Genomic DNA, 52,334 nt, shown 5'->3' on the forward strand with positions numbered 1-52,334 from the left:
CCTGACGCGCGAGTGCCGGGTCCATGCCGGAGTCCACGAGCAGCGCGTCACCTGATCCGACGACGAGACCGAGCGTCAGGTCCAGCTCGGTGTGCCGGCGGACGAAGATCCCGTCCGCGATCTCGATCATCGCAGCACCCCGTCGACCAGCATCGGAGCGGCGTCGCTCACCCCGATCTCGACCGCCAGCCCCACGTCCGCGGCGTGACCGTTCTCGATCAGCTCGCGGCCGGACCCGCACTCCCGCACGGCGGTCTCGACGTCGGTGTTCCGGAACGCCGTGGCCGCGAGCTGAGCCTCGGGTGAGGCCTTGCCCACCAGCGCCGCGAGCACCGCGCCCGCGCCCAGGTAGTCCTCGACGCACGGCCGCAACGGTCCGAACTCGCGCGGACCCGCGTTGAGGATGTCGAGGCCCCACCGCTCGCCGCCGGGGATCACGCCGATGGTCTCCCCCAGCTCCTGAGCGCGCCTGGCCACCGCCGAGGCGTTGCGCAGGCAGGCCGCGAGGACGTGGGCGCCGGTCTCGGCGGCGAGGAAGCAGAGGTTCGACCCGTTCGGCGACGGCAGCTCGACCAATCCCGTAGCGCTGACGAGTGATGCTGGTCGCAGCGTCTTGCCCGACGCTGGCTTCCACCGGGACGGCCGCACCTGCCCGCCGTTGCCCACCACCAGGTCGACGGACGTCGTGAACGACAGCACGTCGACGACAATCAGCACGTCACAGTCCCGCAGAGCGTTGACGCCCTCGGGCCCCCATTCCAGCTTCAGCTGGTACCCCTCCTGGCTGAACACACCCACCAGCGTGTCAGACTCCGTGACGTGCGCGTTTATCTGGCAGCAGACCACGCTGGCTTCGAACTGAAGTCCCACCTGTCCACGGCTCTCACCGAGCAGGGCTACGAGGTCGTCGACGTCGGCGCCCACGAGTACGACGCGTTGGACGACTACGTGTCGTTCTGCGTCGACGCCGCCGAGAAGGTCGTCGCGGACCCCGGCAGCCTCGGCGTCGTGATCGGCGGCTCCGGCAACGGCGAGCAGATCGCCGCGAACAAGGTGAAGGGCGCCCGCGCCGCGTTGGCGTGGAACGTCGACACCGCGCAGCTCGCCCGCCAGCACAACGACGCTCTCCTGGTCGGCATCGGTGCTCGTCAGCACACGGCCGAGGAAGCGACTGAGATCGTGTCGGCGTTCCTCAAGACGCCGTTCTCGGGCGAGCCGCGGCACCAGCGCCGCATCGACCAGGTCAGCGCGTACGAAGACAAGCGTGCCTGAGGGCCACACGCTGCACCGCCTCGCGCGGCTGCACCAGCGCCGGTACGCGGGCAGGCCCGTGACCGTCACCAGTCCACAGGGGCGCTTCGCGGCGTCCCTTGTGGACGGACGGAGGCTCGTCCGCGCCGAGGCGCACGGGAAGCACCTGTTCCACGTCTACGGCCCGGACGCGATCGTGCACGTCCACCTGGGCTTGTACGGAACGTTCACCGAGTCGCCGGTGCCGGTCCTGCTGCCCGTGGGCCAGGTCCGGATGCGGATGGCCGGCGAGACGCACTGGACGGACCTGCGCGGCCCGACGGCGTGCGAAGTGCTGAACAAAGACGAGGTCAAGCTCATCCGCGAGCGCCTCGGGCCTGACCCGTTGCGCCGCGACGCCGACCCCGACCGCGCCTACGAGCGGATCATCCGGTCGAAGCAGTCGCTGGCCGTGCTGCTGATGGACCAGAAGATCCTCGCGGGCGTCGGCAACGTCTACCGCGCCGAGGTGCTGTTCCGGCACAACGTGAACCCGTTGCTGGTCGGCAACAAGGTGAGCCGCGAGCTGTGGGACGCGATCTGGGCCGACCTGGTCGTGCTGATGAAGGACGGCGTGAAGGTCGGCCAGATCAACACCGTCCGGGCCGAGCACATGCCCCGTGCCATGGGCCGCGCGCCACGCGTGGATCGGCACGGCGGTGAGGTGTACGTCTACCGCCGTGCCGGGGAGCCGTGCCTGGTCTGCGGCACCGAGGTCCTGACCACGGAACTGGCTGCGCGCAACCTCTTCTGGTGCCCCGCCTGCCAGCCTTAGTGGGTTGCTAGAAGTCGAAGCCGCCGCCCATGTCGCCGAAGTCGAAGCCACCGGTGTCGCCCGCGTCGGCGACACCGCCCATGTCTCCCATGCCGGCGTCGCCCATGCCCATGTCGCCCATGCCGTAGTCGCCGACTCCGTGCATGCCGGAGAACATGGCGTCCATCAGCAGGAACGTGCCCACGCCCCATGCGCCGGCCACGAGCGCGGGCTTCCACCACGGCTCGGAGTACCAGCCACGCGGCACCGGACGTCCGGCGACCATGCCGCCGGGGTAGTAGTAGGGCGTGCCCGAACCGGAGTGCGGCGACGCGGCGTACTGGTGCCCCTCGACAGCGACTTGGCGGTCCTCGCTGACGGCACCCGCCTGCTTCTGACCCGCGCTCTCGGGCAGCGCGGGGCCGGGGTCCATGCCCATGGCCTCCCGCGCGGCGCGCACGTAGTGCAGGCCTTCCATCGCGGTCTCGGTGACCAGCCGTGCCTGCGGGATCGTGCGGGCCTGCTCCATCTGCGAGCCGGCGGCGGTGAAGCGCTCGGACGCGTCCGCCATCGCCTGCGTCGACGCGGCGTTGCTGCCGGTGAGGCTCATCACCTGCCCGCCCAGCCGCTCGACCCAGCGGCGTGCTTCCGCCTTGGCGTCGTCGAGCTCTCGCGCTTTGCGCGCGTTGCTCTGGCTGACCAGGTAGAACACCCCTGCGACCAGCAGTACCAGCACAACAACCCACACGATGGTGCCCACGGCTTTACCTCCCACACCAGGTGAACCGTCAACGAGCAACCACCGCCGTGAGTTCCGTCAGAACACCTCGGGGCAGTGCGGCTCACGCGTGCCGAGGAACGCGATCGACAGCGCGTCCACGTGACCGGGCGTGTGCTCGACCACGCGGTGTGCGCGCCTGAGCACAGAAAGCCGTACCCCACCGAGGAAAGCACTGCCGAGCGCGGCGATGTCCAGCGAGACGTCCGCCGGGTCCTCGGTGCGCGTGACCGTGGCCTCGCCGCCCTTGACGGTCAGGCGCCAACGGCCGGAGTTCCACGGGCAGAACGAGTCCTCGACCTCCAGCACGCTGTCCACATCGGACGAATAGCTGCGCAGCGGCAGAGCCCGGTCGATGTCGACGATCCGCAGCCACAGCGCGTCGCCGGCCTCGCGAACGACCTTCCGAGGGTTGTCGACCATGTGCAGGATCGGGTCGTCCCAGGCGGTGTAGAAGGAGATCTCCCCCGCGAGGTCCATGTCCAGCAGGAACCGGTAGAGGTCGGCGTAGGCCTGATCGGTCTCGCAGACCAGCTCGCGCACGTGCAGCTCGCTCGAACCACTGTCCGCCTTGACCCGGAACACCACATAGCCCTCGGGATGCAGGCAGTAGCGGTACGAGGAGAGTCCGCCGCGATCGATCTCGCGGTCGGCCAGTTGCACGTTCCAGGTGTGCTCGACCCGGCTCAGCCAGCCGACCCTCGTGCAGCGCACCCGTTCGTGGATCTCGCGCATGACCGGCAGCGCTTCTTCTCGTGACACCTGACGGATCCGTGCGTCGCTGACGTGCACACCAGGGTGGAACGCCATACGTGTCGGCATCTTCAGCATGGCGATGCTGGTCGCGTATTCGCCGTAGCCGTACCGGCGGTAGATGCCGCCCTCCGACGCCCACAGCATCGCGATCGGCTCACCGGTCTCGTGCATGCCGTGCAGCTGCGTCTTCATCATCAACGACGCCACGCCGCGACGCCGGTGGCCGGGCTTCACCGACACCACGGTCACCGCGCCGGCCGGTGCCTGTCGGCCACCCGGAACGGTGATCTCGCGAGTGAGCACCGCAGCGGTGCCGATCAGCTCGTCACCGTCGAGGACAGCGTGCGCCCGGTCCTTCTCCAGGACCTTGAGCCACTTGCTGTCCTCCCCCATCGTGTCGCTCAGAAACGCCCACGCCATCACCCGCTGGAATTCGGGAACGTCGGAGTCGGTGATCGTCCTGATGCTCAGCGCCGAGTCAGCCATGGCAGCAGTGATACGCCGCCATGGCGTCATCCGCAGCCCAATTACCGCTGGACCGACTTGACCTCGCAGAACTCGTCCAGCCCGAACCGGCCGAACTCACGCCCGTTGCCCGACTGGCGGTACCCGCCGAACGGCGCGCTCGTGTTGAACGCGGCGGCGTTGATGTCGACCTGCCCGGTCCGCAACCGCCGCGCGATCCGCAGTGCCCGGTCGGTGTCCGCGGAGAACACACCGCCCGCCAGCCCGTAGATGGTGGAGTTCGCGATCCGCACCGCGTCGTCCTCGTCGGCGTACGGCATGACCGACAGCACCGGCCCGAAGATCTCCTCCTGCGCGATCGTCATCTCCGGCGTCACCCCGCCGAACACCGTCGGCGCGACGTAGAAACCCTGCGGCAGCGGGGCTTCCGGCCCACCGGCGGCAAGCGTCGCGCCTTCCTCGACACCCTTGCGGATGTACCCGACGACACGGTCGCGTTGCGCCTTCGACACCGCCGGCCCGATCCGCGTGGACGGCTCGCTCGGATCCGCAGACGTGTACTTCCTCGCGGCTTGAGCGGCCAGCTCGACGGCCTCGTCGTGACGGTCGGCGGGCACCAGCAACCGAGTCCACGCGCTGCACGCCTGGCCGTTGTTCATGAACGAGTTCGCGACCGCGATCTTCACCGCACGCCCGAGATCGGCGTCGTCGAGCACGATGCACGCCGACTTGCCGCCCAGCTCGAGCGCCACCCGCTTGACCGTCTCGGCGGCGACGGCGGACACCCGGCGCCCGGCCTTCGTGGACCCGGTGAACGACACCATGTCCACGTCCGGATGCGCGGCCAGCGCCTCACCCACAACGGGCCCGGTGCCGTGCACCAGTGAAAAGACGTTGTCGGGAACAGCGGCCGTGATGATCTCGGCGAGCAGGTCGGCGGTCCCCGGCGCGAGCTCACTCGGCTTGAGCACCACGGTGTTGCCCGCGGCCAGCGCCGGAACGACCTTCGCGACCATCTGCTGCAACGGGAAGTTCCACGGCGTGATGGCGGCGACGACCCCGATCGGCTCGCGGAAGACCAGCGAGTTGCCGATCTCCTCGGGCTCGAAGTAGCCGCGCTCCAGCACGTCCGCGACCCCCTCCGCGATAGCAACAGGGTTCGCGACCTGCACCTTCTGACTGAAGGTGAGGGGCGTGCCCATCTCCCGGGTCATGGTCGCCGCGAGCTCGCCGCCCCGCTCACGCAGGCCGTCGATGATCGTCCGGACGACCTTCGCCCGCTCGTCCACCGAGGTCTCCGACCACGCGGGGAAGGCAGCCACCGCGGCGGCCACGGCCACGTCGACGTCGGCCGGTGTGCCCTCGGCGACCGTGCCGATGACTTCCTCGGTGGCGGGGTTGACGACCTCGATCACGAGAGCCCTCCAGGATGTGACACTCACAGCGCTGACAGCGGCCAGCCTGTCACATCCGTCGGCGACGGTCACGTTGACCGGAGGGTGGCGTGGGTGGGCAGGGCTCGCCGGCGCGTGGGCAGGTGGGCGGCGCGTGGGCGGCGGGTGAGCCTGCCGGGGGCAGGTGGGCAGGTAGGCCAGCGGGTGCCGGGTCGCGGCTGGCGGATACCGGGTGAGCCGGAGAGTGGCGGGCAACCCGGAGGTTGGCCTGGCGAACAAGAACGAGAACCGCAGATGCCGTGCCCAGCAACCCGCGCCGGAGACCCAGGCCTGGTGAGCGAGGGCAGCCGTAGTCAGCCCGTAGTCAGCACTGTGGCCAACGACCAGCGTCGACGACCGATGTCTCGCTGACAAAGGCAGGCAACCCCGCGCGAGCCCAGGCATCGCCAGCAGAGTCAGGCAGGCGCCATCGCGCCTCCCAGCCGCCGCTCACGCAGCACGCGCAGGTGCACAGCGGCCCAGGTCCGGTACGGCCGCCAAGCCTCGGACACCTCGGCCAACGGCCGGCCGTACCGCTGCGCGACCTCGTCGGTGAGCCGGGATTCGTTGTGCGGCACGGCATCCGGAGCGTTCGCACCGCGCAGCACGACCAGCTCGGCCGCGAACGGACCCAGCCCCTTGACCTGCCGCACCGCCAGCACGGCGGCCGCGGGCTTGAGAGAACGCAACGTCACCGCGTCCAGCAGCCCGTCCAGCGCGGCCTCGGCGACTGCCCGCAGGTACTCGGGTTTGCGGCCGGGCAGGTCGAGGTCCAGCGCCAGCAACTCCGCCGGAGCCGGGAACACGCCTTCCCGCAGCAGCGAAGCCTTCAACACCGCAGCCTGTGACATGCGGATCCGCTGCGACAGCACCGACCACGCCGCCGCCTCGTACGGCGAGTAGAAGCCGCACAGCCGTAAGCCGGGCAACAAAGCCTGTGCCGAGGCGATCACCGGATCGCGCTGACCGACGTCCGGCCACGCCCGCCCGTCGACGTCCAGCGACAGGAAGCGGCACACCTGCGCCGCCGCCAGGTCGAGGTCGCCCTCGCCGGACAGGTCCAGAACGGCAGTGGCGCCGCGCTGGGTCACGGAGACCGAGGCGCGGCGCCACTCACCTTCGACGAGGAACGTCGCCCGCAGCGCCTCTCCCGGACGCGCGGGCAACGCGGCCGGAGTGAAGCCCTCCCAGAACTCCCTGGACGTCGCCAACGACCAGGGGCCCTGAACTGCGACTTCGACGCTGTGGTGTGCCATGTCGGGGACGTTAGCGAGGACCCCTGACAGAAAATTCAGGCGAGGAGCTCAGCCGGACTCAGCTGAAGTCCAGTTCACCCGTACGGGTCCGCTTGAGCTCGAAGAAGTACGGGAAGCCGGCGAGCATCTTGGCACCGTCGAAGATCGTGCCCGCCTCGTCGCCGCGCGGGATCTTCGTCAGGACCGGGCCGAAGAACGCGACGCCGTCGATGTGGATGGTCGGCGTGCCGACGTCCATGCCCACCGGGTCCATGCCGCGGTGGTGCGAAGCCCGCAGGGCCTCGTCGTACTCGGTCGAGGAGGCGGCCTCGGCGAGCTCGGCCGGCAGGTCGGCGTCGGCGAGAGCCAGCTTGATGATCTCGTCGAAGTCCTGGTTGCCCTCGTTGTGGATGCGCGTGCCCATCGCGGCGTACAGCTTCGGCAGCACCTCGTTGCCGAACTTCTGCTCCGCGGCGATGGCCACGCGAACCGGACCCCAGCCCTTGGTCATGAGCTCCTGGTACTGCTCGGGCAGGTCGCGGCCCTCGTTCAGCACGGCGAGGCTCATCACGTGGAAGCTCAGGTCGATGTCGCGGACCTTCTCCACCTCGAGGATCCATCGCGAGGAGATCCAGGCGAACGGGCAAAGAGGGTCGAAGTAGAAGTCGACCTTCGCCTTGTCGGTCATGCGTGCCCCTTTAGTGACGGTCGGTGGCGTTATCGCCCCATCAGCCCAACCAGATCACCCTGTCATCTCTTCCCGTACGCCGGTTCCGTGATTGGATGCGGGAGTCATAACCATTCCCGACGACGTCAGCGCGTAACCACACGCGCGGCAGACGAGGTGACCAGTGGCCGCGCCCAACCTCACCCGCGACCAGGCTCAGGACCGTGCTGAGCTGCTGGAAGTGGAGTCCTACCGGATCGAGCTGGACCTGACCGACGGCGGCGGAAAGCCGGGTTCGGACACGTTCCGCTCCACCACCACCGTGGTGTTCCGCAGCCGGACTCCGGGTGCTTCCTCGTGGATCGACATCGTGGCGGCGACCGTGCACCGCGCTGTGCTCAACGGCAGTGAGCTCGACGTCTCCGAATACCGCGAGGAGGACGGCGTCAGGCTGCCGGACCTCGCGGAGACCAACGAGCTCACCATCGAGGCCGACTGCCGGTACATGAACACCGGCGAGGGCCTGCACCGGTTCGTCGACCCGGTCGACGGCGGTGTCTACCTGTACTCGCAGTTCGAGACCGCGGACGCCAAGCGCATGTTCGCGTGCTTCGACCAGCCCGACCTCAAGTCCGTCTACTCCATGAAGGTGACGGCGCCGCACGACTGGAAGGTCATCTCGAACGGCGAGATCATCGCCACCGAGGACGGCGAGGGCGGTTCGGACGTGCACACGTTCGCCACCACCAAGCCGATGTCGACCTACATCGTGGCCCTGGTCGCCGGCCCTTATGCCGAGTGGCGCGACGAGTTCGTCGAGGGTGACTTCCGCATTCCGCTCGGCATCTACTGCCGCGCCTCGCTCGCTCCTCACATGGACCACGAGCGCCTGTTCACGGAGACCAAGCAGGGCTTCGGGTTCTTCCACAAGGCGTTCGGCGTGCAGTACCCGTTCGGCAAGTACGACCAGTGCTTCGTGCCGGAGTTCAACGCGGGCGCGATGGAGAACGCCGGCTGCGTCACGTTCCTCGAGGACTACGTCTTCCGCAGCCGCGTCACCCGCTACCTCTACGAGCGCCGCGCCGAGACCGTGCTGCACGAGATGGCGCACATGTGGTTCGGCGACCTGGTCACCATGCGCTGGTGGGACGACCTGTGGCTGAACGAGTCGTTCGCCACCTGGGCGTCCGTGCTCGCGCAGGCGGAGGCCACCGAGTACCGCCAGGCCTGGACGACGTTCGCGAAGATCGAGAAGTCGTGGGCGTACCGGCAAGACCAGCTGCCCTCCACGCACCCGGTCGCCGCCGACATCTCCGACGTGCAGGCGGTCGAGGTCAACTTCGACGGCATCACCTACGCCAAGGGCGCCTCGGTGCTCAAGCAGCTCGTCGCGTACGTCGGGCTGGAGAACTTCCTGGCGGGCCTGCGGGTCTACTTCGGCAAGCACGCCTGGGGCAACGCCACGCTCGCGGACCTGCTGGGCGCGCTGGAGGAGGCGTCCGGCCGCGACCTGTCGTGGTGGAGCGCGCAGTGGCTGGAGACGACGGGCCTGAACCTGTTGCGCCCCAAGTTCACCGTTGACGCACAGGGCAAGTTCACCGAGTTCGCCGTGCTGCAGGGCGGCGCGCGACCGGGCGCCGGGGAACTGCGCACGCACCGCATCGCGATCGGCGTCTACGACGACGACGGCACCGGCAAGCTCGTCCGCACGCACCGTCACGAGCTGGACGTGACGGGCGACCGCACCGAGGTTCCCGAACTGGTCGGCGTGCACCGCGGCAAGATCGTGCTGGTCAACGACGACGACCTCACGTACTGCACGATGCGCCTCGACCCGGACTCCCTGGCCGGGCTGATCGACCACATCTCCGACATCGCCGAGCCGCTGCCGCGCACGCTGTGCTGGTCGGCCGCGTGGGAGATGACCCGCGAGGCCGAGCTGAAGGCCCGCGACTTCGTGAACCTGGTGCTCGGCGGACTGCACTCCGAGTCCGAGGTCGGTGTCGTGCAACGGCTTCTGCTCCAGGCGCAGACCTCGCTGTCGTCCTACGCGGACGACTCGTGGCGCGCGGAGGGCTGGCGCCGGTTCGTGGCCAAGGCGATGGAACTGGCGCAGGCGGCCGAGCCGGGCTCCGACCACCAGCTGGCGTTCGTGAACGCGCTGACCTCGTCGGTGCTCGACGACTCCACTGTGGACGTTCTGCGCGGCTGGTACGACGGAACCGCGGTGCTGGAAGGCCTGGACGTCGACACGGACCTGCGCTGGCGGCTGCTTCAGGCGCTCGTCGCGCACGGCAAGGCGGACCTGCCGGAGATCACCGCCGAGGAGGAGCGCGACCCGACCTCCACCGGTCACCGCCGCGCCCAGTCGACCCGTGCGCTGCGCCCGACGACCGCGGCCAAGGACGAGGCGTGGGACCGCGCCGTGAACGACGACGACCTGCCCAACGCGGTCAGCGAGGCGATCATCGCGGGCATCTCGCACCCCGGCCAGAAGGAGCTGCTCGCGCCGTACGTGCAGCGCTACTTCGGCGACGTGAAGGGCGTGTGGGACCGCCGCACCTCCGAACGCGCGCAGTCGATGGTCGTGGGCATGTTCCCGGCGTGGTCGATCGCGAAGTCCACTGTGGAGGCCGCTGACGCGTGGCTGGCGGACGAGCACCCGCCCGCCCTGCGCCGTCTGGTCTCCGAGGGACGCGCCGGCATCGTGCGCGCCCTTGCGGCACAGGAGTTCGACCGCTCCTGACGCGGCACTCGTGAAGCCCCGCAATGTGTTCGCGCGTTGCGGGGCTTTCGCGTTAGCGTCTCCTGGGGAGGTCCGGTGAGATTTCGCTACGAGGTCGTCTGCCGCTGGTACGACGACAACGAACACTCCGACGAGGTCCTGGCACGCGTCGTGGACGTCGACGGCCTGTTCGCGGACATCGTGCCGCCGGAACGGGAACGGCTCGTGCTGCGGGGGTGCACGGTCGCACCGGACGAGCTCACCGGCGACTTCCACCTCGACATCAACGGCTCTCCCGGATCGCAGTGGTGGCACCTGGGCGATCTGGTCGTCCACGCCGTGCTGCCCGACGGCGACGTCGTCGCCAGCGCCTGCGTGACCCAGCTGATCGACGGCGAGGACTTCGGCGCGCTGCCCGTGCGATACGCCCTGTTCAAGGACCTGCGCGAGTCCGGCACCTGTCGTGTCGTGGAAGGATTTCCCCGCTCGTTCGACAGCGTCTGGCCGCCCGTGACGCTGATCGGTTGCGACAACCCCGGCCTTTTCCGGTCCGAGCCGCGCGAGGACGCCCGCGGGCCCTACGTGGGGTTGCGCGCCCTGGACCCCAGCGGCCGGATCGTGGCGCACGCGGGAGTGGTCCTGGACGTCACGTCGGTGACCACGTCCGCGGTGGGCGGAGGACTCTTCGACGTCGTGCTCGACCAGTCGCGGTACAACGAGTGCTCGATGGTCGGACAGCGCCCCGAACCCGCCGCCCGTGCGGTGTGGCGCAGCTGGCAGGAGGGCATCCCGGCGGAGCGGAACCTGTGGGCGCCACTGGATCCGCACGGCCGCATGTGGTGGAACGAGATCGCCGCCAACGCTCCTCGCACGAAACCGACGGCCGGAGTCCACCACGTCGACGGCACGTACGCCACGGACGAGTACGGCGTGCACCTCGCGCTGAGCGAGGCACTGGTCGGGCCTGGGCGCTTCCTCGGAGGAGTGCACAGCATCACCGGGATGTACGAGGAGTGGTGGTTCGTTCCCGGCATCACGCTCGTGTGGCACGACCCCGACGTGGCACTGGATGCGGTGCCCGAACGCTTCTTCGGGCTGTTGAAGTACCTGCGGCGCAACGGTGTCGAGGTCCACTTCGAACCGTCCGAACCGGACTTCGAGGACCGGCTCGACGACAGCGTCGAACTCGGCGCGCTGGTCGACCGCTGGATCACGGGCTGGGCCAGGGCGGCGGAGCTCGATCCCCCGTACGCCATGCTGGACAACTGGCACCTCTGGGCCGACCTCCCCGGCCGGGCCGAGGAACGGATCCTCGCGGGTGACGCGCTGGTGGCGGAGCACGCCGAGGACGTCGAACTCCAGTCCGTCCCGACCTGGCTGACGGTGCCGACGCACTCCCCCGCCGAGGTCACCCGCCTGGTCCAGGAGGCAGGACTGGTCCCGCGCGAGCCGGAGACGTTCATGCGGCGCGGCCTCTTCGACCACCCGGCGCCGAAACCTCCCGATGGCTACTCGGTACGGGTGACACCGGGCGACGTGATCGAGGTCGTGGTCACCTTCGACGGCGAGGAGGCGGCGAGCGGGCTGATCGCCGTCGTGGGCGAAGACGCTGTGCCGCACCGGATCGCGACGAAGCCGGAGCATCGACGCAGGGGGCTCGGCAGCGTGGTGATGGGTGTGCTGGCGCGGGAGGCGGTCAAGGCCGGCGCCAGCGACGGGCTGCTGTTCGCGACCGCGGACGGCCTGCGCCTGTACCGGAAACTGGGCTGGGAAACGATTTCCGACGTCGTGATCGCGACGAATGGCGAGGAGAAGGCATGATCGGCGAACTGGTGGAGCGCTGGCACCGCGGCTGGATCGCGGCCGACGGGCTGACGTCGGAGTACCGCGACGGCTACCTGGTCGTCCACGTGAACCGGTCGCACCGGGTGTTCGAGTGGATCGCCACGGACGACGCGGAGTCCGGTGCGCTGGCCGGAGTCGTTGCCACCACCGAGGAACCGAGCTGGCTGAGCATCCCCACGCACTCACCGGAGAAGGTGATCGCGGAGGTCGAGGCGGCCGGGCTGGTCGTCGCACGCCCGGACGAGACCTTCATGCGACGCGCGCTCGCCGGCCACCCCGCACCTGAACCGCCCGCCGGCTACCAGGTGGAGATCACCAGGGATCCGGTGATCAAGGTCCAGGTGCTGGCGGACGGCGAGGTGGCGGCCGGCGGGTTGATGGCCGTCGTCGGGAAAGACGCTGTCGCGCACCGCATCGAGACGGCGGAGACGCATCGGCGACGCGGTCTCGGCAGCGTCGTGATGGGCGCGCTGGCGAGAGAGGCGATGACGGACGGGGCGACGACCGGGTTGCTGTTCTCCTCCACCGACGGCGTCCACCTCTACCGCAGCCTCGGCTGGGAGAAGATCTCCGACCTGGTGGTGGCGCGCAACGAGGTCAGCGCGTGAAAAACGCCCCCGGCGCAGGCCGGGGGCGTTCGAAGAGCAAGATCAGGAACGCGGCGCGTTGCCCGCCTGGTCGGTCAGCATGCGCAGGCCCGACACGAGGCCGCCCGCGAGGTCGCCCTCCTTGAAGGACGCCACCATGCTCATCACCGCGAGCTTGGCACCGCGGTCGGCGAGACGGCGGTGGGACTCCTCGCCCGTCACGATCTCGACGACGCGCTCGCCCGGCGACACGGCCACGAGGACGTGGTGCGTCGGACGCTCGGTGGAGCCGTGCAGCTCCTGCGCGCGCTCGTGAGCGTTCGTGCCGAGCTCGCCCAGGTACACGCTGAAGTCGAGGCCCGTGGAGCGGCTGGAGAGCGTCAGCGCCTCGTCCAGCTGCGCGAGCTGGGCAGGCGTGAACGGCAGCTCCGGCGCGTGCGGCTCGTACATCTTCGCCGCGGACACACGACCGCTGTTCGTCACGACGGCACCGACGGGCAGCGTCGACGGGTCGACGGCCTCGATCGCCTTACCAGTTGCCACGTGCGCCTCCCTTGGCGGTCGAGTCCGAGGCACCGGACTCGGCGGCGCTGTGGGGCTCAGCGCTCAACCCAGCCGGGTTCGCGCTCCACCACACCGGGGCGTAGCCCCACTCCTGGCCGGGCCGGTACCGGGGAATCCGGGTGGCCTTTGGCCTCACCGTCAGCAGCGTGATCACGCCGTAGATCGCCAGCGGGATCAACGCGAAGACGAGAACGGTCTCCACGATGGTCACGGCGGGTACGGTAGCCGAACTCAGCCGCGCGCGAGCGGCCGGGCCAGCAAGATCGCGGTGAATCCCACGATCGAGCCCGCCACGACGTAGACGGTGCCCAGTGACGTCGCCTCGGCGAGTGGTCCGGCAAGGCCCGCGCCCAGTGGTGAGAGGCCCCAGGCGAGCACCCGATAAGCGCTGGTCACGCGTCCCATCATCGGCCCCGGTGTGAGCCGTTGCCGCCGGGTCGCGGACAGCACGTTCCAGCCCGCGGACGCCACGCCGAACAGCACGCACGCGAACACCGCCACCACCAGCCACGGCGTGAGACCGAACAACGCGAACGCGGCGCCGAGCAACGCCAGGAACCCGACCATGACCCGTCCGGCACCCCACCGCGCCGCGAGCCGCGGGGACAGCCGGGCGCCTAGCAGAGCGCCGGCCGCCATGCACACGACGAGAACCGGAACCACCGGTTCGGCGAGGCCGAGTACCTGGATGGAGTAGAGCGCCAGCATGGCGTTGATCGCGGCTGCGCAGATTGCTGTGATTGCAACGGCAACTACCAGTGACCGCAGGCCAGGGGTCCGCACGAGGAACCGCGCGCCCTCGGCCAGTTGTCCACGAAGATCACTGCCAGAGCGTTCGGGAGCGACGTCTGGAACGCGGGACACGAGCACCGCGGCGGCGACGAACGAGAGCGCGTCGAGCGCGAAGCAGGCCGCCGGCGCCCACCAGAACAACACCGCGGCGGCCAGCGGGCCGGCCAGGTCCATGCCGATCGTCTCGACCGTCACGAACCGGCCGTTGGCCGCCTCCAGCTCGTCCTGGCCCGCGAGCTCGACCAGCAGCACCTGGGACGCCGAGTCCGCGAACGTCTCCGCGGAGGTCAGCACGAAAGCCGTGGCGCACAAGACGACCACCGTCGCGTGTCCGGTGTGGACTGCCAGAGCGAGCACTCCGGTCACCCCGGCACGCAGCCAATGTGCCACCACGACAACGGTTCTCGGTCTCCAGCGGTCCACAAGCGCACCCGCGGGCAGCGCGACGAGCAACCAGGGCAGAGTGAGCGCGACGGCCACAGCGGACACCGCGAGCGGACTGCGGGTGCTCGAGGCGGTGAACAGGGGCAGCGCGACGAGGCGCACGCCGTCGCCCACGAGCGACACCGCCCAAGCCCCGGTGAGCGCTCGGAAACCCCGTCCACGCACGCCTTTTGCACTATGACGCATGTCACGTTCCATCAGATTGAACGCTACAGAGCGTGTCCATACCCGCCAGTAAGGGCAATGAGTGCTCTCGTGCGGCGCAGCGGTTACACCCGGTCAGGCCTCACCCGGTCGGCGGCGAACGGGTGCCGGTTTGGGGTCTTGTTCCCGGAACACCCACCTCTTAGCTTTTCACCTATACGGGTCTTGCGCACCCGCCCCGAGCGAGCTGGAGGACACAAAATGTTCACGATGACCCGCCCCCAGGCCGTGACCTTCACTCTTCCGAGCTACAAGGACGATTCAGTGCGTATCACGGCCAGTGACTCCGTCCGGATCACGATGACCGACTCCGTTCGGATCACCGCGCGCGATTCGGTGCGCATCACGGCCCGCGACTCCGTGCGCATCACGATGGCAGACTCCGTGCGCATCACGGCGAGCGATTCGGTCAGGATCACGTGCGCCGACTCCGTCCGCATCACGGCGCTCGACGACTCCGTTCGGATCACCGCTCAGCAGGACTCGGTGAGGATCACTGCGCGTGAGGACTCGGTCCGGATCACCATGGACGACTCGGTCCGCATCACGGCGCACGACGACTCCGTCCGCATCACCGCTCAGGACTCGGTCCGCATCACGATGGACGACTCCGTCCGCATCACGGCGCACGACGATTCCGTCCGGATCACGATGGATGACAGCGTCCGGATCACCGCACACGACGACTCCGTCCGCATCACGGCTCAGGACTCGGTCCGCATCACCATGGACGACTCCGTGCGCATCACGGCGCACGACGACTCGGTCCGCATCACCGCTCAGGACTCGGTCCGCATCACCGCTCAGGACTCGGTCCGCATCACCATGGACGACAGCGTGCGCATCACGGCCCACGACGACTCCGTGCGCATCACCGCTCAGCAGGACAGCGTCCGCATCACCGCACGCGAAGACTCCGTGCGCATCACGATGGACGACTCGGTCCGCATCACCGCGCTCGACGACTCGGTGCGCATCACGGCGCGCCAGAACGACTTCTCCCTCGCGGCCTGACCCGAAACGACGACCAGCCTCAGGCAGCCGGTTCGCCCAGGTACGGCAACCACTGCGGATCAGCCTCGGCCACGCCGGCGAGCAGTCGCCAGTGCGGGCCACGTGGCGCCGCGGGAACGACGCGCAGCCGCCAGCCCAGTTCGGACAGCAGTTTGTCCGCCTTGCGGTGGTTGCACTTCGCACAGCAGGCGACGCAGTTGGTCCAGGTGTGAGGTCCGCCACGCGAGCGCGGCACGACGTGGTCGATCGTCTCGGCCCGCCCGCCGCAGTAGGCGCAGCGATAACGGTCGCGGTGCATGAGCCCGGCACGGGTCATCGGCACGCGACCGCGATAAGGCACGCGAACGTAGGAGCTCAGCCGGATCACGGACGGCACGAGCACCTCGGACTTCGACGAGTGCAGCACCAGCCCGGAGGCGTCTCCGTGCACGACTTCGGCTTTCCCGCACACCACCAGGACCACCGCGCGGCGCAGCGATAACGCCGTGAGCGGCTCGAACGTGGCGTTCAGCAGCAGGACCTTGCGTCTTCCCCAGGGGAAAACAGCCGGCGTCGGACCGGTACCTCCCCCATCTCGATCCCCATCCGGCACGGCCCGCAGCTCAGGCGGTTTTCGGCATGGGGGGACCGTCGGCGCCGTCTCGCCTGGTAGCGAGGTGCCGATAGGGGTCGGTTGTCGGTCTGGCACGCGACCACCTCCACCGGTTCAGCCATAGGAGACCACACTTACCAGGAAAAAATCACGTGTGATAAGTGACGCGTCACGGATGTGTGATCAAACCTGGGGTGAACTCGCTCCCTATCGGAAGTCGTTTTCAAGAGCCCGCTACCCTTGACAAGGTGACAGAGGCTCCTTCCACTCCACTGCCTGCGACGATCACCTACCCGATCGCCGAGCGGCTAAACATCGCCGAGCAGATTCACGGGCGCGACGTCGCCGATCCGTACCGGTGGCTCGAGGACACCGCGGACCCCCGCACGGCGGAGTGGTCGCAGGCACAGGACGTGCTCGCACGCTCCTGGTTGGACGCGATGCCCGGCCGCGCACGCCTGGGCGAGCGCCTGAAGGAGCTGATGCGCACGGGTTCGGTGTCCACGCCGACCTGGCGCGCGGGCAGGGCGTTCTTCAGCCGCCGCGGTCCCGAGCAGGACCATCCCGTCGTCGTGGTGCGCGAGGCCGACGGCACCGAACGCGTGCTGCTCGACGTCAGCGCCCTCGACCCGTCCGGCCGGACCACCCTCGACGGCTGGTCCCCCAGCCTCGAAGGCACGCGCCTCGCGTACCAGGTGTCCATCGGTGGCAACGAGCACTCGCTGCTGCACGTGATCGACGTCGAGTCGGGCGAGCTCATCGAGGGCCCCATCGACCGGTGCCGTTACTCCTCGATCGGCTGGCTGCCCGGCGGCGAGGAGTTCTTCTACGTCCGCCAGCTCGACCCGGCGCTGCTGCCCGAGGACGAGAGGCTGTTCCATCGCCGCGTGTGGCGTCACCGCGTCGGCGCAGACCCCGCCACGGACCTCAACGTGCACGGCGACGGCCAGGCGCACACCTTCTACTACTCACTAACCGTGTCGCAGGACGGCCGTTGGCTGGTCGTGAGCGGTGCGCCCAGCACGATGAAGCACGACTCCGTGTGGATCGCGGACCTGCACGGCGACGGCGCGCTCAAGCCGGTGATCCTGACCGAGGCCGGCGTGCAGTGCTCGGCGTTCGTCGCCCGCGACGGCAGGCTCTACCTGCACACCAACCACGGTGCGCCCCGGCAGCGCCTCTGCGTCGCCGACCCCGCGAACCCCACCGAGTGGACCGAGCTGATCAGCGAGGAACCGGACTCGGTGCTGGACGGCGTGCGCTGGCTCAACGGCGACCTCGTCGTCCTGCGCACCCGGCACGCGGTGTCCGAACTGCACCTGCACGACGCCGCGACCGGCGCACACGTGCGGGAGATCCCGCTGCCCGGCACGGGTTCGTTGCACGGCATGTCCGTTGTGGACGCTCAGACGGCCCACGACCAGGACACGCTGTGGTTCGGGTGGACGGACTTCGTGACGCCGCAGTCGGTGTTCCGGTTCTCGAAGGCCACGGGCGAGACCGTGCTGCACGAGGCCGCACCTGGCCGCGTCGAACTGCCGGCCGTGACGACGCAGCAGATCGCCTACACGTCCAAGGACGGCACGACGGTCCACATGTTCGTCGTCAGCGGCGAGCAGAAGCCCGACCTGCCCCGTCCCGCGCTGCTCACCGGCTACGGCGGCTTCGCGATCGGCCGCGGCCCCGGCTACAGCGCGACCACGCTGGCGTGGGTCGAGGCGGGGGGCGTGTGGGTGCACGTGTCGTTGCGCGGCGGCGACGAGGAAGGCGAGGACTGGCATGTCGCCGGCATGCGCGCCAACAAGCAGAACGTGTTCGACGACTTCCACGCCGCCGCAGAACGTCTGGTGCGCGACGGGTGGACCACACCGCAGCAGTTGTCGATCATGGGAGGCTCCAACGGTGGCCTGCTCGTGGGCGCCGCGCTGACCCAGCGCCCGGAGCTCTACGCCGCCGTGGTGTGCTCAGCGCCACTGCTCGACATGGTGCGCTACGAGAAGTTCCTGCTCGGACGGTTGTGGGCCGACGAGTACGGCAGCGCAAGCGTTTCCGAGGAGCTGGGCTGGCTGCTCTCCTACTCTCCTTATCACCGAGTGGTAACGGACGTTGAGTACCCTTCAGTCTTGTTCACGGTGTTCGAGTCGGATTCTCGTGTGGACCCCAACCACGCCAGGAAGATGTGCGCGGCACTGCAGCACGCTTCGTCCAGTGATCCGACCAAGCACCCCGTGCTGATCCGCCGCGAGACCGAGGTCGGTCACGCCGGACGATCGGTCAGCCGGACGGTGTCTCTCGCCGTGGACCAGCTGACGTTTCTCGCGAATGCCACTGGCATGGAGTTGTAGGAGGGCACGAGCACGTGTTGGCCACGAGTCCTGTGGATGACGCCGCGAACAAGACCGCGCAGGCGGTCGAGTTCTTCGAGAAGTACGGCCCCACGATCCTGGCGGGCGCGATCAAGATCGTCCTGATCCTGATCGCCGCCATCATCCTCAGGGCCATGCTGCGCAAGGTCATCGACCGGATCACCACGCCCGGCAAGGAAGGCAAGAAGCCGGGTCTGCTCAAGCCGCTGCGGGAACGCGCTCCACAGGCGCTCGGGAACCTCATCTCCGAACGCCGTGAGCAGCGCGCCCGCACGATCGGCTCGGTGCTGAAGTCCATCGTCACGATCCTGATCTTCGGAATCGCGTTCCTCGAGGTCCTGATCGTGGTGGGCATCAACATCACGCCGATCCTGACCTCGGCGGGCATCCTGGGCGTCGCCATCGGTTTCGGCGCCCAGAACCTGGTGAAGGACTTCCTGGCCGGCATGTTCATGCTGCTGGAGGACCAGTACGGCGTCGGTGACGTCGTGGACCTCGGCCCGGCGACCGGCACCGTCGAGGCGGTCGCGCTGCGCACCACCACGATCCGGGACACGGGCGGCACGGTCTGGTACGTCCGCAACGGCGAGATCCTGCGCGTCGGCAACTCGTCGCAGGGCTTCGCGGTCGCGGTCGTCGACCTGCCGCTGAGCTACGGCGCGAACCTCGCCGAGGCCACCCAGGTGCTGGAGACCCGGGTCGCCGAGGTGGCCGAGAAGGACCCGCTGAAGTCGGACATCACGGCCAAGCCCGAGGTGCTGGGCGTCGAGAAGTTCACGCCGGAGGGCATCACCCTGCGGGTCACCGTGAAGACGCGTCCCGGCCGCCAGTGGGCGGTCCAGCGCAACCTGCGCGCGCAGCTCATGCCCGCGCTGGAAGAGGCGGGCTTCACCGCCAAGTGAGTTAGAACACCCATTCGAGACGGTGATCATCGGGCGTCCTGCCAGTTCACACCCCTATGGCAGAGCCAACAGCCGGGGCGGCCTGCGCGCGGTGGCCGCCGTGAGTCAGGATGGGTGTGTGGGAAACCCCGTGAGCTTCTTCGAACAGGTCGGTGGCGAGGAGACGTTCCACCGCATCGTCGCGCGCTTCTACAAAGAGGTGAAGGCCGACGAGGTCCTCCTCCCGCTGTACCCGGAAGAGGACCTCGGACCTGCGGAGGAGCGGTTGCGGCTGTTCCTCATGCAGTACTGGGGCGGTCCCCACACCTACTCGGACAACCGGGGCCACCCGAGGCTGCGGATGCGCCACGCACCGTTCAAGATCGGACCGATCGAGCGGGACGCGTGGCTGCGCTGCATGAGGATCGCCGTTGACGAGGCCGGTCTGGACGAGGCTCACCGCAAGCAGCTCTGGGACTACATGGAGATGGCCGCGAACAGCTTGATGAACAGCTTTTCGTGACCGCCCGTCACCCGAACGGGTCCTTTAGCAGCGAGACGAATGGCAGGATGACCCCCCGTGCGCCGATCCTCCGACCTCACCCCTGAGATCGCCGAAGAGTCCGCCTGGTGGCGTGACGCCGTCTTCTACCAGGTCTACGTGCGTTCCTTCGCCGACTCCAACGGCGACGGCGTCGGCGACCTCGACGGCATCCGCTCCCGCCTCGGCTACCTGGAACTGCTCGGCGTCGACGCCCTGTGGCTGACGCCGTTCTACCGCTCGCCGATGGCCGACCACGGCTACGACGTCGCCGACCCGCGCGACGTCGACCCGATCTTCGGCGACCTGGCCGCGTTCGACCGGCTGGTGGCGGACGCGCACGAGCACAACATCCGCGTGACGATCGACCTGGTCCCGAACCACACGAGCGACCTGCACGTGTGGTTCCAGGAGGCGCTGCAGGCCGGTCCCGGCAGCATGGAGCGCGCCCGCTACGTCTTCCGCGAGGGCCGCGGCTTCGACGGCTCGCAGCCGCCGAACAACTGGACGTCCGTCTTCGGCGGTCCCGCGTGGACCCGAGTGCCGGACGGCCAGTGGTTCCTGCACCTGTTCGCGCCGGAGCAGCCCGACCTCAACTGGGACCACCCGGAGGTCCGCGCCGACCTGGAGCACACGCTGCGGTTCTGGCTGGACCGCGGTGTCGACGGCTTCCGCATCGACGTGGCGCACGGCATGGCCAAGCCCGAAGGCCTGCCGGACATGGAGATCCGCGCGCAGGCTCCCGGTGTGCTGTCCGACGACGCGCACGACCCGCGCTTCGACAACGACGGCGTGCACGAGATCCACCGCATGATCCGCAAGGTCATGGACGGCTACCCCGGCACCATGGCCGTCGGCGAGATCTGGGTGAAGGACGACGAGCGCTTCGCCGCCTACGTCCGTCCCGACGAGCTGCACCTGGGCTTCAACTTCCGGCTGGTCGAGGCCGGTTTCGACGCCGACGCCGTCCGCACGGCCATCGAGCACTCGCTCGGCGCAGTCGCGCTGACCGGCACGCCCGCCACCTGGACGCTGTCGAACCACGACGTGGTGCGCCACGTGACGCGGTACGGCGGCGGGGCGCTGGGCGAGCAGCGGGCCCGCGCGATGACGCTGGTCGAGCTGGCGCTGCCGGGCGTGATCTACCTCTACAACGGCGAAGAGCTCGGCCTGCCGAACGTGGAGCTGCCGGACTGGGCCCTTCAGGACCCGACCTGGGAGCGTTCCGGGCACACCGAGCGCGGCCGGGACGGCTGCCGCGTGCCGATCCCGTGGGAGGGCACCAGCCCGCCGTTCGGGTTCTCCACGGCGGTGAACACCTGGCTGCCGCAGCCGAACGAGTGGGACCACCTCACGGCCGAGGCACAGCTGGAAGACCCGGGTTCGATGCTGTCGCTGTACCGCGAGGCGCTGGAGCACCGGAAGTCCAACGCGGGCTTCGCCGGTGAGGAACTGGAGTGGTACGGCGCCCCGGCCGGCTGCTTCGCGTTCCGGCGCAAGGGTGGCGGGCTGATCTGCGCCCTGAACACCTCGGGCGCGTCCGTGCCGCTGCCTCCCGGTCAGGTGCTGCTGTCGTCCGGTCCGATGGACGGCGACCAGCTGCCGCCCGACACGGCCGTCTGGCTGGTCTGAGTTTCTCGCTGCGGGCGTGCTTCACGCCCGCAGCTTGTCCTCCACGACCAGCAACGCCCCGAACACCAGCACGAGCGCGGCCACCTGGGCGATCGCGAGCCACAGCCCGATCGGCACGGTGGCGAGCGAGGCGACGACCGCGATCACGCGCCACTTCACGGTGCCGATCCGCAGCAACGCCCGGAACACCACCTGCCCGATCAGGAAGAGCGCCGCTCCACCGCCCAGTGCGAGCGCGCCGCTGAGGTAGAGGTGATCCGTGGCGTGGCCGATGGTCTTCTTCACGCCGACCGCCACCACGACGACGCCGAGCAGCATCGGCGCGTGCGCCCATCCGAACGCCGACAGCGCCGCTCTTGCCCGCTCCGGCGCCGGCATGGCGGCGAGGCTGTGTTCGGCGCGGGTGTCCTGCGCGCGGCCGAAGTAGCACCACCAGAGCTGGTAGACGAGCGTGAGGCCGAGCAGCGCGGCGATGACGAGATCGAGGCCCAGCGGTAGTCCCGCCGCGCCGATGCCGATCGCGATGATCGACTCGCCGAGCGCGACGATGACGACGAGCCCGTGCCGTTCGACGAAGTGCGCGGGCCTGATGCGGAACTCGCCGTGCCTGCGGTTCACGTACGGCGAGGCGACCATCAGCACGACCGCGGCGGTCCAGGCCACCGCGCGCCACGTGCTGGGCATGAAGCCGCCGACGAGCACGAGGGCGGCGGACCCGAGGTTGAACGGCGCCAGCCGCGCCATCGCCGCGGCAGACCCCGGACCACCCGCCGAGATGAACAGCCCGGAGTGCACGAGGTTCACGATCAGGTACCCGATGCCGAACGCCGGCCCGGCCGCCTCGAAGGCGTTCGGGATCGCGAGCGCGATGACCAGGAACCCGCCCATGCCGACCATGAGCAGCAACCGGCGCACCGTGGTGTCCGGAGCGACGGCGTTCGTGAGCCAGACGTACCCGAAGTACATCCACAGGATCACGAACAGCATGATCACGATCTGCCCGAAGCCCAGCGGTGACGTGTCGTCGGCGAGCGTGCCGGTCAGCTGCGTGATGGTGAAGACGAAGACCAGGTCGAAGAAGAGTTCCAGGGTGGAGACCCGGTACTCCGTCTCCTCCTGCGGTTGCGTTTCGGCGGACACGCGCGACATCGTGCCACGCGCATCCGCTTGCGGCGCCGTGAATTCCTCAGCGGCGAACCTGGACCAAGCTCCAGGTCAGACGAGCAGCGGCAGCATCGAGTGGCGTCGCCGCACGACCGCGCCGTAGCGGGCGTCGATCCGCAGCCACGAGTCGGTCGCGGTCACCCGCACCTCGCCGTCGTCGCCGAGGAAACCCATGCCCGACAACGCGAACAGGACCCGCAGCGCGATCTTCACGTCCAGTCCGGAGCCGCTGACCGTCAGCACCGTCTGGTCCAGCAACGAGGCCGGCGGCGTCCCCTGCGGCCCGGTGTTCTCCCTGGCCACCTCGACGCCCTCGTCCGCGAGCTTCGCGATGACCTCGACCGGCAGCCGGTCGACCATCAGCCAGCCCTCGGCGGGCGGCAGGGCCGAGCGCCACATCAGGTCCTTGGCCGGGCCGGGGTCGATCCGTTCGTCGCGCATGACCGCGAGGCCCGTCAGCAGCTCCGAGCCGGACACCGTGACGTCCGCCGGAGTCGCCTGTCCCGCAACGGTTCGCGTGGCGAGCGTGTCGAACGGCGTGGCCACCCACGCGTCGAGCAGCTCCTCGTTCCGGTTGCGCAGCCGCACGACGGTCTGTGCGTCGAGCCGCACCGCCCGCGCGGCGAACGCCCCGAGGTCGTCTCTCTCGGCCGCGTCGGCCAACACCAGCTCAGGCACCGTTTCCCCCTGCCCGCCACCCGGCGAGAAAGTCGCGCTCGGCCTCGGTCAGCCGGCGCGGTCGTGCTGTCGTCACGTTGTAGGGCGCCATGAGCGTCTCCGCCTTGACCACCACCGGGCTGTTCACGTCACGGCTGCCGCGCACCACGTAGTCGAGCGTCAGCGACGCGGACTTCAGCTCCCGCACCGACATCTCCACCATGACGTCCTCGCCGGTGAACACGATCGGCGCGAGGTACTCGACCACGAGCTTCGCCACGACCATGCCCTCGGCCAGTTCCTTGACCCCGTGGCGGGCCGCCTCGGTGAACAGCAGCTCGATGCGGGCCTCTTCGAGCAACGTCACCGTGTTCGCGTGGTTGACGTGGCCGAACGCATCCATGTCCGACCATCGCGGCCGCACACCAGTGACGAAGACACCCATGCAGGGACCCTACCGTCCACGAACCTTCACAGGACCTCCACACCAGCCGATTGAAAATCGATAGGCAGCTCTCGATACTCGATCTATGTCTCGCGTAGTGGTGTTCTTCCTGCAGACCCTGCTCGCCGTCGCGGTTCTCGGCGGCCTGTTCGCGCAGGTCGTGGTGATCCCAGGAACCGCGGAGGGCGAGGTCGAACTCTTCCCGCCCTACGAGTCCGTGCGGCTGCCGTTCGTGGTGTTCGCGATCGTCTTCATCGTGTGCCTTCAAGTCCTCGCGGTGGCGTTGGGCGGAATGCTGCAGCGGGCGGGTGAGGGCACCGTGTTCGAGTCCGGCGCGCTCTTGTGGACGAACGTCGCGATCGGCGCCATTGCCGGCGGTGGCGTCGTGCTCGCGTCGCTGTTCGTCTACGTCACGTTCGCGGACATCCCCTCGCCCGCCGACGGCATGGAGGTCCTCGGGCTGTGGATGGGTTCTGCCGTCGGCACGATCGCGGCGATCGGTGTCGCGTTGCTGGTCGTCATCGGACGGCAGTGGCTCGGCAGGGCGATCGCCCAGCGCGCGGAACTGGAGCAGGTCGTCTGAGAAACGCCTGGGCGCCGCGGAGGGGATTCCGCAGCGCCCAGGTTCTCGTTCGTGCTCTTGCTAGCGGACCATGCTCCGCACCTGGCGGGCGGCGACGGACAGGGTGGCCAGGTCCAGCTGGTGGACCCGGTTGATCTCCTCCAGCGCGCCACGCGAGCGAGACAGGCGGGAAGCGTTGGCCTGCTCCCACTTGGCGATCTTCTCGGTCGCCGTGTCGCCCTCGTCGCTCGCCCTGAGGACGTCGACGGAGATGGCCCGCAGCGACGAGTAGAAGTCGTCGCGGAGAGCCAGCCGGGCCAGGGCGTGCCAGCGGTTGCCGCGCTCCAGGTTCGTCACCGAGTCCAGCATGTGGTCGATGTCGAGGTGGTCGGACAGCGAGAAGTACAGCTCGGCCGTCTCCCGGTGCGTGCGCTCCGGGCCCGCGCCGCCGGTCGGGCCGAACTCGCGTTCGGCGAGCTCGGCGATCTCGGTGACGTCGAGCAGGCCGTACATGTAGAGCAGCGCCGCGACCTTGCGGGCGAGCTCGGCCGGGACGCCCTGTTCGACGTACCGGTCGGCCTTGCCCGCGACGACGTCCAGTTCCTTGCCCTGCAACAGGTCGAAGGCGAACGGGCTGAGCTTCTCGACCACGCCGCGGAAGCGGTTGATCGTCGAGCCCACCGGCAGCGGCTGCGGGCGGTTGGAGAGCAGCCAGCGGGACGCGCGGTCCAGCAGGCGGCGGGTCTCCAGGACCATGCTGTCCTGGACCTCCGTCGGCACCACGTTGTCCAGCGCCTGGATCTCGCGCCAGATCGACGGCAGGTCGAACACCTCGGTGACCACGGCGTAGGAGCGCACCGCGTCGGTCGCCGACGCGCTCATCTCCTCGGCCAGGCGGAAGGCGTAGGACACACCGCCGCCGTCGACCACCTCGTTGACGACGACGGTGGTGATGATCTCCTTCGCCAGCGGGTGGTTCGGGATGGCCGCTCCGAAGCGCTCGCGCAACAAGGTCGGGAAGTAGTCCGGCAGCTTGTTCTTGAACGTGTCGATCGTCGGGATCTCGCTCGCCAGCAGCTCTTCCTTCAGCGTGAGCTTGGTGAAGGCCAGCAGCGTGGAGAGTTCCGGCGAGGTGAGGCCCTGGCCGTTCTTCTCCAGCGCCTTGAACTCCGCCGCACTCGGCAGGGCCTCCAGCTTGCGGTTGAGAGCGCCGCGAGCTTCGAGGTCAGCCGTGAGACGCGCGTGCACCGACAGCATCGGTGCGGCGTGCGCCCGGCTGACGCCGAGGACGTTGTTCTGCGAGTAGTTGTCCGCCAGCACGAGCTCGCCGACCTCGTCGGTCATCTCGCCGAGAACCTCGTTGCGCTGCAACTGTTCCAGCGAACCCTCCCGGACCAGGTGGTCCAGCAGGATCTTGATGTTGACCTCGTGGTCGGAGCAGTCGACGCCGGCGGAGTTGTCGAGCGCGTCGGTGTTGACCTTGCCACCGGTGCGCGCGAACTCGATGCGGCCGCGCTGGGTCAGGCCCAGGTTGCCGCCCTCGCCGACGACCTTGACGCGCAGGTCGGCGCCGTCGACGCGGATCGAGTCGTTCGCCTTGTCACCGACGTCGGCGTGCGACTCGGTCGACGCCTTGACGTACGTGCCGATGCCGCCGTTCCAGAGCAGATCGACCGGCGAGAGCAGGATCGCCTTCTTGAGCTCCGGCGGCGACAGCTTGACCACGCCCTCCTCCAGGCCCAGCGCGACGCGGGCCTGCTCGGAGATCGGGATCGACTTGGCCGTGAGCGGGAAGATGCCGCCGCCCTCGCTGATCAGCGAGCGGTCGTAGTCGTCCCACGACGAGCGCGGGACGTTGAACAACCGCACGCGCTCGGCGAACGACGTGTCCGCGACCGGGTTCGGGTCGATGAAGATGTGCCGGTGGTCGAACGCGGCCACGAGCCGGATGTGCTCGGACAGCATCATGCCGTTGCCGAACACGTCACCGGACATGTCGCCGATGCCGACGACGGTGAACTCCTCGGTCTGCGTGTCCACGCCGAGCTCGCGGAACGAGCGCTTCACGCTCTCCCACGCGCCCTTGGCCGTGATGCCCATGGCCTTGTGGTCGTAGCCGATGGAGCCACCGGAGGCGAACGCGTCGCCGAGCCAGAAGCCGTAGCTCTGGCTCACGCCGTTGGCGATGTCGGAGAACGTCGCGGTGCCCTTGTCCGCGGCCACGACCAGGTACGTGTCGTCGGCGTCGTAGCGCACGACCTGCGGCGCGGGCACGACCTCGTTGTTGATCAGGTTGTCGGTGAGGTCGAGCAGGCCCGAGATGAACATCTTGTAGCAGGCGATGCCCTCGGACATGAAGTTCTCGCGGTCGATGCCGGGATCACCGGTGGGGGCGATCGGCTTCTTGACGACGAAGCCGCCCTTGGCGCCGACCGGCACGATCACCGCGTTCTTCACGGCCTGCGCCTTGACCAGGCCGAGCACCTCCGTGCGGAAGTCCTCGCGGCGGTCGGACCAGCGCAGACCACCACGCGCGACGCTGCCGAAGCGCAGGTGCACGCCCTCGATCCGCGGCGAGTAGACGAAGATCTCGAACTTCGGCCGCGGCGCGGGCAGGTCCGGGATGGCCTGCGGGTCGAGCTTGACGGACAGGTACGGCCGGGCGTTGCCGTCCGCGTCGCGGAAGAAGTAGTTCGTCCGCAGCGTGGCGTTGATCAGCGTGAGCAGGCTGCGCAGGATGCGGTCCGCGTCGAGGCTCGTCACGTCGTCGATCAGCTTGCCGGTCTCGACGACCATCGTCTCGGTGTGCGCGACACGGGTCGTGCCGTCGAGCGCCGGGTTGAACCGGGCCTCGAACAACGCGACCAGCGCGATCGCCACGCTCGTGTGCGTGAGCACGGCGTCCTCGATGTAGTCCTGCGAGTACGGCGTGCCCGCCTGACGCAGGTACTTCGCGTACGCGCGCAGCATCGCGGCCTGCTGCCAGGTGAGCCCGGCCTGCAGCACCAGCGAGTTGAACCTGTCGACCTCGGCCTCACCGCGCCAGACCGCGGCGAACGCGTCCTGGAACCGCACGCGCACGTTCTCGAGGTCGGCCTCGGACAGCTGGGCGAGCGCGGCCTTGTCGATGCGCAGGCCGAAGTCGTAGATCCAGCACTGCACGCCGTCTTCGCGCGCGATCTCGTAGGGCCGTTCGTCGACCACGATGACGCCCATGCGCTGCAGCATCGGCAGCACGTCCGACAGGGTGATGCCCTCACCGGTCAGGAACAGCTTGAAGCGCCGCTCGCCCGGCTCGGCGTCCTCGGGCACGTAGAAGACCATGTCGAGGTCGCCCTCGACGAGCGCCTCGATGCGCCGGTAGTCCTCCAGGCCGATGGCGGCGTTGAAGTCCTCCTTGTAGGCCTCCGGGAAGACCGCGGCGAACCGCTGGCCCTGCTCCGTGGCCGACTCGGCACCGAGCTCGCCGCTGTCCCCCGTGACGGCCTCGACCATGCGGTCGTCCCAGCTGCGGACGGCCTCGGCGAGCTTGCCCTGGATGGCGTGGACGTCCGGCTCCAGCGTGCGCGACGGGTCCGTGTGGACCATGAAGTGCACACGGGCCAGCGCGGACTCGCCGATGCGCGCGCTGTACTCCAGGTTCAGGCCACCGAGCTCGGCGAGCAGCACCTCCTGCATCGCGAGGCGGCTCGTCGTCGTGTACCGGTCGCGCGGCAGGTAGACCAGGCACGAGAAGAAGCGGCCGAACGGGTCGCGGCGCAGGAACAGCCGCAGCCGGCGGCGTTCCGCGAGCGCGATGACGCCCGTGGTCGTCTGGTAGAGCGTCTCCGCGTCGACCGAGAACAGCTCGGTGCGCGGGTAGTTCTGGATCACCTCGAGCATCCGCTGGCCCGAGTACGACTGCAGCGGGAAGCCCGCGCGGTGGATGACCTCGCGCACGCGGCGCTCGATCACCGGGATGTCGAGCACGTCCTCGTGCAGCGCGGTGGTGCTGAAGATGCCCAGGAACCGGTGCTCGCCGGAGACGTTGCCCTCGCCGTCGAACGTCTTCACGCCCACGTAGTAGGGGTAGACGCTGCGGTGCACGCTGCTCTGCGCGCTGGCCTGCGTCAGCACCAGCAGGTCGGGGCTGAACGCCTGCGCGCCGTTGTCCGGCCCCGCGGTGAGGCTGCGTGCCGCGAGGCTGTCCTGGCGCAGCACGCCGAGCCCGCTCGCGAGCACGGCCCGCAGCGCGGGGTCGCCGTCGTCCTGCACCAGCTCGTACTGCCGGTAGCCCATGAACGTGAAGTGCCCGTCCGCGAGCCACTTGAGCAGCTTCGAGCCGTCGGTGGTGGCCTCGGACGAGTCCTTCTCCAGCTCCTCGGCCAGCTGCAGCGCCGTGGTGACCATGCGGTCGGTGTCCTCGACGACCTCGCGGACGTCGGTCAGCACCGCCAGCAGGCGGGTCTCGAGCTCGCGGGCCCGATCGGGGTCGGTGATGAGGTCGACCTCGACGTTCATCCACGACTCGGCCAGCGCGTCCGCGGGCGGATTGGCCGGATCAGCGGTCGGCAGCACCTCGATGCGCTCACCGGTGACCGGGTCGCGCCGCACGACGACGATCGGGTGCACGACGCGCTGCACCTGCACACCACCACGCGTGAGCTCGGACGCGACCGAGTCCACGAGATACGGCATGTCGTCCGTGACGACCTGCACCACGGTGACGGGACACTGCCACCCGTCGGCACCGCGGGTGGGGTTCAGAATGCGCACCGCGGCGCGTCCGGGAACGCGGCTCTCGGCGAGCTGGTAGTTCGACCGCACCGCTCCGACCAGGTCCACCGGGTCGTCGTCGTTGACTTCCTCGGCGGGCACGTGCCGGTAGAAGAGGCGGATCAGATCAGCGAGTTCGGGGGCATTGGCGGCGGCCCGTTCGATCAGCTCGTCACGGACCTGCTCAGGACTGGCCGGTCGACTGTCATCACCCGCGGCGGGGGCCGCGGAGACGTCGTCGGTTCGGGTCGGGGCTCCAGTCGAGGTCATCTTCAGGCGACTCCACGCTATCCGGCACCTCTGTGTGCCGGGTCCGACCCCACCCTAGATGGGGTGGCGGCCGTCACCGGCAACGGGAGGGGCACTGACGGACCACTGAATCGTGGGCTGAATCGAGTCACATCATCAGTGGCGACAAGGCTTTTCGCATCGTGCGACGCGACAGGACACCAGCAGGCTCCGGCAACCTCCACCAGACCCGGCACCTGTCACCCCGCAGCATTCATCCGATCATGGGTGTGACCACCGCCGAACCGCCGGAGATCACCGGCCCGCCCACTCCCGGTCGCCGTCCCGACGCCCCCGCGCCTCGTCCCCTGCCCCTGGCAGACGGGGTTGGGCAAGGCTTGAGGTGTGGTGCTGACCACCATCACGTCCCCGGCAGCGTCCAGCCCGCAGGACCGTCGGGACGAACGCGGCGAATGGGACCGGTGGTCTCGCTGTCCGGCGCGGCACCCACCGGGGCGATGGGCCCGGTCTTCTCCTGCTCGGACTCCGCGGGCGGCTTCGAGAGGAAGTAGGACTCCTGATTGGACTGGGGGGAACCGAACGACGGCGGTGTGGGGGTGAAGGAGAGGCCCGTGCTCGGCCGGCTCTCGGCCTCCACCGGGGACTGCGGGGAGCCGAAGGACTGGCCAGGGCGGAAGGAAACGTCCTCGCCGGCCTGGGGATCCGCCGACCGCGTGCCGAACGACGGGTTCGAGCCGAACAGCCCGTCCCTGGACGGCGTGGCTTCGGCCGGCGAGTCCGCTCGAGCGCCGAACGACTCGGTCGAGCGGAACAGCGCGTCCGAGGAGGGCGCGGCCTCTGCTCCCAGGTCCTGCTGGGAACCGAAGGACTGACCCGGCCGGAACGCGCCGTCCGAGCTGGGCTGGGACTCCGCTGCTTCGTCCCGCTGGGAACCGAACGACCGACCCGGCCGGAACGCGCCGTCCGAGCTGGGCTGGGACTCCGCTGCTTCGTCCCGCTGGGAACCGAACGACAGGCCTGTCCGGAACGACGTCTCCGAACTGGGCGGGGCTTCCGCCGCCGAGTCCTGCTGCGAACCGAACTGGCCAGGCCGGAACAGGCCGTCCGAGCCGGGCGACGTGTCCGCCGCCGGATCTTGCTGCGCGCCGAAGGAGCGACTCGGCTGAAACGACGCCTCCGAGTTGGGCGAGGTTTCCGCCGCCGGATCCTGCTGCGCGCCGAAGGACCGACCTGACCGGAACAAGGCGTCCGGGTCGGACTGGGCTTCCGCCGCTGACTCGTGCCGGCCACCGAACGACTCACCCTGCCGAAACAACGCCTCCGAACCGGACGAGGTCTCCGTCGCGGAATTCTGCTGTGCTCCGAAGGGCTGACCTGGTCGGGACGAGGCGTCCGAGCCGAGCGGGAGATCCGTCGACTGGTCCTGCTGCGCACCGAACGACAGACCCGGCCGAAACAACGCCTCCGAACTCGACGCGTCTGCGGCCGCCGGCAGTGGGGAGCCGAAGGGCCGGTCCTCTGCCGACTGCCCCAACTGCGGGCTGAACGGGCTGCCTTGGCTGAAGGGGGTGTCCGAGCCGGCCTGGGAATCCGGCCCCGTGCCTTCCGCTGAGGGGCGCTGGGCGCCGAACGATTCCCCTATCCCGAAGTGGGCGTCCGCGTTGGTCTGCGGCTCGGCTTCGGCAGGGCGGTCGGGAGCGGCTTCCGGCGCCGGTTCGTCGGCTGACCAGTGCGGGGCGCTCAAGTCTGCGGCTTCGAGTTGTTCCTCGTCGGAGCGGCGGCCCGTCTCGTAGGCGACCAGTGCTTCGGCCAGCAGGTCGGCGAGGCTCAGGTCGCTCGGCCTGCGGCGGCTGCTGGGACGGCCCGCGCGGTCGCCGGTGTCGTTCGTGGGGGTGGTCGGGGTCTGCGGGGCTGCTTCGTCGACGTCGGGCCGACCGGCGAAGTAGTCGTACGACTCGGCCGCGTCGGGCTGGGTGACCGCGCGGAAACCTGTCTCGGTCGGCGCCTCGGAGCCGGCCGAGGTGAACCCGCCCGGTTGGGTCGCGGGGTCTGGCTGTGCGGCCGCGTCGGGTGACGGTGCCTGGTCGGGCGACTCGGGCCGCGTGCTGTAGCCGGAGTCGGTTCCGTAGCTGGAATCGGAGCCGAAGCCTGGCTGGGCGCCGAAGGTCGGCTGGGTGCCGAAGGACTGGGTGCCGAAGGTGGGTTGCGTGCCGAAGCTGGTCTGGGTGCCGAACGCCGGCCGGGCCTGCTCGGTCGGCGATTGCACACGCACCGGGGTCGTGGGGACGTCCGCGGTGTCGTCGTCCATGTCCGCCGAGCTCAGGAACGTGGTCGACATCAGGTCCGGTTCCGAGGGCTGCGGGATCTCGGCCGGGGTCGGCACGGACGGGATCGGGTCCGGGATGGGCGGGAGCGGCTTGTGTTCGCGCTCCGGGTCCTCGTCCGGGTGTTCCGCGGGAGCGGGCGGGGTGGGGATGGAGGCGGCGGGCTTCGCCTTCGGGGTGCTGAAGTCGAGGCCGCTGAAGTCCAGGTCGGGGAGCTTGCGCTCGTCCGGGTCCGTGGCGGCGGTCGGGAAGCCTGCCGCCGGGGTGTGCAGCGGGTAGGACGGCTCGTCGAGGTGCGGGCCGAAGTCCGGGGCCGCCGGTGGACGGGAGAACGCCGCGGACAGGCCTGAGCGGGTCGGGCCGTCCGGGGTGTCCTGGTCCGCGAAGTAGTCCGGGCGGGCCGGGCCGCCGGGGTCCGCGAAGAAGTTCTGCGACTGCGAGGGTTCTGCTGCCGGGCGCAGGCTCGACGGGGGTTCGACGCGCCACGACGGGGTTTCGGACGCGGACTCGGCGTCGCGCGCTCGGCGGCGGCCTCCTGCTCGCAGGCCCTGGGCCTTGAGCATGTCCAGCACGCTTTCCGACTGGGAGCTGGACGCTTCGTCGCGCGCGGCGGCCTCGGCGCGAGCCGCTTCCTCGCGGGCGGCGGCTTCTCTGGCCGCCTCCTCGCGTTCCACGGCCTGGCGGGTGACTTCCTGGTGTGCCGCTTCCTGACGGGCGACGTCCCGGCGAACCGCCTCCTGGCGGGCCGCCTCGCGACGGGCCTCCTCCTGGCGCACGGCTTCCTGGCGCGCCGCCTCCTGCCGGGCCTGTTCCTGGCGCGCCGCCTCTTGGCGGACGGCTTCCTGCCTGGCGGCTTCCTGGCGCGCGGCCTCTTCGCGGGCCGCTTCCTGCCGCGCTGCCTCCTGGCGGGCCGCTTCCTCGCGGGCGGCCTCCTGGCGCGCGGCCTCCTCGGCGGCCTGGGCTTCGCGTTCGGCCTGGGCGCGTTGTTCGGCGCGGGCCTGGCGTTCCGCCTCGATCTGGCGGCGAGCCTCGCGCTGCAACTCCATGAGCTGCTGCTCGACCTTGCGCTTGCGTTCCTGCTCGACGGTGAGCTGCGGCTGCGGCTCGGGAGCCGGAAGTGCTGGTGTGACGGGAATTTCGGCGATCGTGGTAGGCCGGTCGTCGTCGATCTCACCGGCGGCCACGCGCGCGGCGCGGCGACGGCCGCTCACCATGGCCCCCGCGGACGCGATCAGGCCGGAGGCGGGGACGGTGCGGTCGGAGGAGGAAGGGGAGTCGGAAGAAGACGGCAGGGATGCGGGTGGCAGTTCCACGGGTTCCGGGGTCTTGTCATCGGGCTCGCCGAACGGCTGGACCATGCGCCACCGATCGGCGGCGTGTTGTCGTGCCGCGGACAAACCTTCCACGGTCATGTCTTCGGCAGCTCGCCGGACGCGCTTGACCTTAAGCCCATCGCCCTTGCGGACCTGAACCTGGCGCCACTGCCGAAGTTGTTGCTTCAGCGCGGCGGTCAGCACGCCGTCGGTGACCACCTGCATGCCCTCGATCGGGCGGAGCACGCTCGCCAGCTGCTGGTGCAGGTCGGCCGGCTGGCGGTGGACACCGGAGAACTCGGCGGCGAGCCGGGCGCGCACCGCGTAGACAGCGCGGGCTCGGCGGCGTTCGGCGGCGTGGGCTGAGCGCAGGTTCGTCAGCGCGTCGGCCAGTTCACCGGACACCTCGTGCACGTGGGCCAGCGCGAGCAGGCTTTCGGCGAGCAACGTGTCGAGCTGGTGGCGTTCGGCGCTCGCCGCGGCTTCGCGCAGCATCTCGCGGGCCAGCGCGACCCGGCCGGCGGGCAGGTGCACGCGTGTGGCCAGGGCCAGGCGCAACCACCCCGTCGTGGACGCCGACGGCGCGCGCACCGGGAGGTCGAGCATCGGGTTACCGACCTCGCTGGCGTCGAGCAGGCGGTTCGCGTCCATCAGCGAGAGAGCCAGTTCCAGCGTGAGCCGGCCGACGCCCTGACCGCTGTCCGCGGACGGATCGGAGAACCTGCTCAGCAGATCGAGGCCTTCGCGTGCGGCACCGATGGCGGCGGCGAGGTCGCCCCACCGCCGGTGCTGCGCGGCCTGCACCGCGCGGATCAGGCCGCGCAGCAGCAGACGCGTGTCGTCGTCGAGCGTCGTGTCGGCGACGTAGAGCTGGTCCGCCTCGGCGAGAGCCCGCGTGGGCTCGTCACCGCGGCCGACCGTGACCAGGCATTCGCTGGCCTGCACCAGCGCTGAGGCCCGCAGTTCCGCAGGCACGTCCGGTGCCTCGAGCACCGGCGTGACCGCGGCGAACCCCGTCAGGGGTGCTCCCACGGACCGCGCGCACGCCGCGAGCTCGACTCGCAGCAGCCACGCGGTCTCGTGTTCACCGGCGGCCTCGGCCGCCTTCAGTGCGTCGATCGCCCGATCGGCGATGCGGACGCCGCGGCCCACGCGATTGCTCGCGAAGACCACCAGCGACTCCGCCCGCAGGCGGTCGGCTTCGTCGCGGCGGGTGGTGGCGAGCGCGAGTGCGCGCTCGCCGAGCACCAGAGCGAGCTCCGGTGCCCGCCAACGCAGCATCCAGGCGGGCACGACCAGCGTGCTCACCTCGACGTTCGCCTGCGCCTCGCCCCTCGCCGCCACGACGTCGCCGTTGCCCTCTCAGTCCCGTGTCAGCTTGCGGTACGTGACACGGTGCGGCCTCGCGGCGTCCGCACCCAGGCGCTCGAGCTTGTTCTTCTCGTAGCCCTCGAAGTTGCCCTCGAACCAGTACCACTTCGACGGGTCCTCGTCCGTGCCCTCCCACGCGAGGATGTGCGTGGCGACGCGGTCGAGGAACCACCGGTCGTGGGAGATGACCACGGCGCAGCCAGGGAACTGCTCGAGAGCGTTCTCCAGCGAGCCGAGGGTCTCGACGTCCAGGTCGTTGGTCGGCTCGTCCAGCAGGATCAGGTTGCCGCCGAGCTTGAGCGTGAGCGCGAGGTTGAGGCGGTTGCGCTCACCACCGGACAGCACGCCCGCGGGCTTCTGCTGGTCCGGGCCCTTGAAGCCGAACGCGCTGACGTACGCGCGCGACGGCATCTCGACGTTGCCGACGTGGATGTAGTCGAGTCCGCCGGACACGACCTCCCACACGTTCTTCTTCGGGTCGATGCCGCCGCGGTTCTGGTCGACGTAGGACAGCAGCACCGTCTCGCCGACCTTCACGCCACCGTCGTCCGGCTTCTCGAGACCGACGATGGTCTTGAACAGCGTCGTCTTGCCGACGCCGTTCGGGCCGATGACGCCGACGATGCCGTTGCGCGGCAACGTGAACGAGAGACCGTCGATCAGGACCCGGTCGCCGAAGCCCTTCTTCAGCTTGTCGACCTCGACCACGACGTTGCCCAGACGCGGGCCCGGCGGGATCTGGATCTCCTCGAAGTCGAGCTTGCGGGTCTTCTCCGCCTCGGCCGCCATCTCCTCGTAGCGGTCGAGACGCGCCTTCGACTTGGCCTGGCGGGCCTTGGCGCCGGAGCGCACCCACTCCAGCTCGTCCTTGAGGCGCTTCTGCAGCTTCTGGTCCTTCTTGCCCGAGATCGCGAGACGCTCGGCCTTCTTCTCCAGGTACGTGGAGTAGTTGCCCTCGTAGGGGTGGGTCTTGCCCCGGTCGATCTCCAGGATCCACTCGGCCAGGTTGTCCAGGAAGTACCTGTCGTGGGTCACGGCGAGCACGGCGCCGGTGTACTGCGCGAGGTGCTGCTCCAGCCACAGGACGCTCTCCGCGTCCAGGTGGTTGGTGGGCTCGTCGAGCAGCAGCAGGTCGGGCTTGCTCAGCAGCAGCTTGCACAGCGCGACACGGCGGCGCTCACCACCGGAGAGCTTGGTGACGTCGGCGTCCGGCGGCGGACAGCGCAGCGCGTCCATCGCCTGGTCGAGCTGCGAGTCGATGTCCCACGCGTTCGCGTGGTCGAGCTCCTCCTGGAGCTTGCCCATCTCCTCCATCAGCTCGTCGGAGTAGTCGGTCGCCATCAACTCGGCGATCTCGTTGAAGCGGTCCAGCTTCACCTTGATCTCGCCCAGGCCCTCCTGGACGTTGCCGAGGACGGTCTTCTCCTCGTTGAGCGGCGGCTCCTGCTGCAGGATGCCCACCGTGTAGCCGGGGGCGAGGTAGGCCTCGCCGTTGCCGGGCGTGTCCAACCCCGCCATGATCTTGAGCACGCTCGACTTGCCGGCGCCGTTGGGACCGACCACACCGATCTTCGCGCCGGGGTAGAACATGATCGTGACGTCATCGAGGATGACCTTGTCACCGTGCGCCTTGCGCACCTTTTTCATGGTGTAGATGAACTCGGCCATGGCGGCGATCGTAGAGCGGTGCTCAGAGGCTCCTGACCTCGGTCGCCGACAAGCGGCCGCTCACCCCCGGATCGAGCGTCACGCGACTCGGTGACCAGCCCGTTCCATTCGAACGTGAACGACTCTCGGCGATCGGTCCTCAGCGGCCCCGATCTACGAGCTTCCCTCCTTCTTCGTGGATCGCAGTACGTACATCTTCTCCGGCAGTGCCGCCGGATCGGGCGGGTTCCCGAAGTCCGGCACCGGGTTGCCCCGAACGGCTCAGAACGGAACGGGTTCCTCGGCGAGATCTTCGGCGGCCCGCGGTTCAACGAGCGGGGCGGAGCCCAGTGACTGCACCCGGCCCAAGTCCAGCCCGACGTGCAACGCGTCGAGGCTGAACGCCTGCCGCTTCACGTCGTCCTTCTCGTAATGACGAATGCGCAGCTTGCCCTGGACGATCACGGGGTCACCCTTGGACAGCGTCGTCTTCACGCTGTCGGCGAGCTTGCGCCAGCACGAGACACCCAGCCACAACGTCTCGCCGTCCTCCCAGTCGCCGAGTGCCGTGTTGTACCGGCGCTCGGTCGAGTTGATGCGGAAGAACGCGTTCGTCTTGCCGTCTTCGCCGTGCTTGTACGTGATCTCGCTGACGACGGTGCCAACAACGGTGATCACGGTGGAATTCCAGGACATCGGGCTTGCCTCCAGGTCGCGGGGTTCTGGTCCAGGTTGCTCCGGAGGCAGGCGGTGCGGGCGGGGTGGCGGCGGATCTGTGGACAACTCGCGGACTGTGGACAGGTCGAGATCTTGAACGGCCTCGAACCGCGGAATTGTCGGGGGTCCGTGCTAGTGCGGCGCTGGAGCGAGGCGAGTGAGTGAGCGCCCACTCATTGACATGAGTGAGGACTCACTCATACAGTTGCGGACGTGTCAGAGGAACCACGCCGCCGCCGCGCCCCCGCGATGAGCCCGGAAGATCGCCGCGAAGCGATCGTCCAGGCCACGCTGCCGCTCGTCGTGAAGGCCGGCGCGAACGTCACCACCAGCCAGATCGCCGCCGCGGCCGGCATCGCCGAGGGCACGGTGTTCCGCGTCTTCAAGGACAAGGCGGAGTTGCTCGACGCGGTCATCCAGCGCGCGCTGCACTCCGACGACGAGGTCGCCCGCCTCGAAGCGATCCCGGCGGACGTCCCTCTGGAGCAGCGGCTGACCGCGGGGGTCGCCACGTTCAGCGGCTACCTCGACCGCATGTGGGGCGTCATCGGCGCCCTGCGCGAGTCCGGTTACCAACCGCGCGATGAGGACCACAAGAAGCACAAGGGACCACCGATCGGCATGCAGCAGCTGTCCGACGCCGTCGCCGGGCTGTTCGGCGACGCGAAACTGCGCGTCGGACCCGATCTCGCCGCGCGAATGCTGCTCGGCGCCGTCTTCACGAACCGCATGGGCTCGGGCTTCGGTCAGACCGAGGCCGAACCCGCCGCCATCGTGGAGCTGTTCCTGCACGGAGCACTCGAACCAGGGGGAGCAAATGACTGAGCTCATGATCGAAGCCCACGAGGTGAGCAAGAAGTTCGGTGACGTGACCGCCCTCGACGGCGTGAGCGTCACCGCGAAGAAGGGCTCCGTGCTCGGCCTGCTCGGCCACAACGGCGCCGGCAAGACCACGCTGGTCAACCTCCTCACCACGATGCTGCCGCCGTCCAGCGGCAGCGCGAAGGTCGCGGGGTTCGACGTCGTCAGGCAGAGCCACGAGGTCCGCAGCCGCATCGGCCTGACCGGTCAGTTCGCCGCCGTCGACGAGCAGCTCAGCGGCCACGACAACCTCGTGCTGATCGCCCGCCTGCTCGGCGCCGGCCGGGGTCAGGCCCACCAGCGCGCCGACGACCTGCTGGAGCAGTTCGACCTCACCGACGCCGCCAAGCGCAACGCCAAGACCTACTCCGGCGGCATGCGGCGCCGTCTCGACCTGGCCGCGTCGCTGGTGGGCAACCCCGAGGTGCTGTTCCTGGACGAGCCGACCACCGGCCTCGACCCCGCCAGCCGCCTCGCGATGTGGGAGATCGTCGAGAAGCTCGTCGCGGACGGCACAACGGTGCTGCTCACGACCCAGTACCTCGACGAGGCCGACCGGCTCGCGGACTCGATCACCGTGCTGTCCCACGGCAAGGTCGTCGCGTCCGGTACGAGCTCCGAGCTCAAGGCCCAGGTCGGCCAGCGCACGGTGACCGTCACGCTCGACTCGGTGTCCGAAGTGGACATCGCGCTGACGGCCATCAACTCCGTGGGGCTCCACCCCGTCGCCGAAGGCCTCACGCTCACGACCCCCGTCAGCGCGTCACGCGACCTTGCGACGGTCGTGCGCGCGTTGGACGACAACGGCTTGGAGGCGCACGAAATCGGCCTCAAGGAGCCCACGTTGGACGACGTCTACCTCACTCTCGCCGCGAACTAGGGGGACATCATGGCGACCTTGACCTGGCACGGCAGCAGCTACCCGACACAAGTCCTCGTGCTGACTGGCCGTTCACTGCGCGCGTTGCTGCGCACGCCCGCACTCGTCTTCTTCAGCATCCTGCAGCCGTTGATCATGCTGACGCTGTTCAGCCAGATCTTCGGCAGCATCACGTCCACGGCGAACTTCCCGCCGGGCATGAGTTACATCAACTTCCTGCTGCCCGCGATCCTCGTGAACACCGCGATGCAGTCCTCTCTCGCGTCCGGCATCGGGCTCGTGCAGGACATGTCGAACGGTGTGCTCGCACGGTTCCGTTCACTGCCGATCCGTCCGAGCACGGTTCTGTTGGCACGGAACCTGTCCGACGCGGTGAGGACCGCGTTCCAGCTCGTCCTGATGATCCTGTTCGGCGTGCTGGTGTTCGGCTTCCGCCCGGACGGCGGCATGCTCGGCCCCCTCGCCGCGCTGGGTCTCGCGCTGGTCGTCGGGTGGGCCCTGAGCTGGGTGTTCATCGCGATCGCCGCGTGGGTCCGCAAGGCAGAGCTCATGCAGACCGTGGGCTTCCTGGCGATGTTCCCGCTGATGTTCGCGTCCAGCGCGTTCGTGCCGGTCAACGGCCTGCCGGGCTGGCTCCAGGCGATCGCGAAGGTCAACCCGCTGACCTATGCGGTCGACGCCGCCCGCAGCCTGGCGCTGGCCCACCCCGTCACGGGCGTGCTCGGCGCACTGGTCACGAGCGGCACGATCGCGGCGATCGGCGCGTTCTTCGCGGTCCGCGGATTCCGCCGCCCGCTGTCCGTCTAGTCCTTACCCGCCATCTTGCGCAGCATCGCGTTGTAAGCCTCGAGGTCGGCGTCACCATCGGCGTCGGCCTTGCGGTCGTACCTCTTCGCGTCCCGGCCGTCCTGCCGCGCCCACTGCGTGAGCAGGGCGACCATGACCACCAGCAACGGGATCTCCCCCGCTGCCCACGCGATGCCGCCGCCGAGCCGCTGGTCCTCCAGCAGGTTCTGCACCCACGGCAGCGCCAGTCCGCGGTAGAACTGCTCGCCGATGACGGTCGCGGAGCTCATCAGCACGACGCCGAAGAACGCGTGGAACGGGATCGACGCGAACAGCAGCCCCAGCCGTCCGAGCGGCGGCAGCTTGTTCGGGGACGGGTCCACGCCGATCACGGGCCAGTAGAAGACGTAGCCGGCGAGGATGAAGTGCGCGTTCATCGCGAGGTGCGCCCAGTGGAACGGCAGCGCGGCCTCGAAGAGCCCCGAGAAGTACAGCGCGTAGAAGGACCCGACGAACAAACCCAGTGCCACGAAGGGGTTCGTCAACAGACGCGCGAGCGGTGAGTGCACGAAGGCCAGCACCCACTCTCGCGGACCCGGTACGTCCTTGTTGACCGGCAACGCGCGCAACGCCAGCGTGACCGGTCCACCGAGGACGAACAGGATCGGCGTCAGCATGGACAGCACCATGTGCGCTTCCATGTGCACGCTGAACATCGCCGGCGAGTACCGGCCCATGCCCGACGACGTCGCGAACAGCAGCGAGAAACACCCGCACAGCCACGCGACCGTGCGACCCACCGGCCACTTGTCGCCGCGCTTGGTCAGCCTGCGCACGCCCAGCACGTAGAGCACAGCAAGGGCCAGTGCCGCGGTTCCGTAGATCAGGTCGAAGCGCCAGTCGAACAGGATGGCCGCGAGCGTCGGCGGTCCGTCGAGGTCGTAGCCGATCGCGATCTCCGTGCGGCTGGGCAGTTCGGTGCTGCCGCCGGGCGGAGGCGTGCGGGCCAGCGCCACGGCCAGGCCGATCGTGAACATCATCAGCAGGACTTCGAGGCCGGCGAGCTTGAGCAGCGCGTGCGGCTTGCCGTCGACCACGCCCTTCACGCCGCGTTCGCGCTGGAAGTAGCCGAACACGCCGAGCAGCAGCAGGCACGCCAGCTTGCCGAGCGTCAGCCAGCCGTAGGTGGACGTCACGAGGTCGACCGGCGTGATGCGCACGAGCGCGTTCACCACTCCCGAGACGGCCATGACGATCCAGCAGACCAGCGCGATCTTCGAGAACCTCGTCGCGGCGAGGGGAAGGTGCGCGCCGCCACGCCTGCCGTGCGCGAGCAACGCGATCAAACCGCCCACCCACAACACCGCGGCGACGAGGTGGAACAACAGGCTGTTCGTCGCCATGTCGTGCGAGCCACCCGACGACGAGTGTCCGGTGACGGCGACCGGTACCAACGCGAAGATCGCCCCGAACAGCAGGACCGTCGTCCATCCCCACGACAGCACCAGACGGCAGCCGAGTGCGAGCAACGCCACGATGATCGCCGTCAGGAGCCACGCCTTCGACTGCTCCAGCAGCATCGCCGTCGCGATCATCTGGCTGAAGGTGAACGAGCTCACCGGCCGGTCGATCGCGGCCGCTGTGGTGAACGGCACCGACAGCACGGCACCAACGAGCCACACCAGCGCGAACCAGCCGGCGGTGCGCATCGCGGCGTAACCGTCCGCTGCGAGAGTGCCGGACTTCTGCGGTGGCACGAGGAACGCCGCCAACAACAACGAGCCGATGGTCACCACCGCACCCGTCTCAGTCAGCACGCGCACGATCTGCACCCCTACTGGAGGGTTGCTCTCGATCGAGCTGAGCGCGACGGCGGCGAGGGACGCCACCGCGAAGCCGATGACGACGAGGGGCACCAAACCCGTTCTGGTGGAGCGTTCGATTGGCACGACCCGGAGCCTACGACCCTCTAGTGTTGCGCCGTGTGAGACGTTCTCTCCCCCTCCTGCTCGTGCTGTTCTCGCTGACCGGCTGCGCGTACTCCGTCCAGGGCGAACCCGTCGCGGCACCGCTGCCGCCGCTCGCCATCGCGACGCCGCGCAAGACCGCGGGCGTGGACCCGTGCGCCCTGGTGACGGAGAAGGACCTCAAGCCGCTCGGCACCCTCAAGTTCAGGCCGGTGCCTCGCACGGAACTGGCGAACTCGTGCCTCTACACGCTCAACGAGGGCTCGTACGTGCTGGTGGCGGTCCCCTACCGGTCGTTCGACGAGTCGAAGAAGTCGCAGACGGCAGGCCGTGAGATCGAGACCGCCAAGCACGCCACGTGGCTCAGCTGCACCCGGCCGTCCGCGGACAAGGACATGGTGTGCACGGCCACCATCGCGGTGACGCGCGACGAGTCGTTGATGGTCGCCATCGGCATGAGCGGTGACGCCACCGAGAGCACGGCGAGCAAAGCGCTGGAGCCGATCAGGCTGGAAGCGCTCAAACGGATGCCGCCTGCCTAGCGGCCCTCCTGGCCAGCCAGGTCGCCGGGATGATCAGCGCCGTGACGAGAGCCACGAACCCGAGCGACAGCACGAGAGAACTGACGTGCGCGAGCCCGCCCACGATCGGTGGCCCTGCTAGGAAGCCCGTGTAGGCGATCGTTGTCACGAGGCCGAGCTGACGTTCACCGCCGCTGCCGTCCGCGCGTTTTCCGGTCTCGCTCGCGAGGTCCATGACCACCGGGAACGAGAACGCGAGCCCCAACCCGGCCAGGCCGAACCCGAGGTAGCCGGCCGCCGGGAACGGGACCACGACCGCGAGCGCCAGACCCGTTGCGGCAAGGCCACCGCCCGCGGCGAGCAGGCGATGCGGGCCAAGGCGGCGTTGGATCGGTTCGCCGAACCACCGTGCGAGCGCCATCGTGACGGAGAAGACCGCATAGGCGTATGCACCTGCCGCGTCGCCCATTCCTCGCTCACGCACCATGAACAACGCAGACCAGTCCGCCGCCGCCCCTTCCGCGATGGCACTGCACAGCGCGACGCTCGCCAACAGCCAGAGGACCGGGCTCTTGAGCACGTTGGCGCGTTCGGCGACTTCTTCCCTATGACGCTCCCCTACTCCTCCGGGGATGCTCTTCGCGATGACTGCCGTCACGATGAGACCCACGAACGCGGCTACGAGGAAGTGCCTCATGGGCGTCCACTGAGCCTGAGCGGCGGCGGCGCTGCCCAACGACCCGATGAGACCACCGACGCTGAAGCCCGCGTGGAACTGCGGCATCAACGGCCGCCGCAACGCGCGAACGACGACGACCGCGGCGATGTTCATCGACACGTCCATCATGGCGATGCTTGCGCCCAGAGCGACTAGCGTCAGTCCGAACTGCAGCGGTGACTCCGCCAAAGCAAGCACGGGCAGAAGCAGTGGACTGAGGAGACTGCTCGCTATCAGGACTCCACGCGACCCGTGGACCGCGCAGATCCGTGCCGCCAACGGAGCCGTGAACGCCAGGCCGGCACTCGCCCCGAGCAGCGCCAGGCCGAGGCTGCCCACCTCCGCGCCGATCTGCCCGGCGAGCGCGGGCACACGGGACGCCCAGGTGCCGAAGACAGCGCCGTTCAACAGGAAGACGAGGAACGTGGCCAGGCGCGGAGACATGCGATCCAGCATGACTGAAGCGCTTCAGCAGCGCCAGCGAATAGGGTGCGATCTCTCGCATACGATGCGTCCGTGGACTCCGACCGCCGACGCAGGCCGACGCTGGACACCGTCGCCGCGGCCGTAGGGGTCTCCAGGGCAACGGTGTCGAACGCGTACAACCGGCCAGACCAGCTGTCGTCGTCGTTGCGCGAACGCATCCTCGAAACGGCGCGGTCTCTCGGCTACTCGGGACCCGACCCGGTCGCCCGCTCACTCGCGACCCGTTCGTCCGCGGCCGTCGGTTTCATGCTGCCCCAGGGCCTGTCCGGCGCGTTCTCGGATCCGGCGCTGTCGATCGTGCTCGACGGCCTGGCCCAGACGGTCGACGGCCACGACCACAGCCTCGTGCTGATGCCCGGCGACTCCACCGGCGGCCCGCGCCCGTCGATCGTGTCGCGCGCACAGGCGGACGTGATGGTCGCCTACTCACTGCCGGACTCGGCGCCGGCCCTGGACGCCGTCGCCGCCCGCGGACTGCCGCTCGTGGTGATCGACCAGCCGGTGCTGCCGGGCTCGGCGCGAGTAGAGGTGCAGGACTACGCCGGCACGTCGGCGGCCGCGGCACACCTCCTGACCCTGGGACACCGCAGGTTCGGCGTGCTGACCTTCGCGCTGCGCCCGGACGGAGTATCAGGACCGGTCTCGCACGAGCGCCGTTCGGCCGTGCCGTTCCGCGTGAGCCGCGACCGCCTGGGCGGCTACCTCGACACTTTGGCAAAAGCCGGGGTGGAACCGGACAATGTTCCGGTGTGGGAGGCCCGCGGCAGTGATCGCGAACTCGGACGTCTAGGCGCGCGGTGGTTGCTCACCCGCACGCCGCGCCCGAGCGCTTTGCTGTGCGCGTCGGACCAACTGGCGTTCGGCGCCCTCCAAGCGGCCCGCGACCTGACGTTGACCGTCCCGGGAGACATTTCGGTCGTCGGCTTCGACGACGTCCCCGAAGCGGCCTACAGCGACCCGCCACTGACTACTGTGCGTCAACCCCTGGCCGACAAGGGCCGCCGCGCCGGCGAACTGGCACTGAAATTACTGGCCGGCGGGAGACCTCCAAGGCCAACGAGACTCGACGTTTCCCTCGTGGAGAGAGCCTCAACGGCCCCACGGACGTGATCCGCGTCACGTTTAGACAATTTTTATCACCCGTTTGGACGTAGGGCGGAAACAGTCGATCGACTCCGGACGATGTGTCCGGTGGGGGCACCGGTGACCACGCGTCGTGGTCACTTTCGCACCCCTCCAGCCTCTGTAGCTCAGTGGAGAGAGCGAGGGACTTCTAATCCCGAGGTCGCAGGTTCGAATCCTGCCAGGGGCGCTGGATAGCTGGTAGATGGACTGGAGCCGGTCTCTTCGGAGGTCGGCTCCAGTGCTTATCCAGTGGTTTCACTCGGTGGGCTTCAAACCTTCCAGGGCGTCCGCAGCCCTGTGACCGACCGACTTCCGGTTCATGTACACGTCCTGGGTCATGCTGACCTGGGCATGACCGAGGTAGTCAGCGATCTCCCTCGCGCTCAGCCCGGCCGCATCGAGCTGCGTCGCGACGAGATGCCGGAAGGCGTGCGGGTGCAGGCCCTCCCACTCCGAGCCCTCCAGGACGCTGCGCAGAGCCTTCCGGGTGTTGTCCGGATCCCGCAGCGTGCCCGAGGAGGACGGGAACACCCACTCGCTCTCCGAGGTCTCCCGACGTCTGCGAAGAACGTCCATCGCCCAGGCCGGGATCTTCAGCGTCCGCATGCCGGCGACCGACTTCGTATGCGGCTGGACGAACAGCCCGATCCCGGTCAGCCGAATTACGGTGCCCTCTAGCAGGATCACGCCCTCGTCCTCCCGGACGCGCGTCCAGTCGAGCGCCAGGAACTCACCGAGCCGCGGACCGACCGCCGCGTGCATGTCCACGAGGTCGACCAGGTCGAGGTTCCGTGCCCGCTCGTTGCCGAGCAGGTAGGCCCGCAGCCGGAGGTAGTCGTCCCACTCGATCTTCGTGAGCTTCTTCCGCACCGGCTTGACCTTCTTGCTCTCCCCCAGCGTCCCGACCTCCCGGACCGGGTTGGTGCCGATCGCGTCGTACCGGACGTAGAGGCCCATGATCGCGGTGAGCACGACCTTCGCGTGCTTGGCACTCCCCAGGCCTGCCGTGTCGCGGATCGTCCGGAGGACGCGTTCGGCCGTGCCGGTCGTGATCTCCCGCCCAGTGAGCGAGCCGACTGCGTCCTTGAGGTCGCGATCCCAGGACTCCCGATAGGTCCGCTTGGTGCGCGCGGCCTTCTTCGACTCGTCCAGCTCCGCGAGGTACTTGTCTGCGACCTCAGAGACCTTCGTTCGATCGGTGATCTCCTCCCCCACCACCGCACGAGCACGGTCTCTCAGCGCCTCCTTCAGCCGGTTCTTGGCCGCGTTCTCGGTCTTGGCGGTCCGCTCGACCTGCCGCGTCACGCCGTCGTAGTCGCGGTAGTTGGTGATCGCGCGGACCTTGCCGGCCGAAGTGCGTACAAACCAGATCTCGCCGTACGTCCCGAGCGCCATCGGTGGCTTGGACATCAGCCCGCCCCCTGCGGCTGCGACTCGAACCACGCCTTGACGTCCTCCGGGATGTAGCGGACGTACTTGCCGATACGGCGTCCCGGCGGCCCGTAGTTCTTCGTCCTCCACTGGTAGAGGGTCTGCGCGGGCACGCCGAGGAAGTCCGCGACATCCTTGATTCCCCACAACTTGCTCATGACGCGTTCTCCCTCGCGTAGGTACGTTGGCGTTGTTCTCTCCGGCCTTCTGCGATGGCCAGGGCGAGTTCTCGTTCTTCGGGGTTGGCGTAACCGCTGGCTGCGTACTGCCAGTCGTTGACGACCACGACGAGCTCCGGATCGAAGCCGAGGCGGTCGAGCGTCTCGGCAGCGCGGAACTCCCGGCGTTCCTCACGCAGGTGCTTGAACGTGACCGAGTAGCGCTGCGACTTGCTCAGGAAGTGGCCGCGGAACGCGAGCATGTGCGCCCAGCGCCGCAGCTTGAGGTCTTCGTACAGCGGGTTCGCGCCGAGTTCCCAGGCGGTCTGGATCATCCGGCGGTGGTGTTCGGACACCCGCAACAGCTCGATGTCCAGCTCGGACCGGATGGGCTTGTCCGCAGCTTCGCTCTTGCCCGTGCCCTTCGTGGCGTACTTGGCGACGTACGCCGCAAGGCGAGACTCGCTGATCTCGCCGTTCTCCTCGACCTGGTGGGCGTTGCTGGCCCGGATTTGCCGGACGTCGACCTGTTCTCCCCAGGCCACCCGCAGCACCTCACCATCAGGGCGAGGCACCTCCAGCGCGACAGCGCGTGCGGCTTGCCTGATCGAGTGCTCGAGCAACTCAGCCGTCGCCCAGGCCGGAGTCTCGTCAGCGGTACCGTCCGGCCCGTCGATGCGGATAACCGCGTGGAAGTGCACGAGGCCACGGCGTTGGTACTCGGCGACCTTGGCGTACGACACGCGGGCGTGGTCCGCGAACTCCCGAACCGTCAACCCCGCCGAGCGGGCCAGCGTGCGGCGCAGGGCTTGAGCGAAACGCGACCACAGGGCACCGACGTTGGCCTGCCACAGGACGGACCCGGCGTAGTCGTACGTGTCCGGGTCGATCGGCGTGGCGACGTTCGGGTCTGCCGGGTGGTGGTAAGCGCCGCAAGCGCACGGGATGGTCTTGCCGCGGGCGTTGCGGCGAATGCTGTGCACCTTGCCGAAGCTCGGAGCGGTGAGCGTGGCGAACGCACGAGGCTTCTCCGACACCGTCGTCGGGATGCCTTTCGAGCCTCCGGAGAGCCCGGCATGCAGCAGGTGGTACGCGTCTGCGGCGTAGCGGTCCGAGCACGCGGGACACACGGACTCACGCCGGTTGCCGCAGGGCACGAAGACGTGACCGCCGTGGTGCGCCAGCACGCGACCGGTCTGGGCGTGGTGGAGCTGCCAGGCCCCGAACAACGTGATCGGCTGGGCACAGCCGCCGATGCGGACGACCTTCTCACGCCATTCCGGGTAGTCAGTCTCGCGAAGACGGGCGGCGATGCGGTCAGCGAGCGAAAGCACCACGACAGCGGTCCTCCTTTCTTTGTGGCACAGCAAAAAGCGGGGCACGGCTCGGGAAGCGGCCGTGCCCCGCTCATGTGGGCAGGAGAAGGGTTGTCCTGCCGGGGTCAGGTGAAGGCGTGCCCGTTGCGCTGCTGGACCTCTGCGGCGATCTGGGCGGCCATCTCGGGTGCGACCTTGATGACCTCGCGGACGTCGTCAGCGGTCAGTTCACGCCCGGAGGCAGCAACCTCGGCAGCCTTGACGCGCACCGGCTTGAGAAGCGATTCCGGCAGCCGCAGTCGTTTCGAAGGAACGGCCGGCATCGTGGGCGGCGCGCTGGCAATGGTGGTCGCCGCTTGAGTTCGTGCCTCGCGGTAAGCGCGTGCGATGGCCTCGTTGAACTTGTGCTGGATCACCGGCATGACCTCGGCGACCGCAAACACCACCACTGGCACGATCACGTGAATCGCGGTGTTGCCAAGGTCGAACCGGGCACCAGCCGTCCACAGCGGCATGAGGGTGGGCCACACGCTCATGAGCAGCGTGGAGCTGAGCAGGATGCGCTTGAGGCGTCGCACCCAGGGCTCGTCCACCTCGATGCCGCGCGACAGGATCTCCGCCTCGAACATCAGTAGCGTGATCAGCAGTCCTGCCAGCATCGGTTCGGCCAGCCACGCACCCCACCACAGCGGGTCCGTCTTGGCGCGGTCCCCGGCGAGGAACGCCTGAACGCTGGTCGTGGTGAACGCGAGGCCGAGCGCGAGGAAGAACCACATGCCGCGTGTGATGGCACGTCGCTGCCCCTCCAGGCGCACGGCCGCCATGTCCGGGTCGTCCACCAGGCCGCGCAAGTGAGCTGACTCAGCCTTCTTGCGACGCAGGCCGACGACTCGCTTCGTGACCCCGGCCGCCTCGTTGATCTCGTCAGAGTCGTTGGCCTGCACTGTGATCACTCCTCTCTGGTCAACTGTTCGTGCAGCTGTGTGCCAGCCGGGGTGAACACCAGGCGGGCCGCGGTGAAGTCCTCCCCGCAGTCCCGACCCAAAGTGGTCTTCTCCGCTTCGGTCAGATAGCCGCGCTCGATCAAGATCCATGCGGCGGAATCCACGTCATCACCGATCGGCTCCGCGGGCTGACCGTCGTGGAAGTAGACCCACACGAAGTGGCACGTCTCGTTGTTCTCCCGGGCGTACAACTGGCCGGGGGCGACGTAGCGGAACACCTCCTTCACGTCGTCCTTCATCCACACCGGCGGGAAGTCTTGGAACCACGAGGGAGGCCACTTGTCATTGGGCATCAGCACGCCCTTCCTTCTCGATGCTCGTGAGAGAGCCGCCGGTAGTGGTCAGCTTCGGCGGCGTGTTCAAGGTGAATCAGGTGCGCCAGCTCAGCGGCTTCGACCGCCTGTTTCGGCGGGAGAACGCCGTTGTCGTCCGCGTGACGGCGCACCAGGTCGTCGTACTCGACGCGGAGGCGCTCGATCGTGGAAGCGGTGTCCTGGTAGGCGGTGGTCATCGAGACCTCCGACCGTGCAGCGCAGACCACCGACGGTGAAGGCCTCCGCCGCCGGGCGTCAGCGCGATAAGACACACGGGTTTCGCGATCGCGCCGTGCCGCATCGTCTCGACGTAGGTCAACTTCGCGTATCGCTGCGCCAGCAGGCTTTCCACGATCTCCGCAACGTCGTTCAAGGCGTGCCGACAGCGTCCTTCGCCGTCCAGCCAGACGATGCGCTGTGTGCCCTCAATGAGGCCGTAACGCCCCTCCCCCACTTCTCCGAGAACCTCAGCAGCCGCATCAGCCTTGCCACCGAAGCCGCACGTGACGACCGTCGGGAGGTTCGTCGAAGTGGCCGCCGCTTCGGGCCGGTCCCCGAACAGATCAATCTGATGGGGGGCGTCAACGCGCTTCATGTCTGCCGCCCCGGCCTGCGCACCCTCATGTACACGTACCGGTGGAGTCGAGCGCCAGCGTCGGTCTCCTCCAGCAGGTACGCCTGATAGGTCTCATTCCCCACTGTGAACCCGACCGGCGCCGACTCCGTCACGAGGTCGTTGTTCATCAACGTGACCGCAGCCGTACCGAGAAGCCCGTCCAACGTGCGCGCCTTGCTGACCACCGTCTCGATCAACAGGACCCAGCGCTGACTCGGCACCCACGCCAACCTCTCATCCCGAACCGCCTCCGCGAGGTCGAGCAGGAGGTAGTTCGGGATGCCGTGAAGGTGGTCGGGTTCGACGACCGTGCTCATCACAGCCTCCCGGCAACACGGTGGTTGATCTCGCGGCGGACGAAGTCGCGCAGCATGAAGTACACGGCCGCCGCCCCGAGCACCGAGACGACGAGCGCCCAGCCGAAGACCTTGCCGGGCCCGTCGAACTGGTAGATCACCCACAGCACGCCGCCCGCGAGGGCGAGGTAAAGGGTGAACCGCCACACTGCCCACAGCTTGATTCCGAGTTTCCACATACGCCCTCCCCAGGGCTCGAATCGTGTTTTGCCACAACGACTTCAGCCGCAGAGCTAGGCGACGGCGCGCAACGCGGCACGGCCCTGCGTAACGAACTGGACGAGTTCGCGGATGTCCTGATCGGACTGGTAGGAAGCGCGGACACGAAGCGGGTTGCGGGAGCCCTGCTCCACCACGAACCCGATGCCGGCATGTGCCGGATCGAGCGGGATCTCATCGGCCAGCGCGCCGCGGAGCCGCATCCCGTCACCGAGCACCATGTCGACCTGGTTTTGCGAAGTGACTGACAGGCACACGCGAGCCGTGAACAGCTCCCGGACCGGAACGGTGTCCTTCGTGGGTTCCTGCACGTACCCCGCGACCGAGAACCCAGCGGCGCGACCCTGAGTCATGATCTCCGCAAGCAGCTTGAGCACCCCGCGCACTTCGGCTGGCGGACCGTACGCGGTGAGCATCCCGAGTTCATCGATCTGCAGCAGCCGCAAAGGTGTCTCCGCGGACGCGGTGAACTTGCGCTTGCCCTGCGACCGCAGCTCCGCCTGCCGAACCTTCATCTCGTCGCGGAACAGCTCGACCGTCTCGACCGCGTCATCCCACTCGATCGCCCGACGGTGGAACAGATCAGCACCGACCTCGGTCTCCATCCCCTCTTTGAGGTCGATCACGTCCGGCTTCACGACGCCCGCGCGCAACAACGGAGCCATCCCCCGCAACGGCGACCACAGCAACGACCCCTTGCCCGACCCGGTGGCGCCAGCGACGAACAGGTGCTGTCCGAGGAACGACTGTGTCCAGGGCTGCCCGTGCTCGGTGTCGCCCAGCTCGATCGCGGACAGGTCGACGCCGTCGATGTCGTGTACCAGCTCGACCGGCGGAATCGCTTCGTCGGTGAACGGATTCTCCCGCTCCACCACCAACGCCACGACCTGAGGACAAACCTTGACAACGGCAACCCGCTCAGCCAGCAGCGCGTTCGCGAGCGCAGTGGCCCTCTCCTCGAACAGCTCCGGCGTCTGCCCCCGGTTGATCCGCACGTGGATCGTGTCGATCGAGGGCGATGCCGACCGCACCTTCAAGATCCGAGGAACGACCAGCTCACCGGTCCGGCGGTTCTCCGTGGTCAGACCGCAGTCGTCCAAGATGTCTCGCCAGCGCGAGCCCACATAAGTGAGCCAGCGCCGGTGCCAGGCCCGAAGCCGCGGGAGCATCGTCGTGTCGAAGCTGTCCGGATGCCCTCGGTACCAGCCCGCCAAGCCGAGCGCCGCACCAGCCGTGATCCCGCCCGTGGTGGGCACCCCGAGTTGAGCGACTCCGACACCGAGTGCGGAGGCCAGTGATGCAGGACCCGCCACCATGCCGGGGTGCTGCACGCTCCAGCGAATCGCACGGAACTCCCACTTGGGCTTTCGTGACGTGTTCGGCATACCAACCTCCTCATGGCACGCCGAAGGCCCGACCAGCACGCGCATGATCGGGCCTTCGGCAAGCTTCTGTTTCGCTAGCTGATGTAGGGCTTGACGTCCTCCAGCGCGACCAGCAACGTGGCCATCGCACGAGTGACCTTCTTGTGCTGCCCCAAGAACCTCAGCCGCGCGAACGGCATCTGGTCGAGGGCTTCGTTCAGTTGCTTCATGGACGTGTCGATGTCGTCAGCGACGTTCTTCGTCGCGAACCGTGCTCCAGCCGCCATCTCAGACCCTCCACCCGCGTGAGATCAGCTCCACCTCGTACTTCTTGGCGTCCTCGGTCAGCACCTCGATCTCACGAACAACGTTGCCCGCCAACGACTTCAGCTCGTCAGCGGTCGGCACACTCCAGGCGTCAGACGGCATGTCCGCGTCGCTGACCTTGTCGATGACGCCAGGTACCTGGTCGTCCATCACTTGCTGAACCAGGGTGATCGCGGCCCGGAACGTGGCGTAGTTGTCCTTCGCCTTGTTGTTCACCACGGCGTTCGCCACGGCAACACCTTCCTTTCCGTCGAAACGGGAGAGACCAAGGCCTCTGGCAGCACCGCAACCGCAGTACCCAGAGGCCAAAGAAGCTCCCGGTGCACGTGATCGGCACCGGAAAAAGGCATGGTTCGGCCCACTGTGGAATTCTCAAAGAACAGAAGGAGTCCCTTGCCATTTGGCAACACCGCCTACCGACGCGACATCGCGCAGGTGGTCCGGTGGCCGCAAGGGCCAGACGAGCGTGACGCCGCAGCGCCACCGAAGCGCCTGAGTCAGGCGAGCTTGCGCAGCCCCAAGGCGCGGTACGCGATACCCGCGACGTTCTCGCCGCGACCGTTGCGGAACGAGTAGAACGACGCGCGCGGGTCGATCAGCTCGATCGAGTCGCCGTCCTCGAACCCGTCGCCGGGGTCCGCCGACAACGTCACGCGGATCTCCTCACCCTTTGCGCCCGGCTGCTTCTTGAACAGCGACACGACGTACTGGTTCGCGCCGTCCTGGTCCGTCACGACCTCGGTGTGACCATCGACCTCACGCGTCTTCAACTCCGGCAACTCCGTGAGCATCAGGCGCGTCTCCGACATGTCGAGCTTCTGGTTCCTCATGGCTGCCTCCAGCAGGTCGATTAGAGCTATATCTATTAGACACCGCACAACGACAGGTGTCAATAGAGAAAGTTCTATTGGGTAGAATCGCTGGTCAGAGGCCTGTAGAGATAGGGTTATCGCGAGCGACCGAGGGAGCCGACGTGACGATCGGGTACAGAGAACTGGCCGGCGTGCTGCGTGATGCCATCCAGCAGGGCACGTACCCGCAAGGCACCACGCTGCCCAAGCAGGAAGAGATCGCGGCCGAGCACAGCATCAACATCAACACGGTCCGCAAGGCCGT

General features: G+C 68.6%; 50 protein-coding genes and 1 tRNA gene (1 of these 51 running past the window's edge). 18 read left to right on the top strand and 33 right to left on the bottom strand.

The annotated features are described in order from the left end of the window. Together BM417_RS42165 and BM417_RS42170 are read right to left on the bottom strand one after the other, a co-directional pair. A protein-coding gene (locus BM417_RS42165) for an MBL fold metallo-hydrolase (RefSeq protein WP_093605731.1) crosses the window boundary here: on the bottom strand, window positions 1–130 show its 5' end (the start). It extends 479 nt beyond the left edge of the window; 130 of the gene's 609 nt are visible here — the first part of the coding sequence; the start codon lies at window positions 128–130; its stop codon lies beyond the left edge, outside the window. Then, complete coding sequence (locus BM417_RS42170) at window positions 127–792, bottom strand: 2-phosphosulfolactate phosphatase (RefSeq protein WP_407656214.1); 666 nt, start codon at window positions 790–792, stop codon at window positions 127–129. The genes BM417_RS42165 and BM417_RS42170 overlap by 4 nt, the downstream gene beginning before the upstream one ends. A gap of 27 nt (window positions 793–819) precedes the next feature. On the opposite strand from BM417_RS42170, the gene BM417_RS42175 reads away from it, so the two are divergent. Beyond that, a complete protein-coding gene (locus BM417_RS42175; protein WP_093605733.1) occupies window positions 820–1,272 on the top strand; it encodes a ribose-5-phosphate isomerase in 453 nt (150 codons plus the stop codon). After that, window positions 1,265–2,065, top strand: coding sequence for an Fpg/Nei family DNA glycosylase (locus BM417_RS42180; protein WP_093605734.1), 801 nt, complete (start codon window positions 1,265–1,267; stop codon window positions 2,063–2,065). The genes BM417_RS42175 and BM417_RS42180 overlap by 8 nt, the downstream gene beginning before the upstream one ends. Window positions 2,066–2,072: 7 nt before the next feature. On the opposite strand, the gene BM417_RS42185 is transcribed toward BM417_RS42180, so the two are convergent. From BM417_RS42185 to BM417_RS42205, 5 genes are all read right to left on the bottom strand, one after another. Next, window positions 2,073–2,804, bottom strand: coding sequence for a hypothetical protein (locus BM417_RS42185; RefSeq protein WP_093605735.1), 732 nt, complete (start codon window positions 2,802–2,804; stop codon window positions 2,073–2,075). 57 nt (window positions 2,805–2,861) lie between these two features. After that, window positions 2,862–4,064 (bottom strand): GNAT family N-acetyltransferase, encoded by a 1,203-nt coding sequence (locus BM417_RS42190; protein WP_093605736.1) that lies wholly within the window; start codon window positions 4,062–4,064, stop codon window positions 2,862–2,864. A 41-nt stretch (window positions 4,065–4,105) separates the two neighbouring features. Beyond that, the gene (locus BM417_RS42195) at window positions 4,106–5,458 is read right to left on the bottom strand and encodes an aldehyde dehydrogenase family protein (RefSeq protein WP_245822719.1); all 1,353 of its coding nucleotides are present in this window, start codon (window positions 5,456–5,458) and stop codon (window positions 4,106–4,108) included. Between the two features lie 434 nt (window positions 5,459–5,892). Then, complete coding sequence (locus BM417_RS42200) at window positions 5,893–6,732, bottom strand: DNA-3-methyladenine glycosylase family protein (RefSeq protein ID WP_093605738.1); 840 nt, start codon at window positions 6,730–6,732, stop codon at window positions 5,893–5,895. 58 nt (window positions 6,733–6,790) lie between these two features. After that, entirely contained in the window at window positions 6,791–7,399 is a 609-nt protein-coding gene (locus BM417_RS42205; protein ID WP_093605739.1) for a mycothiol-dependent nitroreductase Rv2466c family protein, read from the bottom strand. Window positions 7,400–7,562: 163 nt separating this feature from the next. Here BM417_RS42205 and pepN point away from each other — a divergent pair, with 163 nt between their 5' ends. The 3 genes from pepN (at window position 7,563) to BM417_RS42220 (ending at window position 12,556) form a co-directional block, all read left to right on the top strand. Beyond that, window positions 7,563–10,124 carry an aminopeptidase N gene (gene pepN / locus BM417_RS42210; RefSeq protein ID WP_093605740.1) on the top strand — a complete coding sequence of 854 codons (2,562 nt, stop codon included), beginning with the start codon at window positions 7,563–7,565 and terminating at the stop codon, window positions 10,122–10,124. Window positions 10,125–10,199: 75 nt separating this feature from the next. Continuing rightward, entirely contained in the window at window positions 10,200–11,924 is a 1,725-nt protein-coding gene (locus BM417_RS42215; RefSeq protein ID WP_093605741.1) for a GNAT family N-acetyltransferase, read from the top strand. Further along, window positions 11,921–12,556: a GNAT family N-acetyltransferase gene (locus tag BM417_RS42220; RefSeq protein WP_093605742.1), complete on the top strand. Its 636-nt coding sequence runs from the start codon at window positions 11,921–11,923 to the stop codon at window positions 12,554–12,556. The genes BM417_RS42215 and BM417_RS42220 overlap by 4 nt, the downstream gene beginning before the upstream one ends. 42 nt (window positions 12,557–12,598) lie before the next feature. Here the strand turns inward: BM417_RS42220 and BM417_RS42225 are convergent, their stop codons facing one another. The 3 genes from BM417_RS42225 to BM417_RS42235 are packed head-to-tail and all read right to left on the bottom strand — an operon-like array spanning window position 12,599 to window position 14,521. Continuing rightward, on the bottom strand, window positions 12,599–13,078 hold the full coding sequence (locus BM417_RS42225) for a DUF5130 family protein (protein ID WP_093605743.1): 480 nt from the start codon (window positions 13,076–13,078) through the stop codon (window positions 12,599–12,601). Next, complete coding sequence (gene ctaJ, locus BM417_RS42230) at window positions 13,065–13,310, bottom strand: aa3-type cytochrome oxidase subunit CtaJ (RefSeq protein ID WP_093605744.1); 246 nt, start codon at window positions 13,308–13,310, stop codon at window positions 13,065–13,067. Before ctaJ ends, BM417_RS42225 begins: the two co-directional genes overlap by 14 nt. A gap of 20 nt (window positions 13,311–13,330) precedes the next feature. After that, on the bottom strand, window positions 13,331–14,521 hold the full coding sequence (locus tag BM417_RS42235; protein WP_218164739.1) for an MFS transporter: 1,191 nt from the start codon (window positions 14,519–14,521) through the stop codon (window positions 13,331–13,333). A 282-nt stretch (window positions 14,522–14,803) separates the two neighbouring features. Here BM417_RS42235 and BM417_RS47320 point away from each other — a divergent pair, with 282 nt between their 5' ends. Then, window positions 14,804–15,553, top strand: coding sequence for a DUF2345 domain-containing protein (locus BM417_RS47320; protein ID WP_177320922.1), 750 nt, complete (start codon window positions 14,804–14,806; stop codon window positions 15,551–15,553). 19 nt (window positions 15,554–15,572) lie between these two features. Here the strand turns inward: BM417_RS47320 and BM417_RS42250 are convergent, their stop codons facing one another. Beyond that, complete coding sequence (locus BM417_RS42250; protein ID WP_093605747.1) at window positions 15,573–16,145, bottom strand: HNH endonuclease; 573 nt, start codon at window positions 16,143–16,145, stop codon at window positions 15,573–15,575. 248 nt (window positions 16,146–16,393) lie between these two features. Between BM417_RS42250 and BM417_RS42255 the strand changes: the two genes are divergently transcribed. The 4 genes from BM417_RS42255 to BM417_RS42270 all read left to right on the top strand — a co-directional run bounded on the left by BM417_RS42255 (window position 16,394) and on the right by BM417_RS42270 (window position 21,565). Next, window positions 16,394–18,490, top strand: coding sequence for a prolyl oligopeptidase family serine peptidase (locus tag BM417_RS42255; protein ID WP_093605748.1), 2,097 nt, complete (start codon window positions 16,394–16,396; stop codon window positions 18,488–18,490). Window positions 18,491–18,585: 95 nt separating this feature from the next. Continuing rightward, window positions 18,586–19,413, top strand: coding sequence for a mechanosensitive ion channel family protein (locus BM417_RS42260; protein WP_245822723.1), 828 nt, complete (start codon window positions 18,586–18,588; stop codon window positions 19,411–19,413). A gap of 118 nt (window positions 19,414–19,531) precedes the next feature. Beyond that, a complete protein-coding gene (locus BM417_RS42265) occupies window positions 19,532–19,915 on the top strand; it encodes a globin (protein WP_093605749.1) in 384 nt (127 codons plus the stop codon). 57 nt (window positions 19,916–19,972) lie between these two features. Next, window positions 19,973–21,565 (top strand): glycoside hydrolase family 13 protein, encoded by a 1,593-nt coding sequence (locus tag BM417_RS42270; RefSeq protein ID WP_093605750.1) that lies wholly within the window; start codon window positions 19,973–19,975, stop codon window positions 21,563–21,565. Window positions 21,566–21,586: 21 nt separating this feature from the next. Here the strand turns inward: BM417_RS42270 and BM417_RS42275 are convergent, their stop codons facing one another. From BM417_RS42275 to BM417_RS42285, 3 genes are all read right to left on the bottom strand, one after another. Continuing rightward, window positions 21,587–22,705, bottom strand: a complete 1,119-nt coding sequence (locus tag BM417_RS42275; RefSeq protein WP_218164740.1) for a low temperature requirement protein A — start codon at window positions 22,703–22,705, stop codon at window positions 21,587–21,589. A gap of 75 nt (window positions 22,706–22,780) precedes the next feature. Then, window positions 22,781–23,407 carry a hypothetical protein gene (locus tag BM417_RS42280; RefSeq protein ID WP_093605752.1) on the bottom strand — a complete coding sequence of 209 codons (627 nt, stop codon included), beginning with the start codon at window positions 23,405–23,407 and terminating at the stop codon, window positions 22,781–22,783. After that, window positions 23,400–23,831 (bottom strand): acyl-CoA thioesterase, encoded by a 432-nt coding sequence (locus BM417_RS42285; protein WP_093605753.1) that lies wholly within the window; start codon window positions 23,829–23,831, stop codon window positions 23,400–23,402. The genes BM417_RS42280 and BM417_RS42285 overlap by 8 nt, the downstream gene beginning before the upstream one ends. Before the next feature lie 85 nt (window positions 23,832–23,916). Between BM417_RS42285 and BM417_RS42290 the strand changes: the two genes are divergently transcribed. Beyond that, window positions 23,917–24,414: a DUF2975 domain-containing protein gene (locus BM417_RS42290; protein ID WP_093605754.1), complete on the top strand. Its 498-nt coding sequence runs from the start codon at window positions 23,917–23,919 to the stop codon at window positions 24,412–24,414. A gap of 60 nt (window positions 24,415–24,474) precedes the next feature. On the opposite strand, the gene BM417_RS42295 is transcribed toward BM417_RS42290, so the two are convergent. The 4 genes from BM417_RS42295 to BM417_RS42310 form a co-directional block, all read right to left on the bottom strand. After that, on the bottom strand, window positions 24,475–29,418 hold the full coding sequence (locus tag BM417_RS42295) for an NAD-glutamate dehydrogenase (protein WP_093605755.1): 4,944 nt from the start codon (window positions 29,416–29,418) through the stop codon (window positions 24,475–24,477). Between the two features lie 379 nt (window positions 29,419–29,797). Continuing rightward, on the bottom strand, window positions 29,798–34,378 hold the full coding sequence (locus tag BM417_RS42300) for a hypothetical protein (RefSeq protein WP_093605756.1): 4,581 nt from the start codon (window positions 34,376–34,378) through the stop codon (window positions 29,798–29,800). An 18-nt stretch (window positions 34,379–34,396) separates the two neighbouring features. Next, entirely contained in the window at window positions 34,397–36,073 is a 1,677-nt protein-coding gene (ettA, locus tag BM417_RS42305) for an energy-dependent translational throttle protein EttA (RefSeq protein ID WP_093605757.1), read from the bottom strand. A gap of 261 nt (window positions 36,074–36,334) precedes the next feature. After that, complete coding sequence (locus tag BM417_RS42310; protein WP_177320924.1) at window positions 36,335–36,730, bottom strand: single-stranded DNA-binding protein; 396 nt, start codon at window positions 36,728–36,730, stop codon at window positions 36,335–36,337. Window positions 36,731–36,982: 252 nt separating this feature from the next. Here BM417_RS42310 and BM417_RS42315 point away from each other — a divergent pair, with 252 nt between their 5' ends. Genes BM417_RS42315 through BM417_RS42325 form a run of 3 tightly spaced genes read left to right on the top strand, consistent with a single transcriptional unit; the run spans window position 36,983 to window position 39,317 of the window. Continuing rightward, window positions 36,983–37,594 carry a TetR/AcrR family transcriptional regulator gene (locus tag BM417_RS42315; RefSeq protein WP_093605759.1) on the top strand — a complete coding sequence of 204 codons (612 nt, stop codon included), beginning with the start codon at window positions 36,983–36,985 and terminating at the stop codon, window positions 37,592–37,594. Further along, window positions 37,587–38,510, top strand: a complete 924-nt coding sequence (locus BM417_RS42320) for an ATP-binding cassette domain-containing protein (protein ID WP_093605760.1) — start codon at window positions 37,587–37,589, stop codon at window positions 38,508–38,510. Before BM417_RS42315 ends, BM417_RS42320 begins: the two co-directional genes overlap by 8 nt. A 9-nt stretch (window positions 38,511–38,519) precedes the next feature. After that, on the top strand, window positions 38,520–39,317 hold the full coding sequence (locus tag BM417_RS42325) for an ABC transporter permease (RefSeq protein WP_093605761.1): 798 nt from the start codon (window positions 38,520–38,522) through the stop codon (window positions 39,315–39,317). On the opposite strand, the gene BM417_RS42330 is transcribed toward BM417_RS42325, so the two are convergent. Then, window positions 39,314–41,245: a cytochrome c oxidase assembly protein gene (locus BM417_RS42330; RefSeq protein ID WP_245822721.1), complete on the bottom strand. Its 1,932-nt coding sequence runs from the start codon at window positions 41,243–41,245 to the stop codon at window positions 39,314–39,316. The genes BM417_RS42325 and BM417_RS42330 overlap by 4 nt on opposite strands. Before the next feature lie 35 nt (window positions 41,246–41,280). Between BM417_RS42330 and BM417_RS42335 the strand changes: the two genes are divergently transcribed. Next, window positions 41,281–41,805 (top strand): hypothetical protein, encoded by a 525-nt coding sequence (locus tag BM417_RS42335; RefSeq protein ID WP_143139056.1) that lies wholly within the window; start codon window positions 41,281–41,283, stop codon window positions 41,803–41,805. Here BM417_RS42335 and BM417_RS42340 read toward each other — a convergent pair. Beyond that, window positions 41,783–42,946, bottom strand: coding sequence for an MFS transporter (locus BM417_RS42340; RefSeq protein WP_093605788.1), 1,164 nt, complete (start codon window positions 42,944–42,946; stop codon window positions 41,783–41,785). The genes BM417_RS42335 and BM417_RS42340 overlap by 23 nt on opposite strands. A gap of 72 nt (window positions 42,947–43,018) precedes the next feature. Between BM417_RS42340 and BM417_RS42345 the strand changes: the two genes are divergently transcribed. Together BM417_RS42345 and BM417_RS42350 are read left to right on the top strand one after the other, a co-directional pair. Continuing rightward, the gene (locus BM417_RS42345) at window positions 43,019–44,098 is read left to right on the top strand and encodes a LacI family DNA-binding transcriptional regulator (protein ID WP_093605764.1); all 1,080 of its coding nucleotides are present in this window, start codon (window positions 43,019–43,021) and stop codon (window positions 44,096–44,098) included. A gap of 129 nt (window positions 44,099–44,227) precedes the next feature. After that, window positions 44,228–44,300 (top strand) — tRNA-Arg (locus BM417_RS42350). Between the two features lie 68 nt (window positions 44,301–44,368). Here the strand turns inward: BM417_RS42350 and BM417_RS42355 are convergent. The 13 genes from BM417_RS42355 to BM417_RS42415 form a co-directional block, all read right to left on the bottom strand. After that, entirely contained in the window at window positions 44,369–45,523 is a 1,155-nt protein-coding gene (locus BM417_RS42355) for a site-specific integrase (protein WP_093605765.1), read from the bottom strand. Beyond that, complete coding sequence (locus BM417_RS42360) at window positions 45,523–45,702, bottom strand: helix-turn-helix transcriptional regulator (protein WP_089922168.1); 180 nt, start codon at window positions 45,700–45,702, stop codon at window positions 45,523–45,525. Before BM417_RS42360 ends, BM417_RS42355 begins: the two co-directional genes overlap by 1 nt. After that, window positions 45,699–47,036 (bottom strand): replication initiator, encoded by a 1,338-nt coding sequence (locus tag BM417_RS42365; protein ID WP_407656216.1) that lies wholly within the window; start codon window positions 47,034–47,036, stop codon window positions 45,699–45,701. Before BM417_RS42365 ends, BM417_RS42360 begins: the two co-directional genes overlap by 4 nt. Before the next feature lie 107 nt (window positions 47,037–47,143). Further along, window positions 47,144–47,962: a hypothetical protein gene (locus BM417_RS42370; RefSeq protein WP_143139057.1), complete on the bottom strand. Its 819-nt coding sequence runs from the start codon at window positions 47,960–47,962 to the stop codon at window positions 47,144–47,146. 5 nt (window positions 47,963–47,967) lie between these two features. Further along, the gene (locus BM417_RS42375) at window positions 47,968–48,315 is read right to left on the bottom strand and encodes a hypothetical protein (protein ID WP_143139058.1); all 348 of its coding nucleotides are present in this window, start codon (window positions 48,313–48,315) and stop codon (window positions 47,968–47,970) included. After that, window positions 48,315–48,533 carry a hypothetical protein gene (locus tag BM417_RS42380; protein WP_093605769.1) on the bottom strand — a complete coding sequence of 73 codons (219 nt, stop codon included), beginning with the start codon at window positions 48,531–48,533 and terminating at the stop codon, window positions 48,315–48,317. Before BM417_RS42380 ends, BM417_RS42375 begins: the two co-directional genes overlap by 1 nt. Continuing rightward, complete coding sequence (locus tag BM417_RS42385; RefSeq protein WP_093605770.1) at window positions 48,530–48,931, bottom strand: hypothetical protein; 402 nt, start codon at window positions 48,929–48,931, stop codon at window positions 48,530–48,532. Before BM417_RS42385 ends, BM417_RS42380 begins: the two co-directional genes overlap by 4 nt. Next, window positions 48,928–49,269 carry a hypothetical protein gene (locus BM417_RS42390; RefSeq protein WP_143139059.1) on the bottom strand — a complete coding sequence of 114 codons (342 nt, stop codon included), beginning with the start codon at window positions 49,267–49,269 and terminating at the stop codon, window positions 48,928–48,930. Before BM417_RS42390 ends, BM417_RS42385 begins: the two co-directional genes overlap by 4 nt. Then, window positions 49,269–49,487, bottom strand: coding sequence for a hypothetical protein (locus BM417_RS42395; protein ID WP_093605772.1), 219 nt, complete (start codon window positions 49,485–49,487; stop codon window positions 49,269–49,271). Before BM417_RS42395 ends, BM417_RS42390 begins: the two co-directional genes overlap by 1 nt. Before the next feature lie 54 nt (window positions 49,488–49,541). Then, window positions 49,542–50,912, bottom strand: a complete 1,371-nt coding sequence (locus BM417_RS42400) for an FtsK/SpoIIIE domain-containing protein (RefSeq protein WP_093605773.1) — start codon at window positions 50,910–50,912, stop codon at window positions 49,542–49,544. A gap of 74 nt (window positions 50,913–50,986) precedes the next feature. Continuing rightward, on the bottom strand, window positions 50,987–51,178 hold the full coding sequence (locus BM417_RS42405) for a hypothetical protein (RefSeq protein WP_093605774.1): 192 nt from the start codon (window positions 51,176–51,178) through the stop codon (window positions 50,987–50,989). A 1-nt stretch (window position 51,179) separates the two neighbouring features. Further along, window positions 51,180–51,449: a hypothetical protein gene (locus BM417_RS42410; RefSeq protein WP_093605775.1), complete on the bottom strand. Its 270-nt coding sequence runs from the start codon at window positions 51,447–51,449 to the stop codon at window positions 51,180–51,182. A gap of 266 nt (window positions 51,450–51,715) precedes the next feature. Beyond that, complete coding sequence (locus BM417_RS42415) at window positions 51,716–52,048, bottom strand: hypothetical protein (RefSeq protein ID WP_093605776.1); 333 nt, start codon at window positions 52,046–52,048, stop codon at window positions 51,716–51,718. Window positions 52,049–52,191: 143 nt separating this feature from the next. On the opposite strand from BM417_RS42415, the gene BM417_RS42420 reads away from it, so the two are divergent. After that, window positions 52,192–52,334 (top strand): GntR family transcriptional regulator (locus tag BM417_RS42420; RefSeq protein ID WP_143139060.1); only part of this gene is annotated, 143 nt, incomplete at its 3' end.

Origin of the sequence: Lentzea waywayandensis, assembly GCF_900115955.1 — a bacterium.
GTDB classification, from domain to species: Bacteria; Actinomycetota; Actinomycetes; order Mycobacteriales; family Pseudonocardiaceae; genus Lentzea; species Lentzea waywayandensis.

Coding starts and splice junctions, on each gene's coding strand:
- BM417_RS42190 (WP_093605736.1), bottom strand. CDS start 4,064: ATGGCTGACTCGGCGCTGAGCATCAGGACGATCACCGACTCCGACGTT.
- BM417_RS42200 (WP_093605738.1), bottom strand. CDS start 6,732: ATGGCACACCACAGCGTCGAAGTCGCAGTTCAGGGCCCCTGGTCGTTG.
- BM417_RS42205 (WP_093605739.1), bottom strand. CDS start 7,399: ATGACCGACAAGGCGAAGGTCGACTTCTACTTCGACCCTCTTTGCCCG.
- BM417_RS42220 (WP_093605742.1), top strand. CDS start 11,921: ATGATCGGCGAACTGGTGGAGCGCTGGCACCGCGGCTGGATCGCGGCC.
- BM417_RS42235 (WP_218164739.1), bottom strand. CDS start 14,521: ATGCGTCATAGTGCAAAAGGCGTGCGTGGACGGGGTTTCCGAGCGCTC.
- BM417_RS42285 (WP_093605753.1), bottom strand. CDS start 23,831: ATGGGTGTCTTCGTCACTGGTGTGCGGCCGCGATGGTCGGACATGGAT.
- BM417_RS42290 (WP_093605754.1), top strand. CDS start 23,917: ATGTCTCGCGTAGTGGTGTTCTTCCTGCAGACCCTGCTCGCCGTCGCG.
- BM417_RS42295 (WP_093605755.1), bottom strand. CDS start 29,418: ATGACCTCGACTGGAGCCCCGACCCGAACCGACGACGTCTCCGCGGCC.
- ettA (WP_093605757.1), bottom strand. CDS start 36,073: ATGGCCGAGTTCATCTACACCATGAAAAAGGTGCGCAAGGCGCACGGT.
- BM417_RS42320 (WP_093605760.1), top strand. CDS start 37,587: ATGACTGAGCTCATGATCGAAGCCCACGAGGTGAGCAAGAAGTTCGGT.
- BM417_RS42325 (WP_093605761.1), top strand. CDS start 38,520: ATGGCGACCTTGACCTGGCACGGCAGCAGCTACCCGACACAAGTCCTC.
- BM417_RS42340 (WP_093605788.1), bottom strand. CDS start 42,946: ATGTCTCCGCGCCTGGCCACGTTCCTCGTCTTCCTGTTGAACGGCGCT.
- BM417_RS42355 (WP_093605765.1), bottom strand. CDS start 45,523: ATGTCCAAGCCACCGATGGCGCTCGGGACGTACGGCGAGATCTGGTTT.
- BM417_RS42360 (WP_089922168.1), bottom strand. CDS start 45,702: ATGAGCAAGTTGTGGGGAATCAAGGATGTCGCGGACTTCCTCGGCGTG.
- BM417_RS42375 (WP_143139058.1), bottom strand. CDS start 48,315: ATGCCCAATGACAAGTGGCCTCCCTCGTGGTTCCAAGACTTCCCGCCG.
- BM417_RS42380 (WP_093605769.1), bottom strand. CDS start 48,533: ATGACCACCGCCTACCAGGACACCGCTTCCACGATCGAGCGCCTCCGC.
- BM417_RS42385 (WP_093605770.1), bottom strand. CDS start 48,931: ATGAAGCGCGTTGACGCCCCCCATCAGATTGATCTGTTCGGGGACCGG.
- BM417_RS42390 (WP_143139059.1), bottom strand. CDS start 49,269: ATGAGCACGGTCGTCGAACCCGACCACCTTCACGGCATCCCGAACTAC.
- BM417_RS42395 (WP_093605772.1), bottom strand. CDS start 49,487: ATGTGGAAACTCGGAATCAAGCTGTGGGCAGTGTGGCGGTTCACCCTT.
- BM417_RS42400 (WP_093605773.1), bottom strand. CDS start 50,912: ATGCCGAACACGTCACGAAAGCCCAAGTGGGAGTTCCGTGCGATTCGC.
- BM417_RS42405 (WP_093605774.1), bottom strand. CDS start 51,178: ATGGCGGCTGGAGCACGGTTCGCGACGAAGAACGTCGCTGACGACATC.
- BM417_RS42415 (WP_093605776.1), bottom strand. CDS start 52,048: ATGAGGAACCAGAAGCTCGACATGTCGGAGACGCGCCTGATGCTCACG.